Origin of the sequence: Pseudomonas sp. RGM 3321 (genome assembly GCF_022836805.1) — a bacterium.
GTDB lineage: Bacteria > Pseudomonadota > Gammaproteobacteria > Pseudomonadales > Pseudomonadaceae > Aquipseudomonas.
Map to the genome: position 1 here is coordinate 1 of NZ_JALHBH010000087.1, position 53,961 is coordinate 53,961.

Annotated in this window: 60 protein-coding genes, 1 tRNA gene and 5 pseudogenes (1 of these 66 only partly in view); 34 read left to right on the top strand and 32 right to left on the bottom strand. The window is 57.7% G+C overall.

Annotation, left to right across the window (positions count from 1 at the left end; translation table 11 throughout):
* Positions 1 to 220 precede the first annotated feature (220 nt).
* Positions 221 to 694: a GNAT family N-acetyltransferase gene (locus tag RGM3321_RS03235; protein WP_244391587.1), complete on the top strand. Its 474-nt coding sequence runs from the start codon at positions 221 to 223 to the stop codon at positions 692 to 694.
* Positions 695 to 704: 10 nt separating this feature from the next.
* On the opposite strand, the gene RGM3321_RS03240 is transcribed toward RGM3321_RS03235, so the two are convergent.
* Both RGM3321_RS03240 and RGM3321_RS03245 read right to left on the bottom strand, forming a co-directional pair.
* Complete coding sequence (locus RGM3321_RS03240) at positions 705 to 1,442, bottom strand: hypothetical protein (protein ID WP_244391588.1); 738 nt, start codon at positions 1,440 to 1,442, stop codon at positions 705 to 707.
* Positions 1,443 to 1,747: 305 nt separating this feature from the next.
* A complete protein-coding gene (locus tag RGM3321_RS03245) occupies positions 1,748 to 2,170 on the bottom strand; it encodes a DUF1493 family protein (protein WP_244391589.1) in 423 nt (140 codons plus the stop codon).
* 187 nt (positions 2,171 to 2,357) lie between these two features.
* Between RGM3321_RS03245 and RGM3321_RS03250 the strand changes: the two genes are divergently transcribed.
* Both RGM3321_RS03250 and RGM3321_RS03255 read left to right on the top strand, forming a co-directional pair.
* The gene (locus RGM3321_RS03250) at positions 2,358 to 2,699 is read left to right on the top strand and encodes a DUF5713 family protein (RefSeq protein WP_244391590.1); all 342 of its coding nucleotides are present in this window, start codon (positions 2,358 to 2,360) and stop codon (positions 2,697 to 2,699) included.
* 99 nt (positions 2,700 to 2,798) lie between these two features.
* Positions 2,799 to 3,443 (top strand): histidine phosphatase family protein, encoded by a 645-nt coding sequence (locus RGM3321_RS03255; RefSeq protein WP_244391591.1) that lies wholly within the window; start codon positions 2,799 to 2,801, stop codon positions 3,441 to 3,443.
* A 23-nt stretch (positions 3,444 to 3,466) separates the two neighbouring features.
* On the opposite strand, the pseudogene RGM3321_RS03260 reads toward RGM3321_RS03255, so the two are convergent.
* From RGM3321_RS03260 to RGM3321_RS03275, 4 genes and pseudogenes are all read right to left on the bottom strand, one after another.
* Positions 3,467 to 3,866 (bottom strand): annotated as a pseudogene (locus RGM3321_RS03260) (integrase); the annotation flags it as partial.
* 132 nt (positions 3,867 to 3,998) lie between these two features.
* Positions 3,999 to 4,946 (bottom strand): phosphoribosyltransferase, encoded by a 948-nt coding sequence (locus RGM3321_RS03265; RefSeq protein ID WP_244391592.1) that lies wholly within the window; start codon positions 4,944 to 4,946, stop codon positions 3,999 to 4,001.
* Between the two features lie 252 nt (positions 4,947 to 5,198).
* A pseudogene (locus RGM3321_RS03270) lies at positions 5,199 to 5,870 on the bottom strand (integrase); the annotation flags it as partial.
* Positions 5,871 to 6,006: 136 nt separating this feature from the next.
* Positions 6,007 to 6,246 carry a hypothetical protein gene (locus RGM3321_RS03275; RefSeq protein WP_244391640.1) on the bottom strand — a complete coding sequence of 80 codons (240 nt, stop codon included), beginning with the start codon at positions 6,244 to 6,246 and terminating at the stop codon, positions 6,007 to 6,009.
* Between the two features lie 39 nt (positions 6,247 to 6,285).
* Between RGM3321_RS03275 and RGM3321_RS03280 the strand changes: the two are divergent.
* Positions 6,286 to 6,822, top strand: a pseudogene (locus RGM3321_RS03280) (hypothetical protein); the annotation flags it as partial.
* Positions 6,823 to 7,203: 381 nt separating this feature from the next.
* Here RGM3321_RS03280 and RGM3321_RS03285 read toward each other — a convergent pair.
* The 12 genes and pseudogenes from RGM3321_RS03285 to RGM3321_RS03335 form a co-directional block, all read right to left on the bottom strand.
* Positions 7,204 to 8,173: pseudogene (locus RGM3321_RS03285) on the bottom strand (IS5 family transposase).
* A gap of 176 nt (positions 8,174 to 8,349) precedes the next feature.
* The gene (locus RGM3321_RS28360) at positions 8,350 to 8,472 is read right to left on the bottom strand and encodes a hypothetical protein (protein WP_279613891.1); all 123 of its coding nucleotides are present in this window, start codon (positions 8,470 to 8,472) and stop codon (positions 8,350 to 8,352) included.
* Positions 8,473 to 8,816: 344 nt separating this feature from the next.
* Positions 8,817 to 10,451 carry a sensor domain-containing diguanylate cyclase gene (locus RGM3321_RS03290; RefSeq protein ID WP_244391593.1) on the bottom strand — a complete coding sequence of 545 codons (1,635 nt, stop codon included), beginning with the start codon at positions 10,449 to 10,451 and terminating at the stop codon, positions 8,817 to 8,819.
* A gap of 95 nt (positions 10,452 to 10,546) precedes the next feature.
* A complete protein-coding gene (locus tag RGM3321_RS03295) occupies positions 10,547 to 11,695 on the bottom strand; it encodes an integrase (protein WP_244391594.1) in 1,149 nt (382 codons plus the stop codon).
* Positions 11,692 to 11,904, bottom strand: coding sequence for a hypothetical protein (locus RGM3321_RS03300; protein WP_057414479.1), 213 nt, complete (start codon positions 11,902 to 11,904; stop codon positions 11,692 to 11,694). The genes RGM3321_RS03295 and RGM3321_RS03300 overlap by 4 nt, the downstream gene beginning before the upstream one ends.
* Before the next feature lie 76 nt (positions 11,905 to 11,980).
* Positions 11,981 to 12,214, bottom strand: coding sequence for a hypothetical protein (locus tag RGM3321_RS03305; protein ID WP_244391595.1), 234 nt, complete (start codon positions 12,212 to 12,214; stop codon positions 11,981 to 11,983).
* Positions 12,215 to 12,617: 403 nt separating this feature from the next.
* Positions 12,618 to 12,917, bottom strand: a complete 300-nt coding sequence (locus tag RGM3321_RS03310) for an ATP-binding protein (protein WP_244391596.1) — start codon at positions 12,915 to 12,917, stop codon at positions 12,618 to 12,620.
* 23 nt (positions 12,918 to 12,940) lie between these two features.
* Entirely contained in the window at positions 12,941 to 15,634 is a 2,694-nt protein-coding gene (locus tag RGM3321_RS03315) for a toprim domain-containing protein (protein WP_244391597.1), read from the bottom strand.
* Positions 15,631 to 15,870: a hypothetical protein gene (locus tag RGM3321_RS03320; RefSeq protein ID WP_244391598.1), complete on the bottom strand. Its 240-nt coding sequence runs from the start codon at positions 15,868 to 15,870 to the stop codon at positions 15,631 to 15,633. Before RGM3321_RS03320 ends, RGM3321_RS03315 begins: the two co-directional genes overlap by 4 nt.
* A 70-nt stretch (positions 15,871 to 15,940) precedes the next feature.
* Positions 15,941 to 16,303 carry a hypothetical protein gene (locus tag RGM3321_RS03325; protein ID WP_244391599.1) on the bottom strand — a complete coding sequence of 121 codons (363 nt, stop codon included), beginning with the start codon at positions 16,301 to 16,303 and terminating at the stop codon, positions 15,941 to 15,943.
* Positions 16,300 to 16,779, bottom strand: a complete 480-nt coding sequence (locus RGM3321_RS03330) for a YmfL family putative regulatory protein (RefSeq protein ID WP_279613892.1) — start codon at positions 16,777 to 16,779, stop codon at positions 16,300 to 16,302. The genes RGM3321_RS03325 and RGM3321_RS03330 overlap by 4 nt, the downstream gene beginning before the upstream one ends.
* Positions 16,780 to 16,808: 29 nt before the next feature.
* The gene (locus RGM3321_RS03335) at positions 16,809 to 17,009 is read right to left on the bottom strand and encodes a DNA-binding protein (RefSeq protein ID WP_005767240.1); all 201 of its coding nucleotides are present in this window, start codon (positions 17,007 to 17,009) and stop codon (positions 16,809 to 16,811) included.
* Positions 17,010 to 17,101: 92 nt separating this feature from the next.
* On the opposite strand from RGM3321_RS03335, the gene RGM3321_RS03340 reads away from it, so the two are divergent.
* Together RGM3321_RS03340 and RGM3321_RS03345 are read left to right on the top strand one after the other, a co-directional pair.
* Positions 17,102 to 17,449 (top strand): helix-turn-helix transcriptional regulator, encoded by a 348-nt coding sequence (locus RGM3321_RS03340; protein WP_244391642.1) that lies wholly within the window; start codon positions 17,102 to 17,104, stop codon positions 17,447 to 17,449.
* A 100-nt stretch (positions 17,450 to 17,549) separates the two neighbouring features.
* Positions 17,550 to 17,726 (top strand): hypothetical protein, encoded by a 177-nt coding sequence (locus RGM3321_RS03345; protein ID WP_244391600.1) that lies wholly within the window; start codon positions 17,550 to 17,552, stop codon positions 17,724 to 17,726.
* Positions 17,727 to 17,795: 69 nt separating this feature from the next.
* Here RGM3321_RS03345 and RGM3321_RS03350 read toward each other — a convergent pair whose 3' ends face one another.
* The 3 genes and pseudogenes from RGM3321_RS03350 to RGM3321_RS03360 all read right to left on the bottom strand — a co-directional run.
* Entirely contained in the window at positions 17,796 to 18,056 is a 261-nt protein-coding gene (locus RGM3321_RS03350; protein WP_010204973.1) for an ogr/Delta-like zinc finger family protein, read from the bottom strand.
* Between the two features lie 75 nt (positions 18,057 to 18,131).
* Positions 18,132 to 19,070, bottom strand: coding sequence for a phage portal protein (locus tag RGM3321_RS03355; protein ID WP_244391643.1), 939 nt, complete (start codon positions 19,068 to 19,070; stop codon positions 18,132 to 18,134).
* A pseudogene (locus RGM3321_RS03360) lies at positions 18,970 to 20,964 on the bottom strand (terminase family protein); the annotation flags it as partial. The gene RGM3321_RS03355 and the pseudogene RGM3321_RS03360, both read right to left, overlap by 101 nt.
* A gap of 161 nt (positions 20,965 to 21,125) precedes the next feature.
* Here RGM3321_RS03360 and RGM3321_RS03365 point away from each other — a divergent pair.
* The 3 genes from RGM3321_RS03365 to gpM are packed head-to-tail and all read left to right on the top strand — an operon-like array spanning position 21,126 to position 23,792.
* The gene (locus RGM3321_RS03365; protein WP_244391602.1) at positions 21,126 to 22,049 is read left to right on the top strand and encodes a GPO family capsid scaffolding protein; all 924 of its coding nucleotides are present in this window, start codon (positions 21,126 to 21,128) and stop codon (positions 22,047 to 22,049) included.
* A 1-nt stretch (position 22,050) separates the two neighbouring features.
* Positions 22,051 to 23,073, top strand: a complete 1,023-nt coding sequence (locus RGM3321_RS03370) for a phage major capsid protein, P2 family (protein ID WP_244391603.1) — start codon at positions 22,051 to 22,053, stop codon at positions 23,071 to 23,073.
* A complete protein-coding gene (gene gpM / locus RGM3321_RS03375) occupies positions 23,070 to 23,792 on the top strand; it encodes a phage terminase small subunit (protein WP_244391604.1) in 723 nt (240 codons plus the stop codon). The genes RGM3321_RS03370 and gpM overlap by 4 nt, the downstream gene beginning before the upstream one ends.
* A gap of 140 nt (positions 23,793 to 23,932) precedes the next feature.
* Here the strand turns inward: gpM and RGM3321_RS03380 are convergent, their stop codons facing one another.
* Positions 23,933 to 24,229: a hypothetical protein gene (locus RGM3321_RS03380; RefSeq protein ID WP_244391605.1), complete on the bottom strand. Its 297-nt coding sequence runs from the start codon at positions 24,227 to 24,229 to the stop codon at positions 23,933 to 23,935.
* A 35-nt stretch (positions 24,230 to 24,264) separates the two neighbouring features.
* Between RGM3321_RS03380 and RGM3321_RS03385 the strand changes: the two genes are divergently transcribed.
* Genes RGM3321_RS03385 through RGM3321_RS03485 form a run of 21 tightly spaced genes read left to right on the top strand, consistent with a single transcriptional unit; the run spans position 24,265 to position 39,642 of the window.
* A complete protein-coding gene (locus RGM3321_RS03385; RefSeq protein ID WP_244391606.1) occupies positions 24,265 to 24,726 on the top strand; it encodes a head completion/stabilization protein in 462 nt (153 codons plus the stop codon).
* A complete protein-coding gene (locus RGM3321_RS03390; RefSeq protein WP_244391607.1) occupies positions 24,723 to 25,166 on the top strand; it encodes a phage tail protein in 444 nt (147 codons plus the stop codon). The genes RGM3321_RS03385 and RGM3321_RS03390 overlap by 4 nt, the downstream gene beginning before the upstream one ends.
* Positions 25,156 to 25,824 (top strand): phage virion morphogenesis protein, encoded by a 669-nt coding sequence (locus tag RGM3321_RS03395; protein WP_244391608.1) that lies wholly within the window; start codon positions 25,156 to 25,158, stop codon positions 25,822 to 25,824. Before RGM3321_RS03390 ends, RGM3321_RS03395 begins: the two co-directional genes overlap by 11 nt.
* A 14-nt stretch (positions 25,825 to 25,838) precedes the next feature.
* The gene (locus tag RGM3321_RS03400; RefSeq protein ID WP_244391609.1) at positions 25,839 to 26,951 is read left to right on the top strand and encodes a DUF2586 domain-containing protein; all 1,113 of its coding nucleotides are present in this window, start codon (positions 25,839 to 25,841) and stop codon (positions 26,949 to 26,951) included.
* A 3-nt stretch (positions 26,952 to 26,954) separates the two neighbouring features.
* Entirely contained in the window at positions 26,955 to 27,407 is a 453-nt protein-coding gene (locus RGM3321_RS03405; RefSeq protein ID WP_005767223.1) for a phage protein, read from the top strand.
* Positions 27,407 to 27,616 (top strand): TraR/DksA family transcriptional regulator, encoded by a 210-nt coding sequence (locus tag RGM3321_RS03410; protein WP_046270874.1) that lies wholly within the window; start codon positions 27,407 to 27,409, stop codon positions 27,614 to 27,616. Before RGM3321_RS03405 ends, RGM3321_RS03410 begins: the two co-directional genes overlap by 1 nt.
* Complete coding sequence (locus tag RGM3321_RS03415) at positions 27,616 to 27,822, top strand: hypothetical protein (protein WP_122448423.1); 207 nt, start codon at positions 27,616 to 27,618, stop codon at positions 27,820 to 27,822. Before RGM3321_RS03410 ends, RGM3321_RS03415 begins: the two co-directional genes overlap by 1 nt.
* On the top strand, positions 27,819 to 28,346 hold the full coding sequence (locus RGM3321_RS03420; RefSeq protein ID WP_024681369.1) for a lysozyme: 528 nt from the start codon (positions 27,819 to 27,821) through the stop codon (positions 28,344 to 28,346). Before RGM3321_RS03415 ends, RGM3321_RS03420 begins: the two co-directional genes overlap by 4 nt.
* Entirely contained in the window at positions 28,343 to 28,822 is a 480-nt protein-coding gene (locus tag RGM3321_RS03425; protein WP_244391610.1) for a lysis system i-spanin subunit Rz, read from the top strand. The genes RGM3321_RS03420 and RGM3321_RS03425 overlap by 4 nt, the downstream gene beginning before the upstream one ends.
* Before the next feature lie 32 nt (positions 28,823 to 28,854).
* Positions 28,855 to 29,145, top strand: a complete 291-nt coding sequence (locus tag RGM3321_RS03430; RefSeq protein ID WP_024681367.1) for a putative phage tail assembly chaperone — start codon at positions 28,855 to 28,857, stop codon at positions 29,143 to 29,145.
* Positions 29,142 to 29,309, top strand: a complete 168-nt coding sequence (locus RGM3321_RS03435) for a hypothetical protein (RefSeq protein WP_155563008.1) — start codon at positions 29,142 to 29,144, stop codon at positions 29,307 to 29,309. The genes RGM3321_RS03430 and RGM3321_RS03435 overlap by 4 nt, the downstream gene beginning before the upstream one ends.
* 5 nt (positions 29,310 to 29,314) lie before the next feature.
* Positions 29,315 to 31,684 carry a phage tail tape measure protein gene (locus RGM3321_RS03440; RefSeq protein ID WP_244391611.1) on the top strand — a complete coding sequence of 790 codons (2,370 nt, stop codon included), beginning with the start codon at positions 29,315 to 29,317 and terminating at the stop codon, positions 31,682 to 31,684.
* Positions 31,684 to 32,001 carry a DUF2590 family protein gene (locus RGM3321_RS03445; RefSeq protein WP_005767211.1) on the top strand — a complete coding sequence of 106 codons (318 nt, stop codon included), beginning with the start codon at positions 31,684 to 31,686 and terminating at the stop codon, positions 31,999 to 32,001. The genes RGM3321_RS03440 and RGM3321_RS03445 overlap by 1 nt, the downstream gene beginning before the upstream one ends.
* Positions 31,998 to 33,167, top strand: a complete 1,170-nt coding sequence (locus RGM3321_RS03450) for a baseplate J/gp47 family protein (RefSeq protein WP_244391612.1) — start codon at positions 31,998 to 32,000, stop codon at positions 33,165 to 33,167. The genes RGM3321_RS03445 and RGM3321_RS03450 overlap by 4 nt, the downstream gene beginning before the upstream one ends.
* Positions 33,164 to 33,688 (top strand): phage tail protein, encoded by a 525-nt coding sequence (locus RGM3321_RS03455; RefSeq protein ID WP_010204626.1) that lies wholly within the window; start codon positions 33,164 to 33,166, stop codon positions 33,686 to 33,688. Before RGM3321_RS03450 ends, RGM3321_RS03455 begins: the two co-directional genes overlap by 4 nt.
* Before the next feature lie 8 nt (positions 33,689 to 33,696).
* Positions 33,697 to 36,039, top strand: a complete 2,343-nt coding sequence (locus RGM3321_RS03460; RefSeq protein ID WP_244391613.1) for a phage tail protein — start codon at positions 33,697 to 33,699, stop codon at positions 36,037 to 36,039.
* Positions 36,036 to 36,536, top strand: coding sequence for a hypothetical protein (locus RGM3321_RS03465; RefSeq protein WP_244391614.1), 501 nt, complete (start codon positions 36,036 to 36,038; stop codon positions 36,534 to 36,536). The genes RGM3321_RS03460 and RGM3321_RS03465 overlap by 4 nt, the downstream gene beginning before the upstream one ends.
* Positions 36,526 to 37,458, top strand: a complete 933-nt coding sequence (locus RGM3321_RS03470) for a hypothetical protein (protein WP_244391615.1) — start codon at positions 36,526 to 36,528, stop codon at positions 37,456 to 37,458. The genes RGM3321_RS03465 and RGM3321_RS03470 overlap by 11 nt, the downstream gene beginning before the upstream one ends.
* Positions 37,455 to 37,991: a DNA-binding protein gene (locus RGM3321_RS03475; RefSeq protein ID WP_244391616.1), complete on the top strand. Its 537-nt coding sequence runs from the start codon at positions 37,455 to 37,457 to the stop codon at positions 37,989 to 37,991. The genes RGM3321_RS03470 and RGM3321_RS03475 overlap by 4 nt, the downstream gene beginning before the upstream one ends.
* Entirely contained in the window at positions 37,988 to 38,698 is a 711-nt protein-coding gene (locus tag RGM3321_RS03480; RefSeq protein WP_244391617.1) for a hypothetical protein, read from the top strand. The genes RGM3321_RS03475 and RGM3321_RS03480 overlap by 4 nt, the downstream gene beginning before the upstream one ends.
* A complete protein-coding gene (locus RGM3321_RS03485; protein WP_244391618.1) occupies positions 38,671 to 39,642 on the top strand; it encodes a hypothetical protein in 972 nt (323 codons plus the stop codon). Before RGM3321_RS03480 ends, RGM3321_RS03485 begins: the two co-directional genes overlap by 28 nt.
* A gap of 14 nt (positions 39,643 to 39,656) precedes the next feature.
* Here the strand turns inward: RGM3321_RS03485 and RGM3321_RS03490 are convergent, their stop codons facing one another.
* From RGM3321_RS03490 to RGM3321_RS03500, 3 genes are all read right to left on the bottom strand, one after another.
* Complete coding sequence (locus tag RGM3321_RS03490) at positions 39,657 to 40,481, bottom strand: 2OG-Fe(II) oxygenase (RefSeq protein ID WP_244391619.1); 825 nt, start codon at positions 40,479 to 40,481, stop codon at positions 39,657 to 39,659.
* 140 nt (positions 40,482 to 40,621) lie between these two features.
* Positions 40,622 to 41,989: a hypothetical protein gene (locus RGM3321_RS03495; protein ID WP_244391620.1), complete on the bottom strand. Its 1,368-nt coding sequence runs from the start codon at positions 41,987 to 41,989 to the stop codon at positions 40,622 to 40,624.
* A gap of 1,335 nt (positions 41,990 to 43,324) precedes the next feature.
* A tRNA-Thr gene (locus tag RGM3321_RS03500) sits at positions 43,325 to 43,400 on the bottom strand.
* 104 nt (positions 43,401 to 43,504) lie between these two features.
* Between RGM3321_RS03500 and RGM3321_RS03505 the strand changes: the two genes are divergently transcribed.
* The 3 genes from RGM3321_RS03505 (at position 43,505) to RGM3321_RS03515 (ending at position 45,941) form a co-directional block, all read left to right on the top strand.
* Positions 43,505 to 43,747: a hypothetical protein gene (locus RGM3321_RS03505; protein ID WP_244391622.1), complete on the top strand. Its 243-nt coding sequence runs from the start codon at positions 43,505 to 43,507 to the stop codon at positions 43,745 to 43,747.
* Between the two features lie 411 nt (positions 43,748 to 44,158).
* Complete coding sequence (locus RGM3321_RS03510; protein ID WP_244391624.1) at positions 44,159 to 45,172, top strand: J domain-containing protein; 1,014 nt, start codon at positions 44,159 to 44,161, stop codon at positions 45,170 to 45,172.
* A 442-nt stretch (positions 45,173 to 45,614) separates the two neighbouring features.
* The gene (locus tag RGM3321_RS03515; protein ID WP_244391625.1) at positions 45,615 to 45,941 is read left to right on the top strand and encodes a hypothetical protein; all 327 of its coding nucleotides are present in this window, start codon (positions 45,615 to 45,617) and stop codon (positions 45,939 to 45,941) included.
* A 295-nt stretch (positions 45,942 to 46,236) separates the two neighbouring features.
* Here the strand turns inward: RGM3321_RS03515 and RGM3321_RS03520 are convergent, their stop codons facing one another.
* From RGM3321_RS03520 to RGM3321_RS03540, 5 genes are all read right to left on the bottom strand, one after another.
* Complete coding sequence (locus RGM3321_RS03520) at positions 46,237 to 47,508, bottom strand: methyltransferase (RefSeq protein ID WP_244391626.1); 1,272 nt, start codon at positions 47,506 to 47,508, stop codon at positions 46,237 to 46,239.
* A gap of 1 nt (position 47,509) precedes the next feature.
* A complete protein-coding gene (locus RGM3321_RS03525; protein WP_244391627.1) occupies positions 47,510 to 48,199 on the bottom strand; it encodes an ABC transporter permease in 690 nt (229 codons plus the stop codon).
* Positions 48,196 to 48,891, bottom strand: a complete 696-nt coding sequence (locus RGM3321_RS03530; protein ID WP_244391628.1) for an ABC transporter permease subunit — start codon at positions 48,889 to 48,891, stop codon at positions 48,196 to 48,198. Before RGM3321_RS03530 ends, RGM3321_RS03525 begins: the two co-directional genes overlap by 4 nt.
* 66 nt (positions 48,892 to 48,957) lie before the next feature.
* Positions 48,958 to 49,722, bottom strand: a complete 765-nt coding sequence (locus tag RGM3321_RS03535; RefSeq protein ID WP_244391629.1) for an ABC transporter substrate-binding protein — start codon at positions 49,720 to 49,722, stop codon at positions 48,958 to 48,960.
* 14 nt (positions 49,723 to 49,736) lie between these two features.
* Complete coding sequence (locus RGM3321_RS03540) at positions 49,737 to 50,510, bottom strand: ABC transporter ATP-binding protein (RefSeq protein WP_244391630.1); 774 nt, start codon at positions 50,508 to 50,510, stop codon at positions 49,737 to 49,739.
* Positions 50,511 to 51,033: 523 nt separating this feature from the next.
* On the opposite strand from RGM3321_RS03540, the gene gabP reads away from it, so the two are divergent.
* Positions 51,034 to 52,425 (top strand): GABA permease, encoded by a 1,392-nt coding sequence (gene gabP / locus RGM3321_RS03545; RefSeq protein WP_244391632.1) that lies wholly within the window; start codon positions 51,034 to 51,036, stop codon positions 52,423 to 52,425.
* Positions 52,426 to 52,482: 57 nt separating this feature from the next.
* Here gabP and RGM3321_RS03550 read toward each other — a convergent pair whose 3' ends face one another.
* Complete coding sequence (locus RGM3321_RS03550; protein ID WP_244391633.1) at positions 52,483 to 52,968, bottom strand: hypothetical protein; 486 nt, start codon at positions 52,966 to 52,968, stop codon at positions 52,483 to 52,485.
* A gap of 124 nt (positions 52,969 to 53,092) precedes the next feature.
* Positions 53,093 to 53,961, bottom strand: partial view of a T3SS effector HopA1 family protein gene (locus RGM3321_RS03555; RefSeq protein WP_244391634.1) — the 3' portion only. The gene runs 274 nt beyond the window's last position; only the last 869 of its 1,143 coding nucleotides appear in the window; the start codon falls outside the window, past its right edge; the stop codon is at positions 53,093 to 53,095.

Below are 53,961 nucleotides of genomic sequence, written 5' to 3' on the forward strand. Positions count from 1 at the left end.
ACGATGAGCTTGCAGACATCAAGCTTGAAGGCTGCATCGAATTTTCTGTATTTCTTGGTCATGGTGACTCCTCAATGGATATAGTTTCACCCATTAAGGTGTCCGGGGTCATTAGACCAGCTCACTTCGAACGTCTGACGTAGAGACCGCCCCGGCATTAACCTGTTGCCCATCACCACCAGCCCAAGTGATATTGCTCAATAAACAGGGAGCGACCCGAATGCCGTTGTCCCGCAACACCGAACCCGACATCACCCTGGTAACGGTCCAGCCCGAAGACTTCGAAAACTTGGTGGCCATACGTATCGAAGCCATGCGCGAAAGCCTCGAGCGCGTTGGCCGGTTCGATCCGGTGCGCGCCCGAGAGCGTTTTCGTGAAGGGTTTTCTGCGTCATGCACACACTACATTCAGGTTGCCGGCAGCAAGGTCGGCTTCGTGGTCGTCAAACCGAGCAGCGACGGCCTGCTGCTGGATCACCTGTATATCAAGCCGGCTGTTCAAGGGCAGGGCATTGGTGCTGCCGTGCTTCGGCAGGTCTTCGCACAAGCGGACGCAACCGCATCCACAGTGCGAGTGGGCGCCCTGAAAGAAAGCGACTCCAACCGCTTCTACGTTCGTCACGGGTTTCATCTCGTTGAGAGCGGCGAGTTCGATAACTACTATCTCCGCCCGCCACGTCTGCCGATGTGCTGACGGGTTGGGATCAACCCGCCGAGGCAGCTTTCTCCGCCGCACGTGCAGCGAGCATCGCCGCCTCCGATTCCTGGGTGTGCAGCTCACCTTTGTAGGCCAGTTGATTGAAGAACATACCGTCGGCCTGCTCTTTCGATGGCGTCGACGTCTTGGGAATGAACAGCGCGCCCAGGTCCAGAGAATTGGCGAAGTTCTCCTTGTTCAGGTTGTAGCGACCCAGATAACTGCCGCTCCAGGGCGAATCGGCGTCGACCATATCAATGGCCGTCTCCCGATAGGTAGCCGCAGCGGCTTTGAGCCCACTGGACGCATTCAACAATGTATTGAGTTGCTTGGTATCCGCCTCGCTCAACTCACCGGAACTGTTGATCGCCTTCAGATTACCGTCCGCCTCGATCGTGAAGCCGAACTTCTTGCTGGCCAGATCCGGATACACCGACGCCAGCGTCGACGTGAACGCTTCATACGACGTCTTCAGCGCCTCCGTCGAGTTACCGTGCTGCGCCGCCATCTTTGGGAAATCAGGCGACTGCGAGCGACCCATCCAGGTATCAACCGCTTCCATCGGCTCAGTGGTCGCAGGCACTTCGGTACTCGGGTGATAAACGACAGCGGGCGTACTGGCAGCAGCGTTCTTGAACGCTTCTTTCTGCGCATCGGTGAGCGGCTTTGGAGTGAGCGTGATGCCGGAATTGGGCAGGGTGATGGTGGGAGACGTGTTGTTGCCGGGGGTTAGTGAGATAACCATTTCATCGATCCATGATTGCGGGGTGTAAGGAGGGTATCGACGAGGTGGGGGGGAGCTTGAGGGGGGTGGGGGCGCTAAGGTTTTCAGGTTGTTTCTGTTGGCTTTGCCTCGGGAGCTTTTGTTTCCCGATAGAATTTGGCACGTCGTGAGCTGCTCAAGGCCACGCGCACAGGAAACCTCCGTCACGCTGAAAGGAGGTTTGAATTACGTGGATTGCTGCAACCTGACGTCATCACCGAGCGCATCCACTTTTCGTAAGGCGCTTGGGGTATGACATGCATACCAAGCGGATCACGCAGGCAAGATCAACGGCTCTTTATCTTGTAGCCATCAATCGGGATATCTTCTGTGCGCTCATACAGTGGAGCGTCGCTGAATGTGGCTTGTTCAAATGCTTGCGTATCCCAACGTCTCGCTTTCAAGGCTAAATACAACATGCCCACTCTCAGCGGTATGTTTCCGCGTCTGTCTTTGGCGCGCCTGAAGGAAAAGAAGTTGAAACCTTCTTCCAAAAAGTATCGATAAGGGTCGTAATCGTTAAGATCGATAGAGAAACGTTCGAAGAACTCGACCATCAGATCATTTGCATCGTCGCCATCGATGCCCAGGTCCCTCGCGACATCGGTCGCCAAGCTGAAGCTTTCAAACGCCTTTCTTCCAAAGCCCGCGGTATCGTTGATGCAGACGACGATGCTATCCATTAATTTGTAATCAAGGGGTTCGTTCATGACTAGAAAACCTGATCTTCGGTGCTCACAATGGAGCCATCAGTTACAACTGTCTTGCAGGCTATAGGCCCTGGCTCCGCCGCCGTATACGCCCAGCCTGCAGAATGGGCAATAATCTTGTAATGCATCCGATTGTCACCTCAATTGGAGTCACTGAGCGCCCACTGTACATCGACGAGGGATACCCATGCAGTTGACCAATGAAACCATGGCCAAACACACCTTCCTGAAAGGTATGTATCAGGACGAGTATTTCCCTGATGCCGTTGTAAAAATGTGCGAAGACGTGCTGGTCAACCTGTGTCACGAAATCGAGCAGCAAAAGCCTTCCGACCTGGACGCGCTGTATGCGCTGACTCACAAAGCGACAGAGCAAATCAACGAGCTGGAGGAGGTATTCGAAGAGAACGGCAGTGAGATCGAAACCGTCGCTCGCGAAACCATTGCCGATGATTTCGTACGCATAGCAGACGCTTATGGCTTCATCGACGCGGACATTGAGGAGCTGATTGCGCCACGCGAGTGGTAATCAACCGCCTGTATGCCCCCTGATGCTGACGGGTTTTGCCAGAAGGGGGCGTACGCTTGAATGCGCTCAGCCTCTGCCTCTTACGAGAGTCTCTGATTAATGAAGCAGGTCAGACTAATTCGCCACGGACAAAGCGCTGCCAACGCAGGCGAAGCCAGTGTGGATCACGCGACTATTCCTCTCACGTTGAACGGGGTAGAACAAGCGCAGTCAGTGGCTCGATCTTTCACACATGCGCCGGACTTGATTGTCGCCTCGCCGTTTTCCCGAGCGCAGGCAACCGCCATGGCGACCGCAGCTACTTTTCCCAACACTCCGTTTGAAATCTGGCCTATTCAAGAATTTACCTACCTCGAACCCGCGCGATGTGCCAACACGACCGTTGCTCAGCGGCGGGATTGGGTTGAAGCCTATTGGGCCAAGTCAGACCCGGCGTTTACGGATGGAGCAGGCGCCGAATCTTTTTCAGGATTTATAGCAAGAGCGCAGGCCTTCCTGGCTCGACTTGCGGAGCATCCTGCCCAGCGCATTGCGGTGTTTTCGCATGGGCAATTCATCAATGCCGTCGCCTGGCTGATCGAGCGCAAGCCGCAAAACATTTGTTGGGGCGCGATGGCGGACTGGCGTGAGTATGAAATCAGGAACCATGTGGCTAACTGTGGTGGCTACATGCTGTTCAGGCATGTGGATGCTGACGACTGGCGAATATGCTCACAACCCTCACAAAACGCTGAGAGCAGATGAAGCCGAACAGCTTCACTTGCGGATGGCGCTCTGACGTCATCCATCATTGCACCGTCCCGGTGACCGCTGGCCTCTTGCTTGTCCGCACGGGTGCCTGCAGTGTCGGTGATACCACGCCGCCTAAGGTCATGCAGCCCAAAGCGTTGCTCGGCCAAGATGGTGCCGTCTTCAATGGCCGAGGTGATAACCGTTGCCAAGCCTTATCCAAGCTGGAGTTGCGCAATGCTCCTCTATGGCTGGCCACGATAATGTAGCGCCGATCGGGATGAATCGAAACGACTGTTATTTGCTGGCCTATACCTTGGCTCGGTATGCCTTTGCTCCTTCCCATGCCGCCCGCAGACGCGGTGCCCATCGGACGATGTTGTCCCGGCTGCCTTTGCGCCGGTTGCTCATGACCCTTTCTGCCAGTACATGCGCATCGTTATCCAAGCGTGGCATCCAATTAAATTTACTTGGTCCGATCACCTTTGGGTTCGGTGTTACGGAGACGGCCGGACGGTACTACGCTGCAAGCTTTCACCGTACAGACTTTGTATATCTAGCCTGTAAGGCTTACTCCTGCTCCCAGCCTACCGCACCTATCAATCTTCCCCGGCTGCTCTCAGCGTCCCACCATATAACTCGTAATAACGGCGCATGCTGCGCAATAAAGATGGCTTGAACTGGATCGCTTTCAATAAAGTGAGTACATCCCAGTCCCAAGGTGGCTTTGGCTTTGTGGGAGGCAACTTCATTAGGACTATCATTGTACTGCCGGGGGTTTCTCATAATTAATGGGGTCTCGCCATAGCCATGCTGGGACAGCCATTCTTGAGTGCGTTCTCGATCCATCTCTGGGCGCCCAGTAATGATGGCTTTAACTTGACCAAAGGGCGGTAGTTTCTTTAACGGTTTAAGCTGGTCTCGCTTCTCAAGCGTAGCTCGTAAGTCGGCTGCATAGTGTTGGAGGGGAATATCTGGGAGTAGAATTCCATCGAGGTCAATAGCGTACACATCATATTCGTGATCCTGAGCCATCCGACCAGTGCGTCCGCCGCCAGTGTCGTTCCAGTTATTACGGTAAGCTGGTGTATGCGCCTGGCGCTCCCAGGGAAATTGCAAAAAATAACCTCGTCCGTCGATGCCGTAGTCAGGGCGAATGCTGCTGAGATCATCAAAGCCTACGGTAAGGATCTTGACCTTCAGTCCTTTGCACTGCAGAAAGCTTAAACAATCCTTAAGCGTATTCCCTGATCCGGCGATGTCCTCACATAGCAACACCTTGCTACCCGGGTGGGGAATGGGTATTGATGAGTCCCAGGTCACACTACGATCTGCCCGGCGATAGCGCAAAAATGCAGGCTCGACGCCGGTAAGGTGAGACACCATTAACGCTAAAGGCGCGCCACCTCTTAATACCCCTATAACGCAGGTAAAAGCCTCTTGGAGCAACTCTGGCTGCAGCGATGCTACCCAGCGATCCATGTGGTCATACGAGATGGGCAAGACAGGTCTGTTCAAGAGGACTTCCTTAAAAGCTGTTGTATTAAAACGCGATAAGATAGCTGTAATGGACTAATGAAGCCGCCACTCATTTAGGCGCAATTTTTACCAGATAACGACGTCATGTGAGCAAATAGACGTCGTTTTTTCCGTCTCGTTCAGGCCAGAGAACGTGGGCCTCCTGCGTATCAACGCTACGTCGCTTGCTTGGACGGTCGACTCCGCGCTGAGTCGCCCATGCAGCACTCAGTACTGTAGATCCTGATAGCGTCATGTCTGTGAAGCATTCACCAGCGGGATGCTGAGGTCGTAGACATCCATCATCGCCTCGTCCCGGTGGCCGCTGGCCTCCTGTTTGTCCGCCCTGTTTCCGGCCGTGTCGGTGATGCCTCTACGCTTGAGGTCATGCAGGCCAAACCGCTGCTCGGCCGTTATCGTGCCGTCCTTGATGGCCGAGGTGATGAACCTTTGCCAAGCAGTGTCCAGGCTGGACTTACGCAAAGGACCTCCGTGGCTGGCCACAATGATGTAGCGTCGATCGGGACGGATCGGAACGACCGTTGATTTGCTGTCCCATACCTTAGCCCGATAAGCCTTTGCACCTTCCCAAGCGAGCCGCAAGCGCGGCGTCCAGCGCACGATGTTATTACGGCTGCCCTTGCGGCGGTTGGTCATGATCCCTTCAGCTAGTTCATGAGCATCAGTCAGGGTGATGGTTTCGATGCCCCGCAAACGGCATAGATAACCGACCTCCATTACATAGCTCAGATACTCCGGACAGCCGCCTTTCTCGTTCCTGTCCAAGCGCCCGAACGCCAATGCACGGTCGACCAGCGCTTCCATTGCCAACTGGGCGTGGTTCTTGGCAATACGCACCGTGCGGATCTCGGGCAACTGCAGCAGCCGCTGTTCATAGAGCGGCACACCCGCTTTCACGGTCTGCATCACTTGCGCTTCCCGGGTTGTTGCCATCACCAGAAAGCCACTCAGGTGCCGCGCATATAGTTGGTTGATTTGCGGAGCTTCAATCCGTAGTCGGACTGAATGCGCTGCAGAACGTCGTGGCGTAGATCGTCTCTCATGAATGCTTCACTGCTTTGAGGCTTTGGCTCAGGGCTGCCATAAGGCGTTTTTGCGCTGCCATAACAGGGACGTGGGCGAGAATTGCGCCATGGCGTTGGCCGACCGCTACAAAGCAGTATTGGTCGTCGTACCAGTATTCATTGAGCCTCAGGCGATCCTGTTCACGCAGTGCTTCAAGCAGTGCTTGAGCCTCTGCCTGGGGCAATTGAGCGGTGACGATTACGGCGTTGGCCATCGTTAAACCTAGCTCACCCATACCCACTGGAGTGGGGCAGGCAACTGGCTGCGTAAGACCGACCGCAAGATTCAGGATCAGGCGATCGAGCGCGAGGTCGACGCGATGACTAATGCCGAGCGCTTCCAGAGCCACACCAGGATAGTCGATAACCATTCGACCGAGTCAGTGGGTGGCGTGAAGAAGATTGAGGCCCTGGGAGCGCTCAAGCTGCTGTCAGGCGGATCTGCAAGTCTGGCGGCAGTGGACGACCTGCACCAGGCAACCGGTCGCGACCTTAACCTGGTGGTAGGCCAGAAGCACAACGCCACGGTGGGTGGCGGCATGCACGAACGGATTCAGGGATTGCGAGAGAGCATCGCCAGTAAGAGCCAGCGTTTGCAGGCTCTGAAAAACTGGGTAGGGTCCAACACTGTGAGCATCTTTCAGGTGGTTTTTGAACTGATTGATTTGGTTCAGGAGATGAACGCCCAACTTGCTGCGCATACTCATGGACCCTCCCCTGTGCCTAGTAACGCAATAGTGTTCAAAACTGACGCAGCTAGCGCAGCGAAGTTGGGCACAAGCTTGAAATAAATTACACTCTAAGTAGGCTTCATGGGATTAAATGAGGAAGCGGTATTTTTCGCCTAATATCCTGCGTAGAGTGGATATGCAAATAACTTCCCGCTCCTTGCAGCTTCAAGCCACTGGAACGACTCAATGCCCTACCTCTCAAGTATGTATTCAGCGGTCACTTGATGGCCTAGTGCATAAAGAGAAATAAGGATACTCATCATTGCATTTGTTTTGTCAAATATGTGCGTTAAGCTGTTTTTTATCTCGTCATTTGACAAGCGAAACAGATGGGAGGCTTCCGCTAGGTCGGATCTGTAAAGTTTGTCGTAATATTCTACGTACAGTCTGTTGTTTGAAAAGTAAATGTGCGTCGGAGCGTTTTCCGTCCGGTTCTCTGTGTTAAGCGCGCAACTCACCCAAACCCATCAGTCGTTTTCGAGCCATCCACAGGTTCGACAGGGCAAATAGCGTGGTCAGCTGGGCCGTGTTTTTCATCAGCCCACGAAAGCGTACTTTTACGTAACCAAACTGGCGCTTGATAACCCCAAACGGGTGCTCAACCTTGGCACGTGTCTGCGCTTTGCAGTACTCGATCTTGCGCTTGGCTTTGTGCAACAGGCTTCGTTTGTTCAGCTTGGAATACGTGCTGCGCCGAGCCGCAATTTGCCAGATCACGTCACGATTTTCGTGCTCTTCACGCTTCTCGACACCGGTGTAACCTGCGTCCGCATAGACCGCGTTTTCTTCTCCGTGGAGCAGTTCAGCCACTTGGGTCACATCGGCCACATTGGCGGACGTGATGAACCGGTCCAGACTCAACGTCAGCACCGATGTGGGCCTTCATACCGAAGAAATACTGGTTACCCTTCTTCGTCTGATGCATCTCGGGATGGCGCTCACCGTATTTGTTCTTGGTCGAGCTTGGGGCATGAATAATGGTTGCGTCGACGATGGTGCCCTGGCGCAACGACAGGCCTTTTTCCCGTAAATAGCCGTTGATGACCGCGAGGATTGCAGGCGCCAACTGATGCTTCTCCAGCAGGTGTCGCAAGTTCATGATCGTGGTGTCTTCCGGAATCGGCGCGCTCAGTGTCAGACGCGCGAACTGACGCATGGACGTGATTTCGTAGAGCGCTTCCTCCATGGCCGGATCACTCAGGGAAAACCAATGTTGCAGCAGGTGAATGCGCAACATGGTTTCCAGTGGATAAGGTTTTCGACCGCCATCGGCCTTGGGGTAGAAAGGCTCGATCAGCCCCAGCAGGCCCGTCCCGGGCACGACCTGATCCATCTCGGCAAGGAAGCGCTCGCTGCGAGTTTGCTTGCGCTTGTCGGCGTACTCGAAGTCGGAAAAGCTCATCTGGCTCATGGGAGGCTCGGATCAGGTGGTCAGGCGATTTTCGCATACCCGGGACTTGTTCGGAGAATCCCTAGAGCGTCCACTTTAGAGGATCTACTGACCTAGAGAACTGCCCTGTTTTCTAGCCGCCAGTATTAAAGCTAGGGCTGCTGGGGTTGCTACCCATACCCCATACTCTTCCCAGCTCATGCCGAGATACTCGTGCAGTTCCATACCCGCACCTTGCGTCCTTCGTGCCAGTCTTCCACGAACCTGTGGATATCTTCTTCCAGCACATCGCCCTTTAGGCAGAGCTCAAGAAATCTCATTTCAGCCTCTTGGCTCTACACCGCAGATGGTGTCTCAAACTGGATTTCCAGCCCAAAACGAAAAACCCGCCAAAAGGCGGGTTTTTCGGGGGGGCCAGAGATTTTGAAAGCCTTCCCTTGAACCTTGTATGGTGCCGGCACCAGGAGTCGAACCCGGGACCTACTGATTACAAGGAAGGTGCTTTAAACATAAAAATCAGTAGGTTAGAGGTTTTTCTGTTACGTGGCTTTTGTCTGCGAGCCTCGGTCTACGGTGTGCCTTGGACTGTTGTTACGTGGCTCTGCGTCATTAACGTGTTGGTAGCGGACCAGTGGGCTGATCCAGGAAGCCGTTCTGCTGATCACTATTCTGAGTAGACGGAAACCAGGTTGCGGCCGGCTTGCTTAGCCTTATAAAGCGCTTTGTCTGTGCATAGCAGCAGTTCGTCGCATCCCTGAGAGTCCCGTGACGGGATGTATCCTGCCACGCCGATACTGACTGTAACCTTACCCAATTCAACCGAACGACTTTCTATGTTGGCTTCCTCAACGGCATGCCTGATTTGTTCAGCAACCAGCATGGCCCCGTTCACATCGGTGTAGGGTAAAATAACAGCCATCTCCTCACCGCCGTATCGTGCTGCGAGGTCTGTAGGCCTGCTCGAGGCATTGCGTACCAATGCAGCTACCCGGCGTAAACACTCGTCTCCTGCCGGGTGACCATAGGTATCGTTGTATTTTTTGAAGTGGTCAATGTCTAGAAGCAGAAGTGCTATTGCGGTCTGATTGGATTGGGCTTGATCGAAGCTTTTAGCGAGTACTTGATTGAAGAATCGACGGTTGGCCAAGCCTGTCAGGCCATCTTCGGTCGCGAGTATTTGAAGCTCACTGTTCACAGTTTGAAGTGAGCCGTTGTCAGCCCTCAGTACGAGTTCGTCATTAGCTCGTTGCTCTATGCTTCGCATAGTCCTGAGTCCTAGAAACAAGATCACTCCAAGTGCAGTGGTTGCCGCCAAGATAGTGAGAACGAACCCTCGACGCCAAGCGGCAAATGCATAGGCCTCCGTAATGCCGATCGACAACCGAATTGGGTATCGACCACTGGCGGCATAGCCGACCATCCGTCTCGTGCCGTCAACGGGTGAGTCGAAAACGAGTACCCCTCGCGTGCTGCCAGCCAATATCGCTTTCACGACCGGTCCGTTAACGACATTCACTGCTATCAACTCAGGACTGAAAGGAAGACGAACTAGCTGAACGCCATCCGTGCGTGCCAGATTGACGATGCCGTCTTCGCCCAGGTCAAAGGATCTGAAAAATTCCAAAAAACTTTCCACACGCAACGTTGCAAGCGCCACCCCTGCAAATGCTCCTTGAGCATCTTCAAGCCTTATCGACACCGTAATGATCCATTCACCTGTCGTGCGACTACGAATGGGCGGGCCTATGTAGGGCGCCAGGCTTTCGTTCTGCATATGGTATTTAAAATATTCGCGATCCGAATTGTTGCGTGCAGGGGCACTGGATGAGAGTGTCGTCAGGACCCATCGACCGTCAGCCGCATAGAGAAATATGCCTTGGATCTCCGACTGCGTGTCCACGCGCGCGTGTGCAACTTTAAGTATACGATCCAGATTCTGAGGGTCCTCGCCTTCGTGACGATAACGCTCAGCCAGCCCTACCAAAACCATGCTTGCGTAGGTAATGGAGGTTTCCGCAGAGCGGAGTACGGAGGAAGACAAGTTTGTAAGCTCGGTGTAACGAGTTGCCCGTTCGTCACGGTATTGAGAGTACAGCAGCCCTCCTGTAAAGGTGCATAACGCCGTGCAAGCCACCAAAAGCAGTGTTATGGCTTGCAGACCCAGTCGGCCCGACACTGGCATAACCGATCTAGTGGCAGACAGAGGACGGTTCATATTTACGCTCTTCCATGAAAAAATAAGAAAAAAGCCTCTTGCAGCTATGTCAGAAAATCCCAATAGGTTGACTAACGCAATCATCTGGAAGCCTGACGGACAGCTTTTCTAGAGTCTGTGCAACGAGTCTAGTGTGAATTTTAAGGAACAACGAGATATGTCTTTCTGCGTTACACCTGCTACGTACGCGAGGCATTGACCAGTGGTACGCTGAGATCGTAGACGTCCATCATGGCCCCGTCCCGGTGGCCGCTGGCCTCCTGCTTGTCTGCCCTGTTGCCCGCCGTGTCGGTGATTCCCCGCCGCTTGAGGTCATGCAGCCCGAAGCGTTGCTCGGTCATGATGGTTCCGTCTTCGATTGCCGAGGTGATAAACCGCTGCCAAGCCGTGTCCAGGCTGGATTTGCGCAATGGACCGCCATGGCTGGCCACGATGATGTAGCGTCGATCAGGACGAATCGGAATGACTGTTGATTTGCTGGCCCACACCTTGGCCCGATAAGCCTTCGCCCCCTCCCAGGCGGCGCGCAGTCGCGGCGTCCAGCGGACAATGTTGTCCCGGCTGCCCTTGCGCCGGTTGGTCATGATCCCTTCGGCCAGCTCATGGGCATCGGTCAGCGTGATGGTCTCAATGCCCCGCAAACGGCACAGGTAACCGATCTCCATCACGTAGCTCAGGTACTCCGGACAGCCGCCTTTTTCGTTCCTGGCCAAGCGCCCGAACGCCAGAGCACGGTCGACCAGCGCTTCCATGACCAGGTGTTCCGGCAAACGCCGGCGCTTGCGCTCCACAGGCGCTTCAATACCCTGCGCCGGATTGCTGTCGAGGTAGCCCCGGTTGCGGCCCCACTGCAGTACGCGACGCAGGTAGCGCAGGACATGCGCCGCTTTGGACGGCGTGCCCTCGTCGGCCAGGCGATCGACAATCCTCTGGATCAATGCCGCCGTAAACTTCTTCACCAGCAGATCCCCCAGCGGTTTGCCCAGTCGGGTTGGGATACTCAGCAGGACGTCACGCGAATAGCAGTAGTCGTCGTGGGTCTTGAGGCTGAGTTTCTTGTAGCGATCGCTCAGGTGAAACTGTGCGCAGATGTAACGCAAGGTGCCTTGGTCGACACCCGAGGTTTGCTCCATGATCTGGTGCAGCTCGGCCAGGGTCACGTCAGCCGGCGCGACATTACGCCGGCGTTGTTTGCCGGTCTCGTCATAATGCAGCGTGTACCAGACGCCGGCGTTGCGATGATCAAAGTAAATGGCCGCTGGGAGAGCGGCCTGATCGATGTGGGGGGGAATGTGCGGATTGTGCTTCCGCTTACGCGCTTTCCTCATAGGATGTTGGTGTCATAGCGCTCCGAGGTTACGGACTCCATTCCCGCAGCGTGGTGAATGAGATCCAGCGTTGTCCATGGGCCAGTGCGGCCCCGGAACATGCGGATGCCCTGAGTGAACAGCGAGCGTTCGACGTCGGAGCGGCGCTGGTAGCCGGTGATGCGCTGCAGGTCCTCAAAGGTGAGGACATTGCTTGTTGGAAAATTCATGTTTGCTCTCTGCAGGAAGCAGCAACCAGGGGAGTGTAGCGCTTCGCCCTGGTGCTAAAAGCCAGAACCTGGCGGCTCAATTACTGGGGGAGGAGGTGGCGAGAATCTGCGTCAATACGTGCAAGTCTCTTGCGGTCAAATCGCCTCGGTTCTGCGCCAGGCTGGCCAGATCCTTTAGTCGATCGCGTGCGTCCGGGGTCTTGTGAACCTGGTAGCCGATCAGTGCCGTGCCAACCATGGCGATAGCCAGCAGGTTTCGGGATGGTGTGCTAGCCTTTGAATCGCTGCTGCTTGGGTGTTTCGTCTTCATCGCCGTACTCCTAGTTGTGGTGGGTACTGGGGAGCTGCAACTCCTCAGTACCGTTCTCTTGCCGATATCGTCGGCGTCAAAATCTGGCGGCTAGGACCCTGCCTTTCGCACCAAAATTATTACTGAGTTTTTAAACTCATCTTCGTCTTTACATGAGGTCCATTCCAGGACCGCCTGTATCTGGTCACGTGAGCAGTCCATTACAAGAATTTCTCGCTCGCCGCGCACAGCTCGTACCTCCAATATCCCCAGTAGACCTTCGGTGGCGTAGGCATCTGCGTATACGATCGGAAGCCCTTCATTTGTCTGTTTCAAGCCCGCGACCACGAATCCAAGGAGATCCGATGAGTCGACAGGCCAAGAACTATTGATGATTTGAACGTGCATGGCCTTTCCTATGTGATCAACTAATGTCGGCGCGCTTGGCTACATGAATGACGACGTCCGCAAATTGTCCGTTTCGATCAGTTTTCATTTTCCAATGCTTGATTGCGTCGATCTGCTCTTGCGTACAGTCATCGACCAATACAGTCAGGCATCGGCCGAACTGCTGAGCGATCGTTTTTATAAGTGCCTGAGTCGTCGCGGCTGGACCGCTTATGACCACCGGCTGATAACCCTGCTGCTCCAGCCTCGTCTGAATCGCACGCAGACTTTTGGTTTTGCCAGATGCCATCGGGCCAGTAATTACTTCAATGCGCATATCTGTTCCTCTCGTGGTAGTGATCAAGCAGCCTGAAAAATCCAGCACCGCACGGTTTTAGGCTTATCGGCAGCGTCGATATCCCAGGACGAACACACGTTGCGGTTCGTCTCGATGAACTTCGGATACTTGCTGGTTTTCAGGTGACGTTTGAGCTCGACCAGATCCGGGACTTTCTGTCGTTTGTTCGCGGCTGCCTCGGCAAAGTCGTTCAGGTTGACGGCAATCAGTCCTTCATTGCGGGAGTGGTTGAGCGCACCGGCGTGGCTGTTCAGGTACTCGTAGAGCTCCCAAAACTCAACGACCATCGGATGATCAGCGTTGATTGCCAGTTGTCGCTCTTTGGCCATGCTTTGAACCTCGGCATGGGCTGCATCAACCTGGTGCTGCTGCAGCGGCACGACATGCACCAAGGCGTCGACCAGCGCGTGCAACTGCGCGTGATTCTTGGCAATACGTACCGTGCGGATCTCGGGAAGCTGCAGGAGTCGCTGTTCATACAGGGGCACCCCCGCCTTGACGGTCTGCATCACCTGCGCCTCCCTGGTCGTTGCCATCAACAGAAAGCCGCTCACCTTGTCGACGGGCATCTGCTCGAGCTCTTCCACCAATAGTTTGGTTTTGGCGGTCTGGCCGTCCTTGGTCATGCCAACATGGGCGATTCGCTGCAGGATGGGTTCCGAAGCGTTGACGGCATGGTTCTGCGCAAACACAAAAGCGCCGCGGAACGGTGGTTCTCGCGTGTCGTTGCCGTTGTTCTTGACGCCCGTCGAGCGGACGCTACGACCGTTGTAAGCGGTTTTCAGCTCGTCCCAGTCGTACTGCTTTGTTGCGCTGCCATCGGTTTTTTCCCGTTCGGATTCGATCAGTACGACCGGGAGGTTGCCAACTTGGGCGAAGTTACGGGCACGGGCAACTGGTGTGCCTTTGGATGGGTCGAAGCCTTCGTAGTCGAGGCGACCGAGCAGCTTCCATAAAAACTCGATCAGCGTGGACTTACCCGCACCGGCTTCGCCGACCACCTCAAGAAACAGATAGCTCTTCTGATGTTGCCGGATTTGCTCCGCGAACAATGCCCCCAGCCAGTACGCCAGAACGACGATCCCCTTGGCCCCAAAGCACTGCCACAGAATATCGAGCCAGCGTGTGGTGAACTTGTTCAGGTCGGTGTTGATGTTCAGCGTGACGGACTGGCTGAGCGTTTTAATGCTCAGTTTTTCCATGTCGAAAAAGTCTTCTTCGTTCAGTTCGTAGACCTTGCCGTCGCGCACGGCCACGTCGCCGTAAACGTAGGCACCGTGCTCGCGGGTGTAACCGGTGAAGTCGATGGTCTGCACGGTCTTGAGCGCGTTTGTCTGCTCTTCAATGAAGGCGTCCAGTTGCTGAGTGCTGCCGGTGAACATTCCACCGGGGGCGATCCCGAGCAGTCGTTTCTTGAACTCGGCGGACGATGCTATCTGCGAGCTGGTAAAGGTGTTCTTGATTGGCGCGGCGTCGTGGGCAAACGTGATCCGGAAGTAGTACCAAGACTCATCGGTTAGCTTGTTCTCTTGGTAGTACAGGGCCTTGGGGTTGCAGGTGGCTATCCGCTGAATCGCGCCGCACTGCTGCATTGCCTTGGCCCGGCGTTGCTTGTCGTTCAGTAGCTGATCGTCCTGGTGCTCGCTGTCCTCAAGATCCTGCATCGCCCGGTTGAATTTCTCCAGATCGAGCTTGAACCAATAGAGGCGGTTGCCGAACTCAAGGTGAAACTCGCTACGGCGCTTCCAGTCGAAAAGCACCAACGCTTTCTCCGTAGCGTTGTCGGCGATCAGCAGGGCTCCGTGGTGCCTGGCAACGATCAGGTCCTTCTGGGTCTGGTCGGTCCGCTTGTCATCCTCATCAATGGCCCACCAACGCTGGTGCAGATCGTTCCAGTCGACCTTGCGCCCGTCACGCTGGGGGATCTGAGCCGCTTCGCAGACAAAGCCCAGCTCACGTGCCTGGCGAACCCAGCGTTTTGTGTAAGCGTGTGCGCCTGGCTCGTTGTCCAATGCCCACACCAGCTTCGGTAATTTGCCTTCACGGTCTTTGGCAAGTCGTTTCAATGACTCGTCAGGAAATGCATTGGATGACATCGCCGATACTGCTGCCACGCCGTGATGCACCAGCGCGATGGCATCAAAGATCCCTTCAACAATCCAAAGCTCTTTGACGTCCAGTAGCTCGACACAGGGGGGGCACCACCACACGCCTTTGTAACTTTCGCCTGGTTTGAACCGTGCCTTCATTTTCCCGAACCGGGCAGGGCGATCAATCAATCGCTCCCAGTAGCCGCCTTTATCAAGCGCAAAACGCACGGTGGCGCTACCAGCGTCATGGTGTGACGAAAAGAAAGTGTCTTGGGTGAACCAGCCGGCGATCAGCGACATATTGAAGCTGCGTGCAAACTCCATATAGGCGCGTGCTGTTGCCGTGGGGGCGTTCTCAGTAGCCGGTGCGCGCTTGCTCCAATCCTCGAACAGGTCGTCGTAAATCTCTTTGACGTGCAGGGTGTGGCCGCATTTCTCCTGTCGGCCGCATATCAACTGCCACGGGCTGTCAAAACGAGTGTAAAGCTCCTTTTTGTTGCACTTGGGGCAGGTGCCGCCGCGCATATAGTTGGTGGATGTGCGGTGCTTCAAGCCGTAGTCGGATTGAATGCGCTGCAGCACGTCGTGGCGTAGATCGTCTCTCATGAATGCTTCACTGCTTTGAGGCTTTGGCTCAGGGCTGCCATAAGGCGTTTTTGCGCTGCCATAACTGGGACGTGGGCGAGAATTGCGCTATGGCGTTGGCCGTCCGCCACAAAGCGGTATTGGTCGTCGTACCAGTATTCATTGAGCCTCAGTCGATACTGTTCACGCAGTGCTTCAAGCAGTGCTTGAGCTTCTGCCGGGGGCAATTGAGCGGTGACGATCACGGCGTTGGCCATCGTTAAACCTCGAATTCGGGCGCAGCTCACCCATACCCACGGCTGTGGGGCAGGCAATGTTTGGGGGTGTTTAAGTAGCGGGGGAGACAGGTTTGCCGTGGCCGGCAGCGATCAGGTGTTCGTAGATCAGATGAACAGGTACTGACCAAGCGAGTCCACGGACGGGATCACTGATCACAACCGTCATCTCTGCGCTTGCATGCAGGTCTATACGCTGGCGACCGATGACGGCCAACACATTGCTGTAAGCCAGGTGCGCCAGATGATTCGCAAGCGACTCTTTGACGTCGAAGCTTTCGACCAGATGATCTACCGTTCTACGAAGCAACTGACCGAGATCGCCGAGGTGTTCGCTTTGATGACGCTCGATGAATGCCTGAGCTGCAGCGCGGATGGTTTCTTGATAATCCATATCAACTGATACGTTGTTCATTTTTCGGTCCCTGATTTGGCGCGGTACAGATCGATAGCTGCCAACACTTCCGCATGACGTGCAGCCATGTGCAGGTTGTGCGCGTTGAGTATGTGCTCGGCCTCGGCTGCGTTTATGCAGCCGTCTGCAAGAGCCTTGGAGATCTCCTGGTCGACGCATCCACGCTTTGCCGCCGCCCGGATGGAAAGGGCGTACATCTCAACGTTGTCCAGCGATTCAGGATCGGCTACAGGAACGAATAGGCCGCCATACATTGATGCTACGTAGTTGGGCAGGTGCTGAGTGCCGGCGTCTTGCTCCATTTGGAAAAGCTGCGCGTCACTGAGTGGCCTACTGTTGTTGTTCTCATACGCATGGTTATCGAACTTCTTCAACGCCAAACCGATGCGAGCTGCTGCGCACTCGCGCCCACCTGGATAACTGCAGATGATCGCGCTGACCACTTCGCGGCGTGTTTTTAGAACTGGACTTTTCATGTTCTGCTTTTCCCTGCTGATGAGTGCTACTACTGTGGGATCACGCCGTCTTTGATGCCCAGCAACACCGCGGCGCGATGTGCCTCCCCTCGGCGACCTTTGAGCCTTCCGTTCAAAAGGTCGCTGACCAAATTCTTGTTCAAACCATGTTTTCGGCTGAATTCAGCAATGCTGACCCCCTTGTGATCGAGAGCTGCTCGGGCTTGCTCGGGCGTAACGGTGGCGGGCATGATGTGCACTCTGTTTGTTCGTGGTTGTTTCTGTTGGTCTGTGGTGATTCTTGGTCAAATTATTGATCAAGTCAAGCGTGGTGAATAAAAATATGCACATTGCTGATGGAGTAGGTGAGCGCCTTAAGGAAGAGCGCGAGCGCTTGGGCTTGAGTCAAACTGAGTTTGGAACAAGGCTTCGAGTTAGTCGTGGAACTCAGAAGAATTACGAGCTTGGTGCGAATTCATTGGACCTTCGATACGTTGCCGCCCTTACGGATCAAGGTGTCGACGCTGGATACGTGCTCACCGGGCACCGCTCGCCTGCTCCTGGACAAGGGTTGAACCCGGATGAAGCAGATCTGGTAGATCACTACAGAAGGCTGCCTTTTGATGATCAGAAAACTGTGCGACGGATCGTGAAATCCATGGCTGCAGAAGCTGATGAGGCATTGAAGTAAAATGTAACGATTCCTGTGGCAAGGTACGTTCTCATTTCTAACCGTATTTCCATAACGCTCGATACCGTCGCCTCCAAATGTATTTAATGGAGCCGTAGGTATGTTGGATCGCAATAATCTCCAGAGCCTAAATCGTGAACGATTAGGTCATCAATGGCTTGAGCTCACAGAGTTAGAGGCGGATTTGATCAAGCTGTACCGTCAGATGTCGGAGGGCGAACGCAGGCAAATTCGCCGTATCGCAGGCTACTTGGTTAAGCCAGCTGAGAATGAGTAATCATCTGGCGACATATTGAACAATTCATGATTCACCTATCGCCGGCTTACAGGGTCGGCGGTTCTCAAGTCAGGCCACTGCTTGCCGCCCCAGCTGCTCAAACAGTTCCTTTTGCTTGTCAGGTGTCAGATCCCGTAATCGATCAAACAGCATCACATCCAGCTGTTGCCCGGACGGCCTGAGCGTGTGCGAAAACGTCAGGTTGGCCACCCATGTATGCCCGCAACTGGCGTCTAGGCATTGGCAGTACAACTTCACATACGCCCTGGTCACTTCCTCCCGTGAGCTGATTCGTCCCTTGTGCCCACACGTTGTGCAATAAATTCTCATGTTCCCTCCCCAGGGCCATCCTATGGCTAGTATTTTGCCATACCTGTAATGGCATTATCTGTGCTTTCGGTCATATCAAGCCGTTACAGGTGTATCCGGCACCGGTTTCCAAGCGAACCGCCTGTCCTCTCGCAATGTCGCGTTGGCTTGGTCAAACAGCTGGCAGATCGGCCTGATCTCGTTGCTGGTGTACACGCGATCGATCTTCTCGATATCGCCAAACCCGCCACTGTTCTCCGGGATGATCCCGGCCAAGGCAGGGTTCATGCGCCAGGCAGCGATCACGTCATTGCGCGTGATGTTCTTCACCTTCTCCAGCTCGTCCTTGGCCTGAAAGTCACCCACCGGGATGATCTGGATGGCCTTCTCGGCACCGCCTGGGATGTTGACGAACATCGATCGGAAGTTACCCACGCCTTTGCTGGCCGTGATCTGGGCGCGTAGCTCGTCTTCGTCCTCTTCGGTCAGGTTCGGGTCGTTGGTGTAGAAGATGTATCCAGCGTGCGCGCCGTTGCTGTAGTAGCGCCGGCGAAACAGCGTGGCGGCTTCGTTGAGCAGCAGCGCCTGCAGACCGCCCAAGTACTCAGGCACGCCGTAAATGTTCTGCTCTACGTCGTAGTTGAGGACGTGCTCGATCTCGTCGGCGTAGAACTCTGTTTCCTGGCCGTTCTGCTCCAGCTGGACGAACCCACCGTCGACCTTCACCCGCATGTTGATGGCAGGCAGGTGTCGCAGCTCCAGAGTCTGGCCGAGCAAATTGGGCACCCGGTAAAAATACGCTTCGCCAAACACCATGAAGTCCAGCGCAGCCCGACTCATATCGGCCACTGACAGGCCGGCTGAAGGGATGAACTCACGCAGCAGCAGATTGCGCTTGAACCCTGGTATGGCGCCGTGGTGTGCGTTGGCCTTAAGCAGTTTGGCCAAGCCCCTTCGCGAAACCGGCGGCGTGTAAATGCGACCGTCGTCGCTGGCGAACACGCCCAGGTACTGCGCGATGTTGTCGGTCAGCACGGATTCCGGCGCACCGAATGTGAATGCACGCATGGGCCGTTGCGCCGGTTTTTCCTGCTGCAGGGTTTTGGGTTTTGCCATGGGAAGTTGATCCAGTGAGTGCGTAGCGACTGCGCCGCTTTTTGTCCGTGTTGAGGGGTTCGTACTGCAGGGCGTGCATGACCGCCCAGGCCACGTCCGCGTGACCTGTCGCGTCGGTTCGCGACGCGCTGTAGGTCACCTGGCCGCTGGCGGTTGTGCCGCGCTTGATTGTCAGGAAGGCCTGGGCGATATCGTTCCAGCCGGCGTCCCACTCAATGCGGCTGCCCTGGATGGTGTCCTGCGCCTTGAGCACCAATAGGTTTTTGGTTTCCAGGCTGTAATGGATCGAGGTGGCACGCGGGTAGAAGTCGCGCACCAGGTCGAAGACGCCGTAGCCGATGCCGGTCGTATCGATACCGATGTGCTGGACGTTGAAACGCTCGGTCAGCTTCTTGACCTGCTCGGCCTGGTACTTGAACGACTGGCCCCGCCAGCTGTGCTTCTCCAGGACCCGGAACTTGCCGCCGTTCTCCAGCGGTGGCGCGATGACCACGCAGGTGGCGTCGTCGCGGGTGCGGCTTGGGTCGTAGCCGATCCAGACCGGGCTGTTGCCATACGGGCGCGGGTCTTCCGGATCGAAGTCGGCCCACAACGAGAGATCCGAATAGCAGCGCTCCAGATCTGCCAGGGAAAACACGCTCTGGCTGCTGTCGATGAACTTGCACATGAACAGCTGCTGGAACTTGTCGTCGTCGTACTCCAGTTGCAACTGCTCGAGGTCGAACAGATCGCAGCCGCCGGCGATCGCGTCCAGGATGGTGATGACCTTGCGCCACTGACCGTCCGGACACAGCGCGCCGGCAGAGATCTGTTTGTCGCTCGGCCATGGATCCTTGGCAGCCTTGCGTTTGCTGTTGCGGAATTTCTCGCCCTGCCAGAACGGGTACGCCTGATGCGATACGGCGCTGGGCGTGGAGAAATAGGTTTTGCGCCACTTCTTATGGGTGGCCATGGCGCTGGCGACAGTGTTTAGCTTCTCAAAGTCGCGGATCCAGAAATATTCGTCCACGTACACATGGCCATGGTGGCCCTGCGCGGTGCTGCTGTTGGTGCTTAGGAAGCGCAGTTCAGCCCACGGCTTGCCATCCTTGCTGAGTACGATCGGGTTGCCGGTCAGCTCCAGGCCGAACCAGGACTGCGCAAAGGCGATGATGTAGCTGCGGAAAATCTCGGACTGGGCACGGCTGGCCGACAGGAACACCTGGTTATCGCCGGTCAGCACCGCGTCCATGAAGGCTTCGCCGGCGAAGTAGTAGGTCAGGCCCACCTGGCGGCTTTTGAGGATGTTCCGGATCCTGGCGGTCAGCGGGTTCTGTTTCGCGGCGAACAGCTCTTTCTGGTAGCCGTACATCTTGCTGATGAACTTGTCGAGAAAGTCGACTTCGGTCAGCTCGCTGACGTCGTTCTTGACCTTCTTTTCGCGCTTCTTGCCGTCGCGCTTGCCGCGATCCCGACGTTCGCCGCGCTGCTCGTCACGTCGATGGCCATCGTCATTCTGTTCATCACGCGCCGGCGCGGGAGCTGGTTTTGCGCATTGCTTGGCCAGCCGCTCTCGAACCGTCGTCAACCGGTCCAGCTCGTCCAGATCGCTTTTGCTGAGGCTCTCTGTCTTTTCAAGGAGAAGCGTGATTCGCCGGCTGACAGCGGTCAGCGGCTCTTCATCCGTCAACATTTCTTCCCAGCCACCCACGCGGATCCAGTGGTACACGATCCGGATGTTGGGCAGGTTGAGTTGCGCCTGAATTTCCTTGGCCTTGTGACGGCGCAGAAACAGGCGTTTGGCGGCTTCTTTGACTTCGGTTGAGTAGTACATGGGCCGCAGTCTATGCGGCGAAAACGCGGAAAACGTGCAGTTAAAATCCGTGTTTCTCCTATAAATCGAATATAGGAGAAGCGCGAAAGTAAACCGTTTGTTGGAGGCGTTGCGGCTCCCTATCTTGGGGCCTCAACTCATCGATGAGCGCAGTTCCTACCATGCCCCGTTCCCTTGTCAGTTTCTGGAAACGCGTCGCCACCAGCGGTCCTACCGTTGATGGTCGCGTCATCACGCCCCAGGAACTGCGCGACATCGCCGAGACGTACAGTACCGCCACTTACACCGCGACCATCTGGTCCGAGCATGAGCGCTGGCCAGGCTCCTACGGCACCGTGTTTGCCGTACGCCTGATCGAGGACGTCGAGGGCCTGGCACCTGGTCAGGTCGCGCTGGAAGCGCAGTTGAAGCCCAACCAAAAGCTGCTGTGGCTCAACGACCAGGGCGAAAAACTCTTCACCAGCATCGAGATCATGCCCGACTTCGCCAACACCGGCAGGGCGTACCTGACCGGCCTAGCCGTCACTGACGAGCCCGCGAGCCTGGGTACTCAGGAACTCTACTTTTCCCGCAAGACCGGCAAGCCCGTGCATTACGCGGCTGCCGTTCCGTTCGGGACGATCGGTGAAGACGAACCGCACGGCGAGGTGGCCAAGCTGTTCAGCCTGTTCACCGGCCTGTTCAAGCGCTTTGGCATTGAAGAGGTGCCCGCCGAAACCACCCCGCAACCCCCTACCGAGAGCAAACCCCCAATGGATGAAGCTACAGCCAAAGCGCTGCAGGCCTTGATCGAACAGCAACTGATCGTCGCCGCCGGCATTCAGGCGCTGATCGACAGCTTCGCAGAAGCCCCACCGGAACCTGACCAAGCACCGATCGACGACGTGCAGGCAGCCGTCGACGGCATCGTGGCCACCGCCGAAGAAGAGAAGCAGTTGAGCCGCAAGGCTACGGCAAACACTGCCGTTCTTGCTGGTCTGGCCAAACTGGAGGCCAAATTCAGCGCCTTGCTGGACAAGCCGGATGGCCGTCACCTGTCGCGCACCACCGGTGCGATTGACCCGAAAAAGAAGCGGGTACTCTGACATGGCCCAGTCACTGAGCGCATTCGGCGCGAAAATGTTCGCGGCCCTGCAGGTTTCCCTGGCTGAATCCTACGGCGTCGAGCTGGCCAGCAAGACGTTTAGCGTCGAGCCTTCGATTGCCCAGGAACTTAACGAGGCGATCACCCACAAGTCCGACTTCCTGCAGCGCATCAACGTCATCGGCGTGACCGAGATCAAGGGTCAAAAGGTGTTCCTGGGCGTGTCCGGTCCTGTGACCGGTCGCACCAACACCAAGACCACCGATCGCGAAGCCAAGGACGCATCGGCGCTGGATGACAGCACCTATGAGCTGTTCTCGACCGAGTCCGATGTCAGCCTGCCTTATGCGAAGATCGACGCATGGGCCAAGTTCCCGGACTTCCAGCAGCGCTACTCTTCTGCCGTGCAAAAGCAGATCGCACTCGACCGTTTGATGATCGGTTTCCACGGCCTCAAAGCAGCTCCGCAAACCAACCTCACTGAATTCCCGATGCTGCAGGACGTGAACAAGGGCTGGCTGCAGATCGCTCGTGAGCAGATCCCTGAGCAGGTGCTGAGTCAGGGCCTGACAGCCGGCAAGATCACGCTGGGCGAAGGTGGCGACTATGCCAACCTCGACGCTCTGGTGCATGACACCAAGCAGATGGTCGACGAGCGTGTCCGTGATGGCGGTGATCTGATCGCAATCATCGGCAGTGACCTGCTGGCCTCCGACAAGGCCAAGCTGTACGCCAAGCAGGGCGACGTGCCGACCGAGAAAGAACGCATCGAAGATGCCCAGGTCATCGCGACCTATGGCGGCCTGCCAAGCTTCAGCGTGCCGTTCTTTCCGGTCAACTCGGTGGTGGTCACCAGCTTCGACAACCTGTCGATCTACTTCCAGGACTCCAGCTGGCGCAAGCAGACGGTTGATAACCCGAGGCGCTCCCGCGTCGAGGATTACAACAGCCGTAACGAAGGCTATGTGATCGAGCAGCTGGAAAAGTTCGCCATGGCTGAAAACGTCGAAGTGGTGAAAGCGTGAGCCTGGCACTGGCGCACAAACGCCGCTTGATCGCAGAAGGCCCAGCGGCCGCGATCGCCGGTGCCCCGATGGCTTATTCGGCTGACACCGCGCTGTCCAGCCCCGCCAATGCACGCAAGCATTTGAAGCTGATGGAAGACGCCTTGGCGGGCGATCTGGAGCGCATCAGCGCAATCAAAAGTCGCGAGCAGCGCCAGTTGCTCAAGCGAGATGAACTGCTGCCCAAGTACTTGGAGTACGTGCAGCGGTACCGCGATTCGGAATTGAATTTCCAGAACTCGGTGCTGGTGTACGTTCTGATCTGGCTGTTCGACACCGAGCAGTTCACCCAGGGCCTGGAGCTTGCCGACTTCGCCATGTCCCAGGGCCAGGCACTGCCTGAGCGCTTCAATCGCGACATCCCGACGTTCGTTGCAGACGAGGTGATCGACTGGGCCGAGGCTGAATTCAAGGCCAGGCGCAGCCCTGAACCTTACGTCTCCAACTTACTGCCCCGCGTGGATGGCGAATGGCAGCTGTATGAGCGCATTCCGGCTCGTTACCACAAGTTGCTGGGAATGATCGCGCTGCATCGCAAGGACTGGCCTGTAGCGATCCACCACTTTGAACGAGCTGAACAGCTCTACGAAAGCATCGGCGTAGGGACACGTCTGGCTGACTGCCGTAAGGCACTGGCCAAGGCGCAAGCCAACCCAAACGCTGGCAACGGCACCGAATAACCGACTACCCCCCCCCGGCGAGAAACTGTGGATGTGAGCCAACCATTTTATGGCCCTGACCCACTGAAACAGTTTTCCCGCCCCTAATACGAAAAGCCCCGCACTGGGCGGGGCTTTGTGAGGCTCAGATGCTTAGCGAATCACTGCAGCGGCTTATTTACCGGTGTTTTCTCATCAGAAAACGTCGCAGTGATCTCCACATCCGGCATTCCCAGAACGTGTACACATTCGTTAAGCACAGTAACGCATGTCTCTGCGATGTGAAGCGCTTCGTCGACGCTTTCGCTCTCGCCGTGATGCTCATCGAGCAATCTAAGCGTTATGGCTTGGGCTTGCTCAAGCTTGCAGCCTATGTCTTGGAGTTTAAATTTTTCAGCCAGTTGGCGCTCTTTAAGTCGCGCGCTCAGCGATTCAAGCCGTTCTTCGTCATCAGTCATGACTCACAGTCCTCTGTCGCGTATAGGGGGAGTGTATGAGCTTTTCAGGCAAACCCACCACCTTTGTGGAACAAACGGTCGAGAACGACGGCTTTTGGCCCGACCTCTCTGTGACCGAGTTCCAGAAGGGTTACCGCCTGCCGGCGGAGTACCTGATAGAGATGCTGGCCGCCGATCTGACCACGGCCATGGTTGAGGTCAATACCGACCTGGCCAAGTTAAAAGCGCGCTGGCAGGGCGTTGGCGTGTCCAACGTTGAATCCGCAGACACCACCGTCCTGCCAGAGCGCACCTTTCAAGCGGCGACGTATAAGCGCGCCGTATACAGCCGTGCCAAAGCCAGCCTGCTGACCCAGTTCGCTACGGTCAATCGCCGCGAAAGCGCCGAAAACGTGGGCAAGGAACTGCCGGAACGATCCGAAACCTTCCTCGCGTTCAGCCAGGCCGCTGTGCGGTCGCTGCAGGGCCGTGGCCGCATTACGGCGGCGTTGTTGTGATCAAGCTCAAGGCGTTGACCGCCTATCTGCTATCGCGCCGGCTGGTCGCACCGGAACAGCTCGACAGCTGGACCGACCAGGTGCAGGTCGAGCTGATCTGGAAGCCCGACACCCAGGGCATGCACATGGGTGACATGAACTACGGCGCGACGATCTCGATCGAGCGGTTCGCCGATCACCCGGCGCGTCTGTTCGCCCTGGTAGGCAGTTGGCTGGAAAACAACGACCAGGACCGTGATGGTCTGCCCAATGTCGTGTTCGACGTGGTCATGCTCGACAACGACCTGGCCGACGTCGACATCAAGCTGCAGTTCACCGAGGCCCAGTACCTGGCAGAGGACGTTGCCGGCGAGATCGAGGCATTAGGCAGCACCTGGTCATTCGTGCCGTTCGACCTGTGGGTCGCTGAGAGCGGCGAGGTGACCGGCAATGGCCTTTGATCTGGACATTCGCGGCATGCTCGACGCTCAGGACCTGCTGGCCCTGATGGAGCTGCCGTTGCCCAAGCGCAAGCGCCTGCTGAACAACGTGGCCAAGCGCGTGCGCAGCCTGAGCCGCCAGCGGATCCGCAACCAGCAGAACCTGGACGGCACACCGTTTGAGGCCCGCAAGGACACGTCCAAGGGCAAGAAAAAGATGGAGACGGGGCTGGGCAAGCTGCTCGACGTCACCCGTCTGACGGGAAACGAGGCCGAGCTGGGCTGGCGTAACACGCTGACCCGCTGGGTTGCTTCACAGCAACACAACGGCGTGTCCGAGCGACGTACCGCCGCGCAGATGCGCCAGTGGAACACGGTTCCTCCGGGCACCGCCGCCACTGAAAAGCAGGCCAAAAGCCTGCGCCGCCTGGGCTTCAAAACCCGCCAGACCGGCAAAAAGACCCTGACCCGTCCATCCGTGGCGTGGATCCAGCAACACCTGAACTACGCCAGGGCGGGATTGCTGATCCGCGTCCTGGACGACCAACGAGCCGAATCTGCCGGCGCGCAAAGCTGGGATATCCGGCTACCTGCGCGCCAGTTCCTCGGTGCCAGCGAAAGTGAAACCAGCCAGCTGGTGAATCTGGTGCTGCAACAAATCCTTAATTCACCCCGCTAACGAGGCACCGCTTTATGGCACTCGGCAAAGTCAGCGTAAACAATCTCAACCTCGGCCAGGGTGCCGTGACCGAGATCGAACGCTATTTCCTGTTCATCGGTCCCGCCGCCAAGAACGTCGGCAAGCTGGTCCCGCTGGACACCCAAAGCGATCTGGACGTCCAGCTGGGCGTCCCGGACAGCGACCTGAAAACCCAGATCCTGGCTGCGCGCAGCAACGGCGGCGATCGCTGGGCCTGCGTGGCTGCTCCGATCGCGGACGACATCACCTGGCAACAGGCGCTGGAAAGCGCTACCCGCACGTATTCGTTTGAAGCGGTGGTCATCGTCAAACCGGCAACCACACAAGCCGAGCTGTCGGCTATGCACGTTGCGGCCACCGACCTGAGCAACAAACTGGGTCGACGCATTTTCGTGATGGCAGCCACTGCCGGCATCGCGCCGCAGCAGACCTGGAGCGCTTACGTCGTCGAGCAGAAAGCCATCGTCGACGGCCTGGCTGCGCCTCGGGTTCTGCCGGTGCCGCAACTGCACGGCAACAACCTGGGCGTGCTGGCCGGTCGCCTGGCCAACGCTTCCGTGAGCGTGGCCGACACGCCAATGCGTGTGGCCACCGGCGCAATCGTGGGCCTGGGCGCTGAGCCCAAGGACATGGACGGCATCCTGCTGACCTCCGCTGTGCTGACGCAACTGGACGCAGCGCGCCTGTCGGTGCCGCAGACCTATCCGGACTATCCCGGCACCTACTGGGGCGACGGCAACCTGCTGGACACCCCCGGCAGTGACTTCCAGGTGATCGAGAACCTGCGTGTCGTCGACAAGGCTGCCCGCCGCGTGCGGGTCCTGCTGATCCGCTACGTGGGCGATCGGACCCTGAACAACTCGGCCAATAGCATGGCGACCACCACGTCCAAGCTGATGGCCCCACTGCGCGCGATGGCCAAGTCCACCAAATTCGCCGGCCAGGTATTTCCAGGCGAGATCGAGCAGCCCAAGGACGGCGACATCGTACTGACCTGGACGAGCAAAACCTCTGTCGTGGCCTACCTCAAGCTGCGCCCCCTCAACTGCCCGAAAGACCTGACCGCGAACATTGCGCTTGATCTTTCCGTTACGGATTCGGAGTAACCCATGGCCGCAAAAATTGGCGGTAAGAACTTCGACGTGAACCTGGGCGATCTGCTCGTGCACGTCGAGGCCGGCACCCTGGACATCACGGACAACAGCACCGTGGCCCAGACCAAGGGCGTGCCCAACGGCCACGTCGACGGCGATGTCGCTGCAGCGGGCGAGCTGGAGCTGGACACCACTAACTTCAACCTGCTGATCGAGCAGGCGAAGGCCTCCGGCAGTTTCCGCGAGCTGGAGCCGTTCGACATCGTGTTCTTTGCCAAGGCCGGCGAAGAGGAACTGCGCATTGAGGCGTTCGGCTGCAAGGTCCGCGTTTCCAGCCTGCTGAGCATCGATCCCAAGGGCGGCGCGAAGAACACTCACAAGGTGCCGTATGACGTCACCAGTGCGGACTTCGTCAAGATCAACGGCGTGCCGTACCTGGCTGCCGCTGAGATCGAGGGCCTGACGTAATGGTCTGCCCGTTCGATCGTGCGCAGGCTCTGGAGCAGCGTCAACGCGACCAGGCCATTGCGGCCCAGTTGGCCAAGCCGCGAGCGAGCGGGCCGAGCCTCACCCACTGCCAGGACTGCGACAAGGAGATCCCATCGGCGCGCCAGGCGTTAGGCGGCATGACCCGTTGTGTGCCTTGCCAAACCCTGACCGAAAAAGGAATTCGCTGATGAGCACCCATCCATTTGCTCAAGACACCGCCATTGCGCTTGCCAAGGCCTCTCCCGCTATAGGTGTCGCCGCCACAGGTGCGACCGGTGCCGTCGACTGGTCGACAGTGGCCTACATGCTGACCGCTTTCTACATGGTCCTGCAGATCTTGCTGCTGATCCCCAAGTACCGCCAGATGCTGCGCGAGTGGGAGACCAAGGTATGAGCCTGCGCGTCAAGATCACCGCCGGTCTCTTGCTGCTCTGCAGCGGGACATTGACCGCGTTTCTGGGCACCTGGGAAGGCAACGGCCAGAACGTGGTGTATGCCGACAAGCTGGCCGGCGGGTTGCCCACGGTCTGCATGGGTATCACCAGGCACACCAGCCCGGATCCGGTGGTGGTGGGTGAGTACTGGTCAGAAGCGCGCTGCGCCGAAGTCGAGAACCTGGTGATCGCCAAGGGTCAGCTGAGCCTGGCCGACTGCCTGACCAACCAGGCGATCGGGCAGAACACGTTCGACGCCTTGAGCAGCCACGGCCACAACTTCGGCATGCCGACGACGTGCGCGAGCCGCGCCGTGGGCCTGATCAATGCGGGCCGTATTGCCGAGGGCTGCAGGGCGCTTGCATGGGCCCAGGACGGCACGACGCCCGTCTGGGCCTATGTAACGGGTGCCGATGGCCGCAAGACCTTTGTCCGTGGGCTGCATAACCGCCGGCTGGCCGAAATGAGGCTTTGCCTGCAATGACCATCAGCCCGCTGCGCCTTGCCCTGTTTCTGCTGGTGGCCGGCCTGCTGACCTGGTGCGCTTTCGAGTACCAGGGCAACCAGCTCGATGTCGCCCGCGCTGATCTGGTCGACGCCGCTGCAGATCTGCACACCGAGCGAGAGGCTGCGCGCCTGGCCGGCGAACAGCTCGCAGCGCGGGACCAGCTCGACACCCACCATACCCAGGAACTGAACAGTGCCCGCTCTCAAATCAATGCTCTGCAGCTCGCTGTTGCTGATGGTCGTTACCGGCTGCGCATCAAAGCCGTCTGCCCCGCAGTGCCCGGTGCCACCGGCGCCGCCGGCCTGGCTGATGCAGGCAGCGCCGAACTCGCAGCAGACGCTCGACCTGATTATTTCACCCTCCGAGATCAGCTCGCCCTCAGCCGGCAAATGATCCTCGGCCTGCAGGACTACATCCGCCAGGTCGTGCAACGCACGCCGGCACAACCCTGACCCCTTGCAACTCAACCTTACGGAAACATGACATGAGCGAAGTAAACCGCAGCATCACCCTGGAACGTGGCGACAAGGAATTCACCTTCAACCTGAGCCCTCAGGTCATCACCAAGTACTTCAATGCCACCACCCAGGCGAACAAGGTCGCCCCGGCCCACAACCTGCTGATGGGCACCGTCAAGGACGAAGACAAAGCCGCGCTGAAAGCATTGCTGGAAAACCCGATTACCACCATGACTCTGGCCGGTGCGCTGCTTGAAGAGTATTCGCCGGACGTTGAAGTGATCGTAAAAAAGCCCTCGAGCACGCCGAAGGCTTGACCCAGGACGGGCTGGGCCAGCTGCTGGCCCTGACCCAACGCTGGCTGCCTGGCGCTGAACCCACGATCGAGAGCATGGGCACCGCCAAGTGGCTGGAAGACGAACACTGGAGACGCATGGAAATTGCCGTCGCCAACGGCATTTCCACTGCCTTTAACGGATAACCCTGATGGCTGACCGTTCCGCCCGCCTGGCTTTCATCCTGAACCTGACTGACAAGGTCAGCGCCCCCCTGGGCAAGGTGAAAACCACGTTTAGCGACCTTGCCGAGCAGAGCCAGCAGAACATCATTCAGATGGGCGCGGGCCTGGCCGGCATGGTGGGCGCGGGTAAAGCCATCACTGAATCACTGGAACCGGCGCTGGAGGTCAACCGGGCGCTGGGTGACATGCGCGCCCTGGGAACGGCCGAGGACGCGCTGGCGTCGTTGAACCGCAAGGCTCTGGAGTTTTCCATCACCTACGCCACCAGCGCCGCCGAATTCGTGGGGTCGTCACGCGTCATTGATGGGGCAATCAAGGGCCTGGTCGGCGGCCAGCTGGCCGCCATCACCAGTTCCAGCAACCTGCTGGCCAAGGTCACCAAGGCCGATGCGGAAACGACCGGTGCGTACCTGGGCACCATGTACAACCTGTTCAAGACCGAAGCCGACAAGATGGGCAAGGTCGAATGGGTCGAGCAGTTGACCGGGCAAACGGCGCTGGCGGTGAAGCTGTTCCGCACAGACGGTGCACAGCTCAAGGACGCCTTCAAGGAAGTGGGCGCGATCGCCACGCAGGCCGGTGTGGGCGTGGCCGAGCAGATGGCCGTGATCGGTACGCTGTCCAGCACCATGGAAGGTGGCGACGCCGGCGGGCGTTACAAGGCGTTCTTTGAAAACATCGGCGCAGCGGCTGAGAAAACCGGCCTTTCGTTCACCGATGCCGCTGGCAATACGCTGCCGATGATCCAGATCCTGGACAAACTGCAGGGCAAGTATGGCGACCTGACCAGCGCCGCCGCCGGCACCAAGCTGGTGGAGGCGTTCGGCGGCGAAGGTGCCCAGGTGATCGGCGCGCTGGCCAAGGACACCGATCGGCTGCGCCACGGTATCAGCGAGCTGGGCAAGGTTCGAGGGCTTGAGAACGCCGAAAAGATGGCCAAGGCGATGGTCGATCCGTGGCAGCAGTTCGGTAAAGCCGTCGATGCGCTGCGCATTTCATTTGGTCAATCGCTGATACCGACCCTGACACCGCTGATGGAGCGTCTGGTGGGCATTGCCTCAACGCTGACGCGCTGGATGCAGCTGTTCCCCAACATTACGCGGGTCATCGGCATCACAACGCTGATCATTTTTGGCTTCGTCGCGGCCATGTCGTTGCTGACCCTTGTCGTCGGCGTCAGCAAGATGGTCTGGCTGGGTATGCTCACGGTTTGGAAGCTGCTCAACTGGCAGGGTTTCAAGTCCATTGCCATGTTCCTGTTCCACACCGTGCTGGTCGCGGCCTTCGCTGCAGGTCTGGTGATCCTGTACACCTGGATGGGACTGGTGCGGGTGGGCATGCTGCTGTGGCAGGGCGCGATCTGGCTGGTCAACGCTGCCATGCTGGCCAACCCGGTGCTGCTGATCGTGGCTGGCATCGTTTTGCTGGCCGCTGCCGTGGTCGCCGCCGTCGTGTACTGGGACGAGCTGTGCGCCGCCCTGATGAACACCACCGCGTTCCAATGGATCAGCGACCAGTTGGCCAGCCTGTCCAACTGGTTCGGCTCGATGGGCGGCTGGTCGGGTATCGCCAAAACAGCGTGGGACAGCATCCTGGCCACGGTAAAAGGCGCGATCAATGGCCTGATCGAGATGGCCAACAAGATCCCCGGCGTGAACATCGAAACCACGTTTGGCGATCTGCCCGAGCCGCCGAAGGTGCCCGATCTGCCTGGTCAGGTGGGAGCCCCGGTGCCGGGTCCTCAGTTGCCGGCAGTGGTGACCACACCGCCAGCGGGCACCGTGCCGGGGCCGAAAGTCGCATCGGCTGCCCCCGCACCGGCAAGCCAGCCACCCAAGCCGCTGGCCCTGGTGCCGGCTGCCGTCACCCGGTCTGCGCCGGCGCAGGTTCCCGCGCCTGCAGTCCAGGTTCAACCGGCACCGCCTATCAACCTGCCGCAACCCAACGTGCTGCCCTTCAAGCCGCTGCAGATGCCTGCCCCGCAGATCAAGCAGGCCGAGCCGATCATGCTCCCGCCGGCGTCCGCTGACCTGGCGTTTTCAATAACGCCCAAAGCGGCACTGCCTGCGCGCGTCGAGAAGGTCATCGAGATGCCCGCCAAATCGGACAAGGGCATAGAAGCCCGCAAGGCGATCAACGCCAACACCTCGATCAGCCCCACCAAACCCCAGGCCGTCCCGAAAGGAGGACTGATGCAAAGCTTCCAGAACCAGAGCAACGCCATGAACCCCAACCAGCGCGCCGGCACCCACGTCGAGACGCTGAACATCAACACCGCCAAGCCGATGACCCCGCTGGAGCTTGAAAACATGATGGCCATGGCGGTGGGCGGCTGATGAGCGAATACGTCGATCTGCTGATCATGAACAACGACCTGGTGCTCGATCCGGCCCGCCAGCCTCTGCTGGTGACTGACCGCGCCTCGATCGCCCAGGACATCGCGCACCTGATCCGCGAAAGCGGCCTGCTGATCACGCTGGTGGCCGAGCGTGACCGGCTGCGCCAGCGCGACTGCATTCAGCAAATGGAGCTGCTGGTGGAAGCTGACGAGCGCCTGGTGCCAGGCACCGCGCAGATCGTTCAGAGCAGCCCCGGGTTGTACCTGGTCACCGCCACGACCGTGAAATTCGGCCTGCTGGAGATCACCCTGTGACCGTCGATTTTAAAAAGGCTCTCAGTGATTCCGGCGTGCCGACCACGGATGCGCAGCTCAAGCAGGCCTGGGAAAAGCTGGCCGTCGAGCAAGGCAGCACGCTGAGCAACACCAGCGCTTACAGCCCGTTCTGGCGGATCATCACGGCGCTGGTCACCAAACCGGTGCTGTGGCTGCTGGAGTTCGTCAGCGGCACGGTGCTGCCGAACTTCTTCGTCAAGACCGCCGGCGCGCAGTGGCTGGATATGCTGGCCTGGGCGGTGAATATCGAGCGCAAGGCCGCCACGGTGGCCACCGGTGAACTGCTGTTCACCCGCGCGAATACCGGCGGCGAGCTGGAAGTGCCGATCGGCACGGTCGTCCAGTCGCCGACCCTCAATGGTCATATCTATCAGTTGGTGACCACCGAACCGCGCAGCTTTGAAGAGGGCCAGAGCCAGTTGGTGGTGCCGGTCAAGGCCGTGGGTGCCGGCAGCGGCTACAACCTGGCACCGGGTTACTACGCGGTGCTGCCTCAGTCGGTGCCGGGCGTTGTCCAGGTGGTGAATAACACCGACTGGCTGCAGACGCCTGGGGCGGATTCCGAGCACGACGACCAGTTGCGCCTGCGTGTGCGCAACCAGTTCTCGGCGGTGAACCAGTGGCATACCGACGCGGTGTACCGGGCGATCATCACCGGGTTTCCAGGCGTGGCTGCGGACGGCGTGTACTTTGAACACGGCGCGCCACGTGGGCCAGGCAGCGCCAATGCGTACGTGCTGTTCGACGCTGGCGTGCCAGCCGACACCTTCCTCGAGCAGATCAACACGCATATCCGTGACGGCGGCAACCACGGTCACGGTGACGACCTGCTGGCCATGGCCATACCCGAAACTTGGCACGCGATCAGCGTCAACGTCTGGCCGGCGGCCAACCTGACGGAGCTGCAGTTGCAGACGCTGCAGACCGAAGCCGGGCTGTTCATCCGGGCCGCGTTTCGCGAGAGCACCCAGAGCGACTACGCGCCGACCCGCACGTTTCCTCAGTCGCGGTTCAGTTTCAGCCGCCTGACCGAAGAGCTGCACGCCCAGTTTCCCAACATCAGCTCGCTGCGTTTCGCCAATGCCGACATCGTGTCCGCGCTGACAATCCCCCGGATCCAGAGCCTGGCGGTGGATCTGCAATGATCAAGCTCAAACTGCCGTTCTGGCTCGAAGGCCTGGAGCTGACCAAGCTGGTGGCCACTGCCCAGCTCTGGTGGGAGCAGGCCACCGAGTGGCTGCGCTGGCCTTACCTGCAGTTCGACGCTGACACCTGCCACCTGTCCATTCTGGAACTGTGGGCCTGGCAGCGCGACGTCACCCGCTTTGCCGCCGAGCCGGAAAGTCTGTTCCGGTTGCGGGTCAAGTACGCCTTTATCAACTCCGTTGACGCCGGCAGCACTGCCGGATTGAAACGCATCCTGGAGCGCCTCGGCGTCGGCTATGTCGAGATTCAGGAGCGTATGCCCGAACGCGACTGGGACGTCGTGCTGCTCACCCTGAGCGATTCCCAACTGTCCGAGAACCCCGACCTGTTGCGTGTGCTGATCCGTCAGTACGGGCGCACCTGTCGCCGGTATGACTTTGTAACCATCACCCCGGTGCGGCTTGCTGTTGCCCTGGTGGATTTCAATGACGATCAGCAAACGCTGGTCGCCAGCCTTTAGGAGCCCTCATGGCTGCAAGCATCACCATTGCCGGCGAAAAACTGATCGCCCAGAAACAAGCGGCCAACCTGCCGCTGACCGTTGCCCGATTCGTGCTGGCCAACGTGCCAGGCCTCAATGTGAGCGGCCCGGTCAACCGCGCCGGCGTGAAGCCGCCAGCGGCTCAGATCGTCTACACCGCAAGCATCACCCAGCAGGGCTTCGTCAATCCCAACCAGGTGGTGTACAGCCTGTTGATGGGCACCGATATCGGTGACTTCGACTGGAACTGGATCGGCATGGAGACCAGCGACGACGTGCTGCTGTCGGTCGCTTACGTGCCGGTGCAACAGAAGCGCAAAAACATCCTGCCCGACCAGATCGGCAACAACGTCACGCGCAACTTCTTGGTGGTGTTTGACGGTGCCCAGCAGCTGACCGGCATCAAGATCGACGCCAGTACCTGGCAGTTCGATTACACGGCGCGAATGAAGGGCATCGACGAGCGCGAGCGCATCAGCAACCGTGACATGTTCGGGCGTGCCTGCTTTTTCGGCGCAGGCCTGCAGTTGCAGAAGGTGGGCGCTGCCTACCAGCTCAACCCCGGCGTGGCGTATGTCGACGGCGTTCGTCTGCAGCTCGATGCCGTGTTGCCCGTGACCGTGCCGGCAGTGCCAACCAAAGCCTGGCTGGACGTGGTGCTGCAGCGCGAACTGAGCGATGTCGTGGCCTCGTTCAAGGTTGTGTTCGGCCAGGACGCAAAGGTCGATTACACCGACAGCGCATCGGCCAGGCACTACCTGGTGCCGCTGGCCGACATCACCGGTACCAGCAGCCTGGTCGACCTGCGCCCGGTCGAGGCGATCGACAGCGAGCTGGTGAAGTACTTCGCGGCTCGGGTTGGGGATTATCCGGCGCTGCGTGCGCGCGCGACGACCAAAGGCGACGTCGGTCTGGGCAACCTGCCCAACGCGATCAGCGACGATCCAAACAGCAACAGCGGCGGGGTGCTGGCCACCACCAGAATGGTCAATGCCGTACGCACGGTAATCAACCAGGCGATCGCATCGATTGTTGATGGCTCGACCGCCGTCGGCAGGGCTGCACGTCTGGCCACAGCGCGAGCCATTCGATTCAACGGCGCGGCGAGTGGCATCGGGACCTATGACGGTGCGGGTGACACCACTATCACCCTGACCCTGGCCGATAGCGGCGTGGCGGCAGGTACGTACACGCGAGTCGCCGTCAACTTGAAAGGCCTGGTGACCAGCGGCGGCAATCCCACGACGCTCGCCGGATACGGAATCACCGACGCGTACAGCAAGGATGACGCGAACAGCAGTTTCGTGAAGCAAGGCGGTGGGCCTGGGATGCTGAGCAACAGAATCAACATCGGCTGGACCGGAGACAGGCTCAAAGTGAGTGTGGACGGCACAGACGGGGGCAGGATCTGGACGGACACCAGCTTCAATCCCAATGACAAGGCCAACAAAGCCACAACGCTGGCCGGCTACGGCATCACCGATGCCTACACCACCACGCAGGTAAACGACCTGGTGGGCAGGCGGGTACTGGCCGACTCGATCATCCACGCCGGTTTTGCCAGCAACAACACCGACTACCCATACTTCCGCCGTAGTTCGGATGACAAGGTGTATTACCTGCAGCCGCAGATCGGCTACACGCCCTTGCAGCAGGGCGGCGGTGCCGGCCAGAAGACCAACAAGGTGTATATCGGCTGGTCGGACGTTGGACTGAAATTGACGGTCGACGCCACCGACATGGGCCGCATCTGGACGGAACAGTCGTTCAACCCCAACGACAAGGCCAATAAATCCAACTCGATCGCCGGCTATGGCATCACTGACTGTTACACCGTTACCCAGGTCAATGCGTTGGTCTCCGCACGGGTTGTTGCTGACTCGATCACCGCTGCGGGTTTTGCCAGTGACAACCCGGAGTTTCCTTACTTTCGCCGTGCCTCAAACGGGGCCGTTCACTACCTGCAGAACCGCCTCGGTTTTGTACCCGTGCAACAGGGCGGTGGAGCCAACCAGGCCACCAACCAGTTGCGTTTGGGATGGGCAACCAACGGCGCAGGCGTTCGGGCGCAAGTGGATGCCAGTGACCTCGGCCTGCTCTGGGGCGAACAGAATTTTTACCGCCCTGATAACAACAACTTTCTAGCGGTGTCCGTCACCGCGACCGAAGTACGACTGCCAGCAGGCGGCACCTGGTGTTACTCGCTGATGCATTACTACTCAGGTGGTGCAGGTGTGGTTGGTCGAAGTGGCCAGGCAGCCGGCGGTACCGTTATTTCATTCAGTGGCGGAAGCACCATTTACGGTTTCGCCTGGAGGTACGCAGCATGACAGACGCACTTCTCGACACTCCCGAAGAGGTTTTGCCGCCCACGTTCGCGGCTCCCGAAGAACCGGTGACCTTGGGCGTAACGTTCTCCGATGTGGCCCTTAAAAACGATGGCTCGTTCGTGATAACCGTTGCTGGCAACCGTTGTCACGTTACCCAGGACTACAACCCGCCGCTTTACCAGGCCGTTGTCGAGTACCTGGACGCCGGTGGTCACGCTACCGAGTACGCCGAGGACATCGTTGTCCAGGCCGATCCTGCGTTGCTGGCCAAGCTCTGGGTAGAGCTGCGTTTGAAGGTGTCGGACAGCCTGGTCTCGCAGTACCGCGATGCACGCGACCTGGGCGGTGAACTGCCGATCACACCCGAGCAGTTCACCCAGTTGCTGACCTGGCGGCAGGCCGTGCGTGAATGGCCGCAGGTGCGGGGCTATCCGAAGGAAACCACGCAGCCGGCTACTCCGGGCTGGATTGAAGCGGTCGTGCTCGATGGCGAATGAATGGGCACCGATCAAACTGCAGTGGCCGGTGCAGGCCACGCAGTGGATGGATCAGATGGCAGGTGCACGCGACCTGATCCAGAGCGAAATGGCAATCACCGGCCAGCGCGTCTCGATGCTGGCCGATATCGCCAAGACCAGCCCTGGCCTGATTGCAGGTGCCGCGAAGTCGGCCATCAGCGCTGGGCGCGATGCATTGGTCGCGCAGTTTGAAAACGTCCCGTCGTGTATCGTCGTGACGCCGTTTCAGCACGGTGTAGGCCAGGGCAGCGGTGGCCATCAGCGCTTTTTGTCTGCGCCCAACCTGCTGCAGCTGCTGGCCGACAAGCTGACTGATACCACTGACGCTGTGCGGCCCCAAGGTCAGCAAAGCGCCCTGGTACTGATATTCCTCGCCACACGCCTGGACCAGCTCGCGGCGACGTTGGGTCGCTTCAACGTGGTGTTGCCTATGCCTGACCTGGTGCGCGCGGAGCGTCGTGCCGAACACCTGGCCAAGCTTGAGGTGGAAAAGTGGGTGATGCCGATCGCTGGGCAAATGCCGCTCTGGAGCCAATTGCCGCTGCAGCGCTGCCCCATCACCAAGCTGGCCAGCCAGTCCATGGCCAGCCAACTGGCGGTACTTGAGGGCTATGCCGCCGAAAGCTCGCCCATGGCTGACCTGGCCGATCTGCAGGCACGAAAAAAGGCACAGGTACAAGAACGCGAGCAGCAGTTGGCCGACCTGAAAGCCCAGTTCACGAACAGTGCCGACGATGTATCGATCCAGTCCAGGATGCTGGGACCGGGTGACCTGGGCCAACTGCGCCGGGAACTGCTCGAGGGCGAAGCACCAGGTCATGAGTGGCCGCTCTGTGCCGGCGCATTGCTGGTGGGCTCTGCAGAGAGCTTGAGCTTTGTTCAGGAACTGGTGGGCCTATGACGCTGCTACTCAACGGCGAGCAGATCATCGGCCACCGCATGAAGCTGACGGCCAACCTCAAGATCGAGGCCGACGAGCTGGGCGGTCAGACATCGGGTACTGACAAGTCACACAAGGGTTTCAAGCCCAAGACGCTGACCGTAGCGCTGACGATCCCCTACAAATCCCTCGAGAACCTGCGCACCATCATGCGCCTGGCCGAGGCGACTGCAGGCGGTGGCCAGCTGCAGACCTACCGCATCGTGAACGACACGGCCAAGGCGTTTGGCATCCGGCAGGTGACGTTCTCCGACGGGGTCAGCGCCCGTGAGGACGACACACTGGCCCAATGGATCGTCCAGTTCACCTTGAGCGAGAAGCTATCGAACCCGGAGAAGGTCGAGAACCGTCGCGCCGGCAACGGCGTGACATCCCAGTCCGCGCCTGGCGATGGTGTGGCGGGCAGCGGGTCCGGATCGGGCACAGCCGAAGAGCTGACCGGTTTTGAGGCCGTGCTCAAGAAAGTAGACACCTACCTGGGCGGCAAGCCATGAGCATGAAGCTGCACAAGGTGCTGACGATCGGCGGCGTGATAATGCCGCTGATCAACGATGATGTTCGTCTGGACCTTAAGAGTCCGGGCCGTGCCACGTTCACGATCAGGGCCGGCGCTACCGTCAAAGGATTGGTCACGTTCGACATCGGCTACAACGAAGCGGTCCTGCAGCGCCATTTCATTGGCTATGTTGAACGCTGCACTGCCACCAACGGCATCGAGCAGGTGGTGCTGTGTCGAGAGTTAGCCGCGGTGCTGGCCAACTCCCTGCCCATGAACCTGCGTCATGTCGATCTGCGCGCAGTGCTTGCGGATATCGGCGGCAAGACCGGCCTGCGTTTTCGGGTTCCGGATCAGGCCTATACACGCGTCAAAACGCCGTTTTTCTACAACCTGGCCGCTGGATACCAGGCGCTGGACAGCATGGCGCGGGTGTTCGGCATCAAGGATTTTATCTGGCAGCAACAGGGTGACGGCGAGATCTACGTCGGTGCCTGGGCTGACAGTTTCTACGGCGCTCGGTCGCCGTTGCAGTTGCCGGTCAACCTTTTCGACGGTTACCAGGGAAGCCAGAGCGCGATGATCGCGGCTTTACCAGGCTTGCGACCAGGCGTATCAATCAACCAGGGCGAGCGGATCACGAACGTGACGCTGGCCGGCACACAGATGGCAATCAAATGGACGACGCAATCAAGCGCAGCGTAGAACGACAATTTCCTGAACTCACCGGCGGCTATCACTTGCCGCGCTTTGCCAAGGTGGTGGCCGTGGCGGATGCGCCGGCCAGCGCTGGACTGTGTGACGACTTCCGTCCGCGCTTCTCGGTCGACCTGCAGGTGATGGGGCCGGACGGCGAGATTGATACAGCGCTGCCGGTACTGGCCGGTGTGCCGCTGCCCATGCCAGTGGGCGGTGATGAAATGGGTTTCTTTGCCTTTCCGGAGGAGGGCACCAGCGTGGTGGTGTGCTTTGCCTATGGCCTGCCACACAAGCCCTACATCCAGACCATCCTGCCACACGGCCTCACACTGCCAAAGGTCCCCAAGGGCGATCAGGTGTGGCAGCACAGTGACGCAGTACAGCAACGCGTCGACGCGGACGGTAACTGGTTGCGCAAGACCGATGGCAAAATCCAGGACCAGGCGATCGAGCGCGAGGTCGACGCCATGACCAACGCCGAGCGCTTCCAGAGTCACACAAGGACGGTGGATGACCATTCGACCGAGTCAGTGGGTGGGGTGAAGAAGATCGAGGCCCTGGGGGCGCTCAAGCTGCTGTCAGGCGGATCTGCAAGCTTGGCGGCAGTGGATGACCTGCATCAGGCAACAGGCCGTGACCTGAACCTGGTGGTCGGCCAGAAGCACAACGCCACGGTAGGTGGCGACATGCACGAACGGATCCAGGGTTTGCGTGAGAGCATCGCCAATAAGAGCCAGCGTTTGCAGGCTCCTAAGAACTGGGTTGGGTCGGGAGGCGTGAACATCTTTCAGGTCGTGTGTGACTTGCTCGATCTGGTTCAAGACATGAACACCCAGCTCGCTGGGCACACGCACGGGCCAACGCCGGTACCAGGAAATGCATCTGCGTTCACTGCGGATGCAGCAAAGGCAGCGTTACTGTCGGTGAAGCTCAAGACAGTAACGCTCTGATCGAGGCAGCGTTCCTATGCCTTGTCCCCGGTCTTGTTAACCAGGTTGCGGCCCCGACCCTTACCAAGCACTTTGGATACGATGTTGCGAAGGCCGTTGTCGACAATACCGAGCAGTCGCCGTCCTGTTTCGTCGGGCCGGCCACTGAATGAGGTCACGTGGAAGTAATCGTGGTCATCCGGCGACACCTCAGAAAAGTAGTAATTGGAGACGCAGCAGCGTGCCGTGGCTGCTGTTACGGGGCTGACCGAGTGCCAGGAATCCTTATTCGTCTCCATCACTACCAGACGGTTGAACCCGGAAACGACAGTCTTCTGCTTTTTAACCTGGTGGTCCCACAGCTCAAAGTTTCCGCCGTTGTCGACCGACCAATTGGGCGTGACGTAATACAGCAGGTTGAGCCGGCGGTAGAGGTTGCGCGTGCCGTCATGGCTGTTGTCGATGTGTGGATTGAGGAAATCACCCTTAAACATCATCGACAGCCCGCCAGCGTACAATGACGGGTCGGGAGTGATTTTCTCGAAGCCCACCAGCTCGGAAACCTTGGCCACCACGTCCGGATGCTGGATAGCATAGGTGATGTTGCTCAAGATCTCGGGGAATTCACTCAGATCCGTCATCGTCTTTTTCTTCTCGCGGAACGATTGGCGATCGAAGAAACCGTCAGCTGCTTTTGGAAAGGCGTCGTAGATAGCCTGCGCCATATCATCGTTCAGAAGCCCATCTACGACGAAGTGCCGGGTGTGTGTGCCTTGAGGGTTGTTCCATTGCTGCCGGATTTCGTGCTGCAAGCCTTCAAGCCGTTTGACCAGCATTGCAGCGATCTCGGTTACGTCCATCTCTCTTCCTTGGTTTTCGTTAGCAGTATGAATTTTCATGTTGTCAGGCATTTTCGCATAGGGTTCAGTTTTCTTCTGCTTCCTATAGTGATTTATCTTCTTAATTCTATGGTTGAAAATGGAGTGACCTGGTAAGGCTTCTATTCAAGCACATTAAAGTAATCACTTTGCACAAGTGGAGGGGTGTGTGGTATGCCATATTCTGTGTGCGGGCCTTTATATCTGTAAACATGTAGTGTCAGTTTGTAAAATAGGGTAAGACAGTCCCCGATTCGCTCAAACTGCTTGGGCGTTAATTTTTTTGAGATTTCAGAAGATTTGGGGTGTGCAGACGCTCCTCTTAAGTATACCCATGACTTCTTTTCAGTTGCTCGGAGCAGCTCTTTTTCTACCAGAATAGAAAGCGCTTTTTTTGGATGAATATTGCCCCACCTTGTGACGCTATCAATCAAAGTTTTTGCGTGAGCCTCATTAAGCTTAAGGGTCTTCAATTGTTCAATTATTGTGCTTTTTATATTGTCGAGCTGTGTGTCTTCGCTTCTAGATTCTAAGTGTGGTATGTAGATATCATTTAATATGCCTTCGATCGCAACGCTCAGTGTTAATGCCGTAACATTGGGGTCAGAGCGATGTGCATGCCAAACTCTCAACCATTGCGCATAGGTGCTAGAAAAGCGCTCAGGGAAGTTTTTCTTTATTTCTAACATGTTTTGTAAAATTTCATAGTGAACGCTTGGCCAATCACAGCCGGCAATAAGTTTGGGGAAAGGAGCTGGCATTGAACCTGACCTAAGCATTTTACTTACTGATCTCAGCTGAAGCTTTTGAAGCTCTTCTTCTCTGCGAAAAATGGCATATGGCTGTGGCAAGCGTCCTGAAGTTATGCCTAGGTAGAAAACTAATGCCTGATATACCTCCTCGATATCAAAATCACCTTTTGCATGTACCTCTACGTAGGAATTCTGATCCACTATAGATATACTGCAGTCATAATCAGCCAGCTCGACCAAACATTGATTCCAATCATGTTTTTCACTGCCTAGCGAATTAATAATCGTGTTAACTTTATTAGATGGTGGTGCGCAGCTTTCTGCGACCTCAAACTTTAAATATTTTTTGTGCTTAAACTCTGTAGATCCTTCAGATAACCATTCTATACTAGCTAAAGAAAAGTCAATTAAAAAATTTTCGGAATAGAAAACGTTTTTTCTTATGCTAAAGCCTGATGACGTGAATTCTGTACCACTTAAGCTGGTCGCCGAAAGATGTAGCGTTTGAGATGCATCAAAGGGGTCTTTGGGGAAAATGGCCTGCCCCAAGTTGCAGTTGTATCCAGCTGAGTCAGTGCATACCATTTCGACATGCAGTGCGCCATTAGGATTGATTTTTAATTGGCCGTGCCCAGTCAAAGTTATTCCGTTTTGTAAGTCTTGCTTTACACATATTTTCAAGAAGTGTAGAACCAAACTGCCGTCGCGCATTTTTTCAAAAAAAATATCTTCGTTCATGTTGAGCTTCTCAGGTCAGTAGTTTAGGTTTCATTGTAGACTGTTTACAGAATTTGTTCTGATAAGATCGAGATCGTGGCGTTGAAGCAATTTAATTAGTTTTTACACTTTAGAGCTGCTGCATCCCTATTATGTAGCCCTTGCTCTTAGGCTCTCCACGTATAGCCCAATCTGATACAACTGGTATAGACCCAGTACGCAAAGTATCAACGGATTCGGATGCATATCTGATCATAACTCGGGCGAACTACGTGAGGTAAGACGGACGAAGGCCAGCGAGCCGCTAAGACTCTGCGACAGATGGACCAAATCTGCGCGGCCCTAAAAATCGAGCTAGCAATAAAAAAGCTAACGAAAAGCACTTATCCCCCTCCCGCCGACGGGCTCCACGTCCGTTTTTTGTGCAAATCCAGATGCGATGAAAGCACTACCCCAGCCCAGGCCAGCCGTGGGGTTGCGCAGGGGAGCGGCAATTGCACAACGTGCAAGCTTATGCAGAAAAATGTCAGCGCCTTACACAGTGAGCGACGGAGCGGTACAGATGGTGGCAAACCTCAAGGGCCCGGCCCGCTTGGGTGAAAAGTTGGAAAACCGAGGAGGAGGGTGGTTTTCCAAATCGACACCAGTCCTGAAGCGGCGCATCAGGGCATCCATAGCCAGAGCAGGTCAAACCTCTACAACGCACGCAGGACGAGGGCTATAGCCGCACTCAGGATGCTTTGGACGTTGCACACGGTTACACGTGCTGGTGACGACCTGAAGACCTTAATCCGCTGCAGTCGGCGTTTTGAAAAAAGCCGTTTTAAATGAGATCGAATCTCAGGTATGGGAGGGTGTTTTCAAAAAGAGCGATATTAGCTATATGACCCACGAACCTGAGCTGGAGGCCACGGTTTTACTGGGCTGCGCGTATTACATCGAAAGGTAATATGAAGCGATATGAAAGGTAATATTTTCCTGAAACCCCCGGATTCATTGGGTTTTAGGAAATGAAAATATAGCTTTAGTAAAAGGTAATATTATCACCTTTGTATCGCTTCAATATTACCTTTGCCCGAAAACGCTGAAAGCCACGGCCTGCAAGGGCTGCAGCCAATTTTCCCGAGACGTATTACTAATATTACCTTTTTTCTGACCCCCCTCAGATTTTGAGCGGGGCACCCTGTACCGAGCGGTTGGCCAGGGTCTCGCGCTACTGCTCATGAGCGTCTGTAGCTGCGGTTGGAGCTCGACGTGGAGCACGTAAGACAGGCCTGATCGGTGGCCTTGTTACGTGGCTTATTACGTCTGGGGAAAAAAACAAGGGCCTGCATTGCTGCAAGCCCTTGATTTATATGGTGCCGGCACCAGGAGTCGAACCCGGGACCTACTGATTACAAGTCAGTTGCTCTACCAACTGAGCTATACCGGCGTAATGGGCTGCGAGTATATAGCTTCTGATGCGCTTGTAAAGCCTAGCTGTCTGATTCAGTTGAAAAAAATCGACCATTGGCGCTTTGAGTGGGATGCGGGCGGGTGGTGGTGAAGGACGTTTCTGTTGGTTTTGGCGGAATGGTCTGCTTGATGTGTGCGAGCACTGCGCATTTGGACGCTGATTTCGCCTCTGGCACGCGCAGCTTGTACCTGACAGAACGCTCGATTTTTAACCTGGTCGTGCAAACCGATGCGTCCAGCGTTGATGGCTATCTGGTGCGTGAACAGGCACCCATCCGACCCCGCCATTTTTGGGCTGTTGCAGGGCGGGGGGGCTTTGCATAGGCTTGTTCTCAACGGCCCAGGCTACTGAGTCAGCAGCACGGGACGTTAGCTTTTCAGCCAGCAGATAAAGGACTATCTGATGAGTAATGCGATGGATCGTAACCGGGTTTGGGGTGTTGTTTGCCGCAGGCTGCTCATTCGCTGAGGAGTTGTTGAAGGATATTTGTAGTTGCGTCTGGCCTGTCGGGTCTTGCGCAAGGTGGGGCTGAGGATTGCTGTCTGAATCGCATGAATGTGCGTCTGGACGCTCACGAAAGCTTCATCTATGTTTCAAGAAATGCCCGGATCCTCTGGATTCGGGCATTTTATTGTGGGCTGGTTCTTGTTGCGTTGCATTTGCACTGGAGATATGGGCTTTTTGGCCGATACATCTGTATCAAAAATGGCAGTCAGCCATGGACAGCAAGTGCAATGCAGAGAACGCCCACGCATTACGAGCTGCTGAGTGTTGCTCGCGATGCCTCTCCTGAGCAGATCAAGAAGGCTTATCGCAAGCTGGCGCAGAAGCTGCACCCGGACAGGAATCCCGACCCTTATGCCTCGGACATGATGGGCGTGGTCAACGCGTCTCATGATGTGCTGGCGGACCCTTTGCGGCGTGCGGCTTATGATGCGCAGCTTGCTGCCGATGAGCACAAGGCTCGTATGGACGCGTTGCGGCGCAAGCAGGCGCGTGCGGCGGGTGGGCAGGCGGTGCATGTGTATGCCGCAAATTCTGCTACTGCCACTGCAACGCCCTCTCGGGCGGCCCGGACGGGCCCGGTGCCAAAGGCTTCTCCTTCCTTCTCATCGCCTTCCAGTGACAAGCGTCGTCGCAGTGCGTGGCGTTGGGCGCTGGTGTTTGTGGTGTTTTGCGCAGCCGGGGCGTGGATGGGTTATGACCCGGATGCTGGCAAGGCGTTTGTGCCAGCCGAGCCGGTGCCGGCTGCGCAGACGTGGGTCAAGCCAGCGCCCGCCGCGCCGGTTGAAGAGCCTGTGGCCAGCCCGGCCAAGCCGGTTGATACGGTAACGTCCGAGTGTGAGGTGCCCGCGCTGGATCCGATGGGCGCGCCCTGGCCGGAAAAGGCGGGTTACGTGAAAGACATGCCGTTGCTCAAGGACAACGGCTGGTCGCAGATCACTGTGGATAACTCGGCTGGCGAGTCGGCGGTGTATGCCAAGGTCACGGATGCGGTGGGGCGCAGGGCGTTTCGGCATGCGTTTGTGCCGGCTGGTGCGGTGTTTACGTTTGCCAAGATGGACCCGGGGCTGTATCTGCTCAAGTACAAGATGATTAGCACGGGCTGTGCCTTTGCGTCGGGTCGGATTTTGCTGGAGGAGACGCCGATGGGCAGTCAGATCAAGTCCAGTGCCTACAAGCTGACGTTGCGCAAGCTGCAGAACCGCAGTGTGCCGTTTGCGCGGTTGAAGGATGATCAGTTTTAGTAGTGAGTCATGACAGGAATGCGGCGCTGCGTATTCAGTCTTCGCGAACAAGTTCGCTCCTACGGCCTTCGGCCAGAATCAAAGCGTCGTACTGTGAACTCACCTTTTGCAACGCTTTCAGGCCGGTTTTTGCAGGCACCGTCTCTTTCTTTTGAAGGACATTTCCGAGAGAATCCCCGACCGCTTGCGCCTACCTGTATGGGCTTCTAATCTCCGCCCGTCGCTGGCTATCAGCGATCGGGTTTAGTCGCCCGGATTTGAGTTAAGGCGTATCGCGTCGCTGTTTTGGTCAGGTCTTCTTCCTGCACTCTATGGCGGCTGTGCGTGAGGGCACCTTCGGGTGCGCCGGTCTTAGCTCCCGGTCGACTAACCTTTCGCACAGCTGCCACCTCAATCGTTTAGTCGCGACCCAGTGGCAGCTCCATTGAGGAGAGAGCTAAGCATGGTCAAAGTAACCCCCGATCCGCCCAACAAACAGTCCAGCACCGCGCCAATCTTCGACAAGGCGGTCGTCAAGCGCGCCATGGCGTGTTACCTGCCAATCCCCCGCACTGACAAAGAACCGCACGACAGCAAGTTCGACTTCATCAGCCTGGAAGCAACGTTGGTGCATGCGCTGGATTTCCTGCGCTGCGCATCGGCCACCGCTCACGAACTTGGCGATGAACTGACCGGTTCGCAGCGCGATCTGGCGTTCGCTTCCATGCACATGCTGGAAATGGCCAAAGTCATGGTCGAGCGCTCGCTGGAGTGTGTCGAAGAGGTCTGAAATCTTGCGCCGGACAGCTCGTGCACAGGCGTCTGCGTGTGCACGATTGAGCCGCGCAAAACGCTTGCGCCAGAGCCTTTACCAAATCTTTATGCACAATTTGCCGATAAAGATTTGCGCAGCTGGGTAATTATGTGCAGTCGGGTGCATTGAGCCGCAAGGCATTGCTTTTGCGGGTTACGGAAAGGATTGCGGGAAAAAATAAGGGGCTTCAGTAACTGGCGCGCCAAGCTTTAACGCACTCATCCACATTTTCATCAACAGACTTATCCACAGGTTGCTCAATCGATTTAGGTCACGATTTTCGAGCCAGAATCAGCAGGTTGCGTGGTGTAATCCGGCTGTCACAGAAAGTGCCAACGCTGACGCTGTAACCCTGCTCGTGGACATACATTGCCCTGTCGAGCACCAGCCACATCTCCAGCGGACGCCGAAAAAGGTCGCGGACCAGTTCCAGATTGCGTACTTCGGCCAGCCTTTTCCAGCCAGCGGCTTCCAGAGAAGCCCAGTCCTGCTGGCCCGGTGCCGGCAGATTCTTCAATCGCGCCAGATGATTGCAGTAGTCCGCGTAGGAAGCATCCAGCCAGGATGTCGGCAGCGAAGGCGTGGGCAAGTAATCGTCAATGCCGCGCAAGCTACGCTGCAGCAGGTCGAAGCCCAGGCGGCGGGCCATCGAGGTGTCGCGTTGACGACGTACGCGAGCGCCAGCCGTCACGGTTTCGCTGAGCGGCAGACCGAGTTCGTCTCGTGACAGCTTCAAGCCCGATGCCTTGCCGTCGCTGGACAGCGGCCGATACAGGTCGTGCCGGGTGCGGTTGTAGCAGCACGGCGCGATTGCCATGTACCGGCAGCCGGTCTGGCTGGCCAGCTCCATCAGCTGAATGTGCAGGTCGCCGCAGGCATGCAGCGCCACGGGTGTGTGCTCGGGTTGCAGGCAGCGCCAAGCGTCGTCGGCCATTACATCCTGCTGCACATGCCGCGCGTCGATGCCTTGCCGGGCACTGAGTGTCAGCCCCGCTTCGATCAGCGCCGGGTCGTGCTCCAGGCAGGTCAGACGCTGACCGCGCCCGGTCAGGCGCCGCCCCAGGTGGCCTTTGCCTGCGCACCAGTCCAGCCAGTGCGTGGTGGTATCACGCCTGTCCAGATGGCTGGCGAAGGCTTCGATCTGTTGCCATTTGCGCCCCGGCACGTCGACACTCATGCGCGCATCGATTGGCTCCAGAGGATACGCAGGCAGTTCAGCGACATCGCTCAGGGCGACGGCCTCCGTGGCCAGCTGCGGGAAGGGAAACGGCGCGTCGAGTTGTTCCGGGTGGTTATGCGCGGCCTCGGCCTGTTCCAGCGTGCGTTGCCGCAGCCAGTGCGCGAGGACCGGGTATTTGTCTTCCCACGGCAGGCGCAGGTGTGTGAACGGCTTGGGTCGCCACAGGGCCTGATGCGCGAACAGGAAGCTGTCCAGCGCACGAAAGTGGCTGCCGAGGTGTTCATCCTGCAAGCAAGGTTCAGTGGGCATAGTGGCGGCCTCGCGGGGCAAGGTGCTGACTGGATCGACGCCAGCACCCTTCATATCAGCGCCCCTGACTGGCGTCTACACGCAGCAGCTTTTCCAGCAGGCGGAAGCCTTGTACCAGCACGAACGTCATCACGAGGTAGAACATACCGGCGGCGAAGAAAATTTCTACCGGCAGGTAAGTACGGGCAATGATCGTGCGGGCCATGCCGGTCAACTCCAGCAGGGTGACTGTGCTTGCCAGCGCGCTGGCCTTGAGCATCAGGATTACTTCGTTGCTGTAGGCAGGCAGGCCGATACGTGCCGCGCGGGGCAGGACGATGTAGAACAGTGCTTTCCATTTCGACATGCCCAGCGCCCGCGCAGCCTCGACTTCGCCGACCGGCACGGCCTGAATTGCGCCGCGCAGGATTTCTGCGATGTAGGCGGCGGTGTGCAGGGTCATGGTGACAACCGCACACCAGAAAGGGTCGCGCAGGTACGGCCACAGCGGCCCCTGACGCATCACGTCGAACTGCGCCAGGCCGTAATAGACCAGAAACAGTTGCACCAGCAGCGGTGTGCCGCGGAAGAAAAAGATGTAAGCGTAGGGTAGGGCGCGCACCGGCCAATGCCGCGAGGCACGGGCAATGCCAATCGGGATGGCGAGGATCAGCCCGGCTATGACGGCGATGGCCACCAGCTCCAGGGTCAGGGTCGCGCCCTGCGCCAGTCGCGGCAACCATTTGATGATGACTTCCCAGTTCATGACGCGCTCCTCAGAAAGCCGCGACTTGCACGTTTTTCGAAGAAATACATGCCGAGCATGGCCAGCACGGTCAGGCCCAGATACATGATGGCTGCGACCATATAGAACGTGAACGCTTCTTTGGTGAAGCCCACGGCGATCTGCGCGTGACGCATGATTTCTTCCAGGCCGATCACCGAGACCAGCGCGGTGTCTTTCATCAGAATCATGAACAGATTGCCCAGGCCTGGCAGGGCGATGCGCCACATCTGCGGCAGCACCAGCTTGAAGAGGATGCGCGGCCGTGACATGCCCAGCGCTAACCCGGCTTCACGATGGCCTTTGGGAATAGCGAGAATTGCGCCGCGAAACACCTCGGTGGCATACGCGCCAAAACACAGCCCGAGGGCGATAACTCCGGCGGCGAACGCGCTCAGAGCCAGGTTCGGGATGCCGAGCCATTCGCCCAATGCGCGCATGCCGTTGACGGTGCCGAAGTAGATCAGCAACACCCAGAGCAATTCGGGAATGCCGCGTACCAGCGTCGAGTAAGTGCCGCCCAGCCATTGCAGTGGCTTATAGGGCGAGGTCTTGGCCAGGGCGCCGAGCAGTCCGAGCACCAGCCCCAGGCACAGGGCCGAGAGTGCAAGCTGGACCGTCATCAGCGCGCCAGCCGCAAGGGCCGGGCCGAATCCGTGGAGATCAATGTTCATGGGCAGGCTTTGTCAGGACCAGTCGCCGCGCCTCGTGTTGAGGCAGCGGCAGCGTGGTCGGGTGAATCAGAGAATGCTGAAAGGGAAATACTTGTCGTTGATCTTTTTATAGGTGCCGTCAGCGATGATTTCTTTCAGGGCTGCGTTCAGACGCTCGCGCAACGGGTCGTCGCCTTTGCGCACCGCGATACCGATCTTGTCGTTTTCCACAACAGGCTCGCCCTTGAACTCGAAGTTTTGCCCGGCCTCGCTTTTCAGCCACTCGTAGCTGACGTACTTGTCGGCCAGCATGACGTCGACGCGACCGGAAAGCAGATCAAGAAAAGCGTTTTCCTGAGTGTCATAGAGCTTGGCGTCCAGGATCCCCAGTTTGTCTTCCAGCCAGGTGGCGGCCAGCGTCGAGCGTTGGGCGCCCACTGACTTGCCGGTAAGGCTTTCTTTGGCTTTTTCAGTGGACGAAACATCGACGGAAGACGTCTTTGGTGCAAGGAATTGCAGCTTGTTCGAGTAGTACGGATCGGTGAAGTCTACGACCTGCTTGCGCTCTTCGGTGATCGACAGCGATGAGATCAGGAAGTCGAATTTCTGCGCGTTGAGTGCCGGGATGATGCCGTCCCAGTCGGAAGTCACCACTTCGCATTCGACCTTCATTTTTGCGCACAGGGCCTGACCGATTTCATAGTCGAAGCCGACCACCTGGCCGCTTGCATCCTTGTTATTGAACGGCGGATAAGCCCCTTCAATACCCATTTTCAGCTTTTCGGCAAAGGCGCCACTGCTGAACGCCAGCGTGGCCGCGGCAACCAGCAGGATCTTCTTGTACGTCTTCATGGGGTGTTGCTCCGTTAGCGGTGACTCGACATGAATTGTTTGCACCTTGCCGACAGCGGGTTTTCGAACACTTGCTGTGGTGTGCCCTGTTCTTCGACCATTCCCTGATGCAAAAACACCACTTCAGTTGATACCTGACGTGCGAAATTCATTTCATGGGTCACCAGCAGCATGGTCCGGCCTTCTTCGGCCAGCGCGCGGATGACGCCGAGTACTTCCTGAACCATCTCCGGGTCGAGTGCCGAGGTTGGCTCGTCGAACAGAATGACCTTTGGCTGCATGGCCAGCGTACGCGCAATGGCGGCGCGCTGCTGTTGACCGCCGGAGAGCTGCGCTGGGTAGGCATGGCGTTTGTCGGCGATGCCCACCTTGGCCAGCAGCTCTTCAGCCACCTCGATGGCTTCGGCCTTGCTATGGCCCAGAACGCGACGCGGCGCTTCGATGATGTTATCGAGCACGCTCATGTGCGGCCACAGGTTGAAGTTCTGGAACACGAAACCGATCTGGCTGCGCAAGCGGTTGATCTGCCGGTTATCAGCGGCAATCAGGTCGCCGTTGCGCGCAGCCTTGAGCTTCAACTCTTCACCGGCCACCAGGATCTGCCCCTGATGCGGGTTTTCCAGCAGGTTGACGCAGCGCAGCAGCGTGGACTTGCCGGAACCGGATGAGCCGAGGATTGATATGACATCGCCGTCGCGAGCGGTCAGCGAGATGCCTTTGAGCACCTCAAGCTGATCGTAGCGTTTGTGCAGGTTGCGGATTTCCAGGGCGGGCGTGGCCTCGGCCATGTGGGGTCCTCGTTGAAGTGTGCGCGCTGGCTGTCAGCGAACGCCAAGCTAGCACAGCGTTTAAAGGACAACCATCAGCGTCTTTCGTCCAGCGTGGAGGGGCTCGACGGGTTGTCTCATCTGGGCAGCGGACGGTCGCATGAAGGCAAGCACGATGCCCTGCAAAACAGGGCGTGCGCGAAAAAGGCGCGATGTTGCCAGCTTTAGCCTGGTGTTGGAAGTAGCATTTGCTGAGCGGCGTTCTGATTGGTGCACCATGTTTGCGCTTGTAAGAGGTTTTTGGGCATTCTTGGTGCGTGTATTTAGACGAATCTGAGGCGTTTGGTAACAAATCCTACAGGCTGCGTATAAAACCATCGTCTTGCATGCTTCACGGGCCAAGCTACAAGCCTCGTATTCTCTAAGCGACGTCGTTTTCGAAATATTTTGGCGCAATTCTTGCGTCAATAATAAAGAACGGCACCGTAGCTTTCTTTTTACGTAATGCTTCGGTGTGCCTCGCTCGTCTTGCACAGGTGGTTTTATGAGCAGTACCGCTAACTCTTCCGAGCTCGAACAAGGGCTGAAACCGCGACACATTACGATGCTGTCGATTGCCGGCGTTATTGGTGCCGGTCTGTTCGTCGGCTCCGGCCATGCGATTGCCGAGGCTGGTCCTGCCGTGCTGCTGGCCTATGCCGCTGCGGGTACGCTGGTGGTGCTGGTGATGCGCATGCTGGCCGAAATGGCCGTTGCCTCGCCGGACACAGGTTCGTTCTCAACCTACGCCGACCGCGCTATCGGGCATTGGGCCGGCTTCACCATCGGCTGGTTGTATTGGTGGTTCTGGGTGCTGGTGATCCCGCTGGAGGCCAACGCCGCCGCGACCATTCTGCACGCCTGGTTCCCGAACATCGCGATCTGGATGTTCACGCTGGTCATCACATTGCTGCTGACCGCGACCAACCTGTTCAGTGTGAAGAATTACGGCGAATTCGAGTTCTGGTTTGCGCTGATCAAGGTTGTGGCGATCATCGCGTTCGTGGTGCTGGGTGTTGCGGCGATTTTTGGTCTGCTGCCAACCAGTAACGTCAGTGGCGTGAGCCATCTGTTTGATACCGGTGGCTTCCTGCCTAACGGCATGGGCGCGGTGCTGGCGGCGATGCTGACCACCATGTTCTCGTTCATGGGCACCGAGATTGTGACCATCGCAGCGGCGGAGTCCAAGAACCCTGGCAAGCAGATCACCAAGGCCACCAACTCGGTGATCTGGCGGATCTTCCTGTTCTATCTGGTTTCGATCTTCATCGTTGTGTCGCTGGTGCCGTGGAACGACCCGCGCCTGGCCGAGGTGGGTTCGTATCAGACCGTGCTCGATGCAATGGGCATTCCGAACGCCAAGCTGATCGTCGACCTGGTGGTCCTGGTCGCCGTGACCAGCTGCCTGAACTCGGCCCTGTACACCGCTTCGCGCATGCTGTTCTCGCTGGGCAAGCGCGGCGATGCACCGGCCGTGTCCAAGCGCACCAGCAAGGGCGGTACGCCTCACTGGGCGGTGATCATGTCGACAGCGGCAGCGTTCCTGACCGTGTTCGCCAACTACATCGCACCGGCTGCCGTGTTTGATTTTCTGCTGGCCAGCTCTGGTGCCATTGCCCTGCTGGTGTATCTGGTAATTGCCGTGTCGCAACTGCGGATGCGCCGGAAGCGTATTGCTGCGGGCGAGGCCATCGACTTCAAGATGTGGCTGTTCCCATGGCTGACCTGGGCTGTGATCGCGTTCATCGTCGCGGTGCTGACCATCATGCTGCTGCAGGAAGAGCATCGCCTCGAAATCATCGCCACCGGCGTACTCAGCCTGTTGGTGATCGGCGCTGGTCTGATCGTATCGCGTCGCCGCAAGGACGGTCGCGTGGGCGCTGCTGCGCTGGGTTGATCGTGCCCTTGGGCGCATGACCCTCGTGCCAATGCCGCGCATTGGCACGAGCTTCCATCAGCGTGCCGCTCTGGTGTCTCTCTTCATCAGCAGGTCAGAGGCCAGGGTGTAATCCTTCTGGAAGGCAGGGCTTTCGATCCATTCGATTGCCGTGTCTTCATCCTCATCGTGATACATGGCGCGGTACACGATCAGCAGACCCATCATGAAGTCTGTGGCGGGATCTTCTTGCTCTTCGGAAACGACCAGTGCCAGCACCGGGTATTGCAGGAAGACCACGCACAGCGCGAGCTGGCTGATGGCTTCTGCTGCTTTCATGGCGGTGAAAAGATCGTCGTAGTCAGCCGGATCGAAGCCGTTCTCGACAATGTCACTGAAGTCGAAGGTATTCAGATCGAGTTCGACATCATCAAACGGCTGATTGACCAGCGCCGAGGCAAAAACCGGATGAGCGAGGCTGGTTGCGGCCTTGCCCGAGCGGTTTTGTTTGGCCTTGATCTTTGCGCGCTTGGCACGTTTTTGCTGCTTGTCTGGCGAGGCCATGAACGGTCCTTTGGCTAGCGTGAGGTGCAATGGCCGCTATTGAAGCGCAGACGTGGTAAATAACCAAGGTTTTGCTGGTTTGACCCGCATCTGCAAATTACCGCGCTCACGACAGACGCAGCGCTCATTTGGCGTTTCGAAGGGCCGGGTTGTCCGGGTCATAACCATTGGCTGCCAAAGATAACTTCAATCGGGCGAGAAATGGCCGCCCATCCATTTGCAAGGCGTCACTGATAACTTCTGCCCGCGACATTCCATGACCTCTGAGGTCTCCGAGGATGCTTTCTGCATAGGACAGCCCGGTGCTCAGGGATTGCATGCTCATAGGGGTGTGCTCGATGAACGCTTCTGGAGGTATGCCGCTCATCTGTTTGAGTTTGTTACCCAGCTTTTCCGCTTTTGCGAGGTCGCCGTTTATATACAAAACGGCTGAATCGGTCATCTGGCCATGGCAGGCGGGGCCTATGACTTTACCTTGTGTGATTGCACTTTCCTTCTCGATCAGTGCAGCCATGGCGCGTGTCAGCTGTGTTGCGTATTCGGGCTGTACGCCGATGGTCAATCGCCCTTGATGCTTACCTTCGCGGCGTTCATGTCTGGGGGTAATTCGATAGAAAAATGTTTTTGCGTTTGGACTCTCTGCAATGTACTTGTCCAGGTTGCGGTCCTTTTTATTCACCACTTTGTCATGATCCTGGCTGCGCACCTCAATGCCGTGTTTGCCGTTCAGTGCCTTTAGCGTTTGCAGGAACTCTTCTTGCTGCTCCTCGCTCATGGGGCGAGAGTGAGGAGCATCATTTTTATAGATTTTGTAGATGTCCATCTGAGACGGGTTGGACAGCTTTTCCGCCTGCCTGGCCCACTCATGAAAGCTGTCAAAAGTATTTTGCGCTGCCTGTCTGGCCGTGGGTTTGATGGCTGTTGCGGCTGAGCTACTTTCGCCCCGCTCAAGGTTGTCAAAGCGTCTATCCGGCAAAGGGCTCTGGTGCAAGG

Excerpts from the sequence above, each read along its gene's own strand:
- RGM3321_RS03235 (WP_244391587.1), top strand. The coding sequence starts at position 221 with ATGCCGTTGTCCCGCAACACCGAACCCGACATCACCCTGGTAACGGTC.
- RGM3321_RS03240 (WP_244391588.1), bottom strand. The coding sequence starts at position 1,442 with ATGGTTATCTCACTAACCCCCGGCAACAACACGTCTCCCACCATCACC.
- RGM3321_RS03245 (WP_244391589.1), bottom strand. The coding sequence starts at position 2,170 with ATGAACGAACCCCTTGATTACAAATTAATGGATAGCATCGTCGTCTGC.
- RGM3321_RS03250 (WP_244391590.1), top strand. The coding sequence starts at position 2,358 with ATGCAGTTGACCAATGAAACCATGGCCAAACACACCTTCCTGAAAGGT.
- RGM3321_RS03255 (WP_244391591.1), top strand. The coding sequence starts at position 2,799 with ATGAAGCAGGTCAGACTAATTCGCCACGGACAAAGCGCTGCCAACGCA.
- RGM3321_RS03275 (WP_244391640.1), bottom strand. The coding sequence starts at position 6,246 with ATGGCCAACGCCGTAATCGTCACCGCTCAATTGCCCCAGGCAGAGGCT.
- RGM3321_RS28360 (WP_279613891.1), bottom strand. The coding sequence starts at position 8,472 with ATGAGATTTCTTGAGCTCTGCCTAAAGGGCGATGTGCTGGAAGAAGAT.
- RGM3321_RS03290 (WP_244391593.1), bottom strand. The coding sequence starts at position 10,451 with ATGATTGCGTTAGTCAACCTATTGGGATTTTCTGACATAGCTGCAAGA.
- RGM3321_RS03295 (WP_244391594.1), bottom strand. The coding sequence starts at position 11,695 with ATGAGGAAAGCGCGTAAGCGGAAGCACAATCCGCACATTCCCCCCCAC.
- RGM3321_RS03300 (WP_057414479.1), bottom strand. The coding sequence starts at position 11,904 with ATGAATTTTCCAACAAGCAATGTCCTCACCTTTGAGGACCTGCAGCGC.
- RGM3321_RS03305 (WP_244391595.1), bottom strand. The coding sequence starts at position 12,214 with ATGAAGACGAAACACCCAAGCAGCAGCGATTCAAAGGCTAGCACACCA.
- RGM3321_RS03310 (WP_244391596.1), bottom strand. The coding sequence starts at position 12,917 with ATGCGCATTGAAGTAATTACTGGCCCGATGGCATCTGGCAAAACCAAA.
- RGM3321_RS03315 (WP_244391597.1), bottom strand. The coding sequence starts at position 15,634 with ATGAGAGACGATCTACGCCACGACGTGCTGCAGCGCATTCAATCCGAC.
- RGM3321_RS03320 (WP_244391598.1), bottom strand. The coding sequence starts at position 15,870 with ATGGCCAACGCCGTGATCGTCACCGCTCAATTGCCCCCGGCAGAAGCT.
- RGM3321_RS03325 (WP_244391599.1), bottom strand. The coding sequence starts at position 16,303 with ATGAACAACGTATCAGTTGATATGGATTATCAAGAAACCATCCGCGCT.
- RGM3321_RS03330 (WP_279613892.1), bottom strand. The coding sequence starts at position 16,779 with ATGAAAAGTCCAGTTCTAAAAACACGCCGCGAAGTGGTCAGCGCGATC.
- RGM3321_RS03335 (WP_005767240.1), bottom strand. The coding sequence starts at position 17,009 with ATGCCCGCCACCGTTACGCCCGAGCAAGCCCGAGCAGCTCTCGATCAC.
- RGM3321_RS03340 (WP_244391642.1), top strand. The coding sequence starts at position 17,102 with ATGCACATTGCTGATGGAGTAGGTGAGCGCCTTAAGGAAGAGCGCGAG.
- RGM3321_RS03345 (WP_244391600.1), top strand. The coding sequence starts at position 17,550 with ATGTTGGATCGCAATAATCTCCAGAGCCTAAATCGTGAACGATTAGGT.
- RGM3321_RS03350 (WP_010204973.1), bottom strand. The coding sequence starts at position 18,056 with ATGAGAATTTATTGCACAACGTGTGGGCACAAGGGACGAATCAGCTCA.
- RGM3321_RS03365 (WP_244391602.1), top strand. The coding sequence starts at position 21,126 with ATGCCCCGTTCCCTTGTCAGTTTCTGGAAACGCGTCGCCACCAGCGGT.
- RGM3321_RS03370 (WP_244391603.1), top strand. The coding sequence starts at position 22,051 with ATGGCCCAGTCACTGAGCGCATTCGGCGCGAAAATGTTCGCGGCCCTG.
- RGM3321_RS03380 (WP_244391605.1), bottom strand. The coding sequence starts at position 24,229 with ATGACTGATGACGAAGAACGGCTTGAATCGCTGAGCGCGCGACTTAAA.
- RGM3321_RS03385 (WP_244391606.1), top strand. The coding sequence starts at position 24,265 with ATGAGCTTTTCAGGCAAACCCACCACCTTTGTGGAACAAACGGTCGAG.
- RGM3321_RS03395 (WP_244391608.1), top strand. The coding sequence starts at position 25,156 with ATGGCCTTTGATCTGGACATTCGCGGCATGCTCGACGCTCAGGACCTG.
- RGM3321_RS03400 (WP_244391609.1), top strand. The coding sequence starts at position 25,839 with ATGGCACTCGGCAAAGTCAGCGTAAACAATCTCAACCTCGGCCAGGGT.
- RGM3321_RS03405 (WP_005767223.1), top strand. The coding sequence starts at position 26,955 with ATGGCCGCAAAAATTGGCGGTAAGAACTTCGACGTGAACCTGGGCGAT.
- RGM3321_RS03410 (WP_046270874.1), top strand. The coding sequence starts at position 27,407 with ATGGTCTGCCCGTTCGATCGTGCGCAGGCTCTGGAGCAGCGTCAACGC.
- RGM3321_RS03415 (WP_122448423.1), top strand. The coding sequence starts at position 27,616 with ATGAGCACCCATCCATTTGCTCAAGACACCGCCATTGCGCTTGCCAAG.
- RGM3321_RS03420 (WP_024681369.1), top strand. The coding sequence starts at position 27,819 with ATGAGCCTGCGCGTCAAGATCACCGCCGGTCTCTTGCTGCTCTGCAGC.
- RGM3321_RS03425 (WP_244391610.1), top strand. The coding sequence starts at position 28,343 with ATGACCATCAGCCCGCTGCGCCTTGCCCTGTTTCTGCTGGTGGCCGGC.
- RGM3321_RS03430 (WP_024681367.1), top strand. The coding sequence starts at position 28,855 with ATGAGCGAAGTAAACCGCAGCATCACCCTGGAACGTGGCGACAAGGAA.
- RGM3321_RS03440 (WP_244391611.1), top strand. The coding sequence starts at position 29,315 with ATGGCTGACCGTTCCGCCCGCCTGGCTTTCATCCTGAACCTGACTGAC.
- RGM3321_RS03445 (WP_005767211.1), top strand. The coding sequence starts at position 31,684 with ATGAGCGAATACGTCGATCTGCTGATCATGAACAACGACCTGGTGCTC.
- RGM3321_RS03455 (WP_010204626.1), top strand. The coding sequence starts at position 33,164 with ATGATCAAGCTCAAACTGCCGTTCTGGCTCGAAGGCCTGGAGCTGACC.
- RGM3321_RS03460 (WP_244391613.1), top strand. The coding sequence starts at position 33,697 with ATGGCTGCAAGCATCACCATTGCCGGCGAAAAACTGATCGCCCAGAAA.
- RGM3321_RS03465 (WP_244391614.1), top strand. The coding sequence starts at position 36,036 with ATGACAGACGCACTTCTCGACACTCCCGAAGAGGTTTTGCCGCCCACG.
- RGM3321_RS03470 (WP_244391615.1), top strand. The coding sequence starts at position 36,526 with ATGGCGAATGAATGGGCACCGATCAAACTGCAGTGGCCGGTGCAGGCC.
- RGM3321_RS03475 (WP_244391616.1), top strand. The coding sequence starts at position 37,455 with ATGACGCTGCTACTCAACGGCGAGCAGATCATCGGCCACCGCATGAAG.
- RGM3321_RS03480 (WP_244391617.1), top strand. The coding sequence starts at position 37,988 with ATGAGCATGAAGCTGCACAAGGTGCTGACGATCGGCGGCGTGATAATG.
- RGM3321_RS03485 (WP_244391618.1), top strand. The coding sequence starts at position 38,671 with ATGGACGACGCAATCAAGCGCAGCGTAGAACGACAATTTCCTGAACTC.
- RGM3321_RS03490 (WP_244391619.1), bottom strand. The coding sequence starts at position 40,481 with ATGGACGTAACCGAGATCGCTGCAATGCTGGTCAAACGGCTTGAAGGC.
- RGM3321_RS03495 (WP_244391620.1), bottom strand. The coding sequence starts at position 41,989 with ATGAACGAAGATATTTTTTTTGAAAAAATGCGCGACGGCAGTTTGGTT.
- RGM3321_RS03510 (WP_244391624.1), top strand. The coding sequence starts at position 44,159 with ATGCAGAGAACGCCCACGCATTACGAGCTGCTGAGTGTTGCTCGCGAT.
- RGM3321_RS03515 (WP_244391625.1), top strand. The coding sequence starts at position 45,615 with ATGGTCAAAGTAACCCCCGATCCGCCCAACAAACAGTCCAGCACCGCG.
- RGM3321_RS03520 (WP_244391626.1), bottom strand. The coding sequence starts at position 47,508 with ATGAAGGGTGCTGGCGTCGATCCAGTCAGCACCTTGCCCCGCGAGGCC.
- RGM3321_RS03525 (WP_244391627.1), bottom strand. The coding sequence starts at position 48,199 with ATGAACTGGGAAGTCATCATCAAATGGTTGCCGCGACTGGCGCAGGGC.
- RGM3321_RS03530 (WP_244391628.1), bottom strand. The coding sequence starts at position 48,891 with ATGAACATTGATCTCCACGGATTCGGCCCGGCCCTTGCGGCTGGCGCG.
- RGM3321_RS03535 (WP_244391629.1), bottom strand. The coding sequence starts at position 49,722 with ATGAAGACGTACAAGAAGATCCTGCTGGTTGCCGCGGCCACGCTGGCG.
- RGM3321_RS03540 (WP_244391630.1), bottom strand. The coding sequence starts at position 50,510 with ATGGCCGAGGCCACGCCCGCCCTGGAAATCCGCAACCTGCACAAACGC.
- gabP (WP_244391632.1), top strand. The coding sequence starts at position 51,034 with ATGAGCAGTACCGCTAACTCTTCCGAGCTCGAACAAGGGCTGAAACCG.
- RGM3321_RS03550 (WP_244391633.1), bottom strand. The coding sequence starts at position 52,968 with ATGGCCTCGCCAGACAAGCAGCAAAAACGTGCCAAGCGCGCAAAGATC.